Below are 56,063 nucleotides of genomic sequence, written 5' to 3' on the forward strand. Positions count from 1 at the left end.
CCGTGCCGGTGGAGATGCGTTTCGCGCGCACCTGCTACGACCATCTCGCGGGCGAGCTCGCCGTGCAGCTCTTCGACGGGATGATCGCGCGCAACTGGCTCGCCGCCGCCGATCTCGACGAACAGGCACACGGGCCCGCCACCCTCGACGCGACACCGGAAGGCGCGCACGCCTTCGCCGAACTCGGCATCGATCTGAAGGCGCAGCGCGCGCGGCGGCGGCGCTTCGCGTGCACGTGCATCGACTGGAGCGAGCGCCGGCCGCATCTGGGCGGCGCGCTCGGCGCGGCTTTTCTCGAAGCGTGCGAGTCGCGCGGCTGGATCGAGCACACGGCCAAACGCCGCGTGTTGCGCGTGACGCCGGCGGGACATCGGCATTTCGAGGATTTCCTGTCCGCGCGATAAAGCTTTGTTACGCGCGCCTGCGCGCCGTTACAAACGGCATCGTACGGATACAGGCGCGGGCGATACATTGATCCGGCAGGCCTCGCGGACCTACAGCGTCGAACGGAGACGCGCGCGCGGCCGTCGGAGAAGACGATGAAAATCAGGACCATCGCGACCGCCACGTTGTGCGCGGCGCTAGCGGCATCGGGGCTGAATGCGCTTGCGCAGACGCCGCCCAATGTGGCGGCGCAGTCGGAACAAGGCGATCCGCCCGGGCGCATCGCGCGTCTGAATTACATGGCGGGCACGGTGACGACCGAACCGGCGGGCGCGTCCGACTGGTCCTACGCGCAGATCAATCGTCCGCTCACGACGGGCGACCAGCTCTGGAACGACGAAAACGCGCGCTCCGAGCTGCATATCGGTTCGACGGCGGTGCGGCTCGGTTCATCGACGGCGCTTTCGGTGCTCGCGCTCGACGACAACACCGCGCAGCTCAAAATCGCCCAGGGCACGCTGTCGACGCGCGTGCGCGAGCTTGCGCCCGGCACGCGCTATGAAATCGACACGCCCAATACCGCGCTCGCGATCACGACGCCCGGCGACGTGCGCGTGGACGTCGCGCCCGATGGCCGCGCGACGACCGTGACGGTGCGAAGCGGCGGCGTCACCGCATACGGCGACGGCGGCGCGGTGCAACTCGCGGGCGGTCAGCAGATGACGTTCGAGGGCACGAATCTGCAACAAACAGCGGCGAACGCCGCGCCCGCGCCGGACGCGTTCGATCAATGGGCCGCGAGCCGCGACGCGTCCGAGGATCGCTCGGTTTCGGCGCGTTATGTATCGCGCGATGTTCCCGGCTATCAGGATCTCGACGCCAACGGCACGTGGCGCACCGATCCGTCGTACGGCGCGGTCTGGGTGCCGAATGCCGTTTCCGCCGACTGGGCGCCGTATCGGCAGGGACACTGGGCGTGGCAGGAGCCGTGGGGATGGACCTGGATCGACGACGCGCCCTGGGGCTTCGCGCCGTATCACTATGGCCGCTGGGCGTACATCGGCTCGCAATGGGCGTGGGTGCCCGGTCCGATGCAAGCGAGCGCGCCGCCCGCGTATTCGCCTGCGCTCGTCGCATTCGTCGGCGATGGCGGCGGCGGCGTCGACTGGAACGTCGCGCTGACGGTCGGCGGGATCGCGGCGGCAGGCGTCGCGTGGTTTCCGCTCGGGCCGGGCGACGCGTGGCGTCCGCATCACGACGGCTGGAGTCCGCGCTACTACGAACGCGTGAACCGCAACGTCTATGTGCACAACACGTTCGTCAACTACCGCGTGCCGCGCGGACTGACCGCCGTGCCGACGAACACGTTCGTGCATGGTCAGCCGGTCGGGCGTCAGCCGTATGCGGTCGATCCGTCGCGCTGGCGCAATCCGCGCTTCTTCGCGGGTGCGCCGGGCATCACGCCGACGCGCGACAGTTTCGCGCCCGCTGCGCGACGCGCGGATTACCGGCCGCCGCAGGGCGGATTCGGACGTCCGGTGGTCGCGACGCGCGCGCCGGTCGCGCCGCCGGCTTTTCATGACCGGTTCGTCGCGCAGCAGGAACACGATGCGCACGGATACGGCCCGCGCAACGAACCGGTGCATCTCGTGGCGACGCATGGTCCGGCGCGTTCGGTGATCGCGGGCGGCGCGCCGTCCGCGCCCGTCCCCGCTCATGGGCAGCCCATGCAGGCGCATGGCAACGGCGTTCCGCGTCCGCCGCAGGCTCCGCAATTCGGCGGCAGCGATTTATCGCGCGGACATGCTGTTCCGAACGAAGCCCGCGCGCCGCAGCACGCGTTTCAGCCCGGCAGACCGCCGCAGCAAGGACAGCCATCGATGGCGGCGCAGCCGCAACACTGGGGGAACGCGCCGCACGCCGAGCACGGCGCACCCGCCATGCCGATGCAAGCGATGCAATCGATGCAGCCGCAGCCCGGTCACGCGCCGCAGCATCAGCCGCCGACGGAAGCCTATCGTCAGCCGCCGCGCGCGGAGCCGCGTCATGAGATGCCACAGCCTCGCCCGCAGCAGGAAGCGCAGCGGCCGCAGATCCATCAGGAGCCGCCACGTCCGCCGATGCATCAGGAAGTGCATCAGGCGCCGCCGCAGATGCAGCATCAGGAGCAGCACCCTCAGCCTCAGCCCCAAGCCCAGCAACCGCAGCAGCAGCATGGCGGCGGCAACAACAACAACGAGCATCATCGCGGTTGAGACGCACAATGCAAAACGCGCGGCCTAAGCCGCGCGTTTTTTGCATGCGAACCTGCGACCGCGGGTTCTCAGACCGCCATCGGCGCCGTAAGCGGATCGTGATGCTTGTAGCCTTCGAGCGCGAAATCCGTCGGCTCGATCTTCTCCAGCCATTCCGGCTCGTAGCGCTTTGTTACCGCGTAATCCGGCACGCGATCCGAGATGATCAACTGCGGCGACGGCAGCGGCTCGCGCTTCAGTTGCTCGTGCAGCATGTCGAGCTGATTCTCGTAGATATGCGCATCGCCGATGAAATACGTGAACCAGCGCGGCTTGAAGCCCGTCAGCCGCCCGACGAGATGCAGCAGCGCCGCGCCTTCGGTCAGATTGAACGGCGTGCCGAGCCCGACATCATTGCTGCGAATGTACAGACAGAGCGAAATCTCTCGCGTCACCGCGTTCGGGATGAACTGATACAGCAGATGGCACGCGGGCAACGCGATCTCATCGAGTTTCGCCGGATTCCATGCATGAAACAGGATGCGCCGATCGGTCGGGCGCTCGATGATCGTGTCGAGACACTGACGCAACTGATCGATCGCCTTGTACAGCAGCACCTGCTCGCGCCCGTTTTCGACGAAGCTCGTCACGAGCTGGAAGCCGCGATTCGTGGCGTCGGCGATCTGATCGCCCGCGCAGGCATCGACGAGCTTGTACGCGGGCCATTTGCGCCACTGCACGCCGTAGACATCGCCGAGATCGTCCGGTCCTTGCCGGTACGGGTTCTCGAGCCATTGCGGATTCTCGTTCGCGTTGGCGTCCCAGACCTTGCAGCCGAGCGCGCGAAAATCCGCCGCGCTCTTCGACGCACGCAAAAAGCCCACCAGTTCGCCGATCGCCGACTTGAACGCGAGTTTTTTCGTGGTCACGGCCGGGAAGCCCTGCTGCAAGTCGAACCGCAGCATCGCGCCGGGCATGCTGATCGTCCGAATGCCCGTGCGGTTCTCCTGCCAAGTGCCGGTATCGAGGATCGTCTGGACGAGCTCGAGATACTGTTTCATTCGATGTTCCCTGGAATCGCTGCGCGCCCTCGCGAACGGAAGGCGTAAACGCAAGATTTTACCAAGCGATGGATACCGGCGCTTAGAGCAACGGCACGAAAAAACGGGCGCCTTATGGCGCCCGTCCGATGAATGCCGGTCACTTCGCGGTCAGCCGCGCGTGGCGTGCTCCGAGGGCGCATCGACCTCGATGTGACGCATCCCGTGCGCGCTCAAAAGCCGATACAACGTCACGCGCGAGATGCCCAGTTCGTGCGCCGCATCGCCCAGACGCCCGCGATGACGCAGCAGCGCAAGTTCGATCGCCTGCCGCTCGGCCGCCTCGCGCGCCTGCGCGAGCGACACCGGCGCGACTTCGACATACTCGCCGAGTTCGAGATCGCGCGCCGTGATCTGACGCCCTTCCGACATCACGATCGCCCGTCGCACGCGGTTGATCAGCTCGCGCACGTTGCCGGGCCAGCCGTAGTTGTGGATGGCCGCGATCGCATCGGGCGAGAAGCCGCGCAGACGCCGGCTCGCGTCCTTCTTGAAGCGGTCGAGCATGTGCTTCGCGAGCAGCTCGATGTCCTTGCCGCGCGCGCGCAGCGGCGGCTCGTCGATCTGCAGCACGCACAGACGATGGTACAAGTCCGCGCGGAACCGCCCTTCGATCATCGCGGTCTGCATGTCGACGTGCGTCGCCGAGATGATGCGCACGTCCACCGGCGTCGAGCCGTGGCCGCCCAGGCGCTCCACCTTGCGCTCCTGCAGGAAGCGCAGCAGGCTCGCCTGGCTTTCGAGCGGCAGATCGCCGATTTCATCGAGGAACAGCGTGCCGCCATTGGCTGCTTCGACGCGGCCGATCTTGCGCTGATTCGCACCGGTAAATGCGCCGCGTTCGTAGCCGAAAAGCTCCGATTGCAGCAAATGCGCGGGAATCGCGCCGCAATTGATGGCGACGAACGGCTGATCGCGACGCGCGGAACGCTCGTGGATGGCGACCGCCGTCAGCTCCTTGCCGGTGCCCGATTCGCCCGAGATGAACACGGGCGCGTCGGTCATCGCGACTTTGCGGATCGAGCGGAAGAGCGCGAGCATCGCGTCGCAGGAACCGACCATCTCACCCTCGGCGCGGCCTTCGCTGCGCGCATCGTTCGACGCGGCGTCGTGCAGCGAAACCATGCCGTACGCATGACCGACCGAATCGACGATCCGGTCGTTCGAGGTCGGCAGCGTCACGTAATCGAAACAATAGTCGCGAATCAGCCGCCGCACGGCAGCGTCTTCCAGTTGACCGGCCACCGTGGCCGCGACCCAGCCCACGTTGGTCATCGTCAGCGACGATTCGAACGCCGCCAGTTCATGAGATTCGAAATGACTCGACAGATCCAGCAGCCCGCCGGTCGCCAGATCGCTGCGCAGCGCCTTGCGTGTGTCGCGCGCGCTCGCGACGATTTCGATATGCCACCCGCGCTCCTCGAATCGCGCGCACAGCGTCTCGCTTGGATCGCGAGTCACATAGATGAGTTGCCGCCGAGCGACGTCCATTATTCAGATCCTTTGTTCAACATTCGTTGAAAAGGTCACGTAGTTCAAGGCTCGCCCTACATCGCAGACTTCCTCGCTCTCTCACGATTCTCGCAAACGTCAGGAGAGAGACTTGCCACTCGATACGTTGCCCCCGGGACACGGCGTGATACACCAAGCACCCTTCCACGAAACCCTTTATTTCTGATTCTGCGCCGTTTTCGAGAGACTACTATAACCCAGAAACCCCGAAAACAAATATCGCGAGAGACGCCGGATTAGCCACAAAACCCTGACAGGACGGGCTTGTCAAGAATTTCTCACACGATTATTAAAATCTTTGCGCACAATTTAATAAGACAAAATCTTATACCGATTTCGCGACGACTTCATGTTTTTCTGCCTTCATGTTTCAGCGGTGAAACGTTTTCATACGGAATTTCGCATCGCGGTTCGCAGCATTTTCGCGGCTCCATGTGCGACAAGGCTTTGCGGCCGATGGCACGTAATTCGCTCGATTTGTGACGGCCTCGGAAGGTAAACGATATTTCTACCGAACGAGCGTTCATATTTGTTCCTTTCAACCTCTGCTTAATCGTTCGTACCGATCGGACGATTACTTTATTTCCGGACAATTCCGCTCCGAGGAATAATTACCTTTGGGTTATGTCGTTACGATGGCACGCGATAGTTCAATAAGGCGCAACGAAACAGGCTGCGCGCGGCAAACCGGAGAGAACGCGGACGAACTCGACGAGACGCGTCTGCCGGAGAATCGCCGAACCGGTTCCGGAGTCAGCGTCACGCTCTGGGACGAGGTCACGCCTGTCCCCTTGCACACGACGACGCCGCTCGCGGACGAGTCGCCGGAGTCGTGAGCCGCCGCGGCGCGCGAAGCGCCGGGCGAGGCGAAGGCGTCGGTTAGAATCGAAACCCCGGCGGCGCGGCCCGCGCGCGCCAGTTTCCCGACCTCCCTTCTCATGACGATGCTGACCCTGATCGTCGCCCGCGCGCGCAATGGCGTGATCGGACGCGACAACCAATTGCCCTGGCGCCTGCCCGAAGATCTCGCCTTCTTCAAGCGCACGACGATGGGCGCGCCCATCATCATGGGCCGCAAGACGCATGAATCGATCGGCCGGCCGCTGCCCGGGCGGCGCAATATCGTCGTGTCGCGCGACGGCGCACGGCGCTACGAAGGCTGCGATGTCGTGACGAGCATCGAAGCGGCGCTCACGCTCGAGCCCGCGAAGGAAGCGTTTCTGATCGGCGGCGCGCAGTTGTATCAGGACGCCATCGCGCGGGCGGACAAGCTGATCGTCACCGAGATCGACGCCGATTTCGACGGCGACACGCGCTTTCCCGCGCCCGATCCGGAACTGTGGCGCGAAGTGTCGCGCGAGACGCATCGGGCGGCCGCGCCGAACGATTTCGCGTTCGCGTTCGTGACTTACGAGCGCATCGCGCCGTCGGAATAAAGCCGGAATGAAGCTGGAATAAAAAAAGGCTCCGGATGCGCTCCGGAGCCTTTGTCTTTTCGACGGATGCGCGTGGCTTACTGGCCCGCGACCGTCATCCGCTCGATCAGCACCGAGCCGATTTCCTTCGTGCCGCGCACGACGGTATCCGCGCCGATTGCCTCGATGTGGCGGAACATCTCCTGCAGCGTGCTCGCCACCGTGATTTCCTCCACGGCATGCACGATCTTGCCGTTCTCGACCCAGAAACCCGACGCGCCGCGCGAATAGTCGCCCGTCACGTAGTTCACGCCCTGCCCCATCAGTTCGGTGAGCAGAAGCCCGGTGCCGAGCTTCTTGAGCATGGCTTCGAAGTCGTCTTCGGGTTTCGTGTGCGTGCTCGTCATCGTCAGATTGTGCGAGCCGCCCGCGTTGCCGGTCGTCTGCATGCCGAGCTTGCGCGCCGAATACGTCGACAGGAAATAACCCTGCACCACGCCATCTTCGACCACGCTGCGGCGCTGCGTGCGCACGCCTTCTTCGTCGAACGGCGCGCTGCCCATGCCGCCCTTCACGTGCGGATCTTCGACGATCTGGATATGCGGCGCGAACACCGGCTTGCCCAGGCTGTCGACGAGAAACGTGGTCTTCCGATAGAGCGCGCCGCCGCTCACCGATTGCACGAACGCGCCGAGAATGCCCGCCGCGAGCGGCGCCTCGAACAGCACGCGGCACTTGCGCGTGTCGAGGCTTCTTGCGTTCAGCCGCGCGAGCGCTCGTTCCGCCGCGTAGCGCCCGACCGCTTCGGGCGCGGCCAGCGCCGATGCATCGCGCCTGGACGTGTACCAGTCGTCGCGCTGCATGTCGCGGCCGGCTGCCGCGATCGGGGCACACGCGATGTAGTGACGCGAGTACGGATAGCCCGCCATGAAGCCGCGCGAGGTCGCGAGCACGAACTGCGAATGCTGCGCGGACACGCTCGCGCCTTCCGAGTTGGTCACGCGCTTGTCGACGGCGAACGCGGCGGCTTCGGCGCGGCGCGCGATGTCGGCCGCTTCTTCGGCGTCGATGTCCCACGGATGATAGAGATCGAGATCCTGCGGCGACTGTTCGAGCAATTCGGCTTCGGCAAGGCCCGCCGCGCTGTCTTCCGCCGTGAAGCGCGCGATGTTGTACGCGGCGGCCACCGTGTCGCGCAACGCGTCGCGCGTGAAGTCCGCGGTGCTCGCGTTGCCGCGCTTCTTGCCGATGAACACTGTCACGCCGACCATCTTGTCGCGATTGTGCTCGATGGTCTCCACTTCGCCGCGCCGCACGCTCACCGACAGGCCGTCGCCTTCGGAGATCTCGGTGGCGGCATCGCTCGCACCGAGTTCCTTCGCGTAGCGCAGGATGTCGGAGGCGATCTCCTTCAGTTCGTCCTGCGTATGCGGGAAGTAGCGTTGCTTGACGTCCATGTCTGCTGCCATGTTGGGTTGCCTTTGGAAGTCGGGCGTGTCGCGCCCGTGCATGTCGTGATTGCTTCGGGATTCCCGGCCGATGTCGCTCATCGACACGCATCGGACGGCGGGACCGGTGTATCACGCGATCATAGCAAGGACGGCGTGCATTCACCCGCCAAGCTTTGTCGCAGCGCCCGGCGCGCGGCGGCAAAAGCGATGCGGCCGCGAGCTACAATGTCGGGATGAACCGTAAAACCCGCATTCAACCGATCGATTCCGGCCGCGACGACGCTCGCGAGGCCGACGAAAACGGCTACGACCGTCCGAGCAAATCCCAGCTCAAGCGCGAAATGCACGCGCTGCAGGAGCTGGGCGAAGCGCTCATCGCACTGCCGAAAGACGCGCTCAAACGCATGCCGATGCCCGACGATCTCGGCGACGCCGTGCGCGAGGCCCGCCGCATCACCGATCACGAAGGCAAGCGCCGTCAGTTGCAGTACGTCGGCAAGCTGATGCGCTCGCTGAACGAGGAAGAGATCGCGGCGCTGCGCACGGCGCTCGACACGTATCGCGGCGTGAACAAGGGCGAAACCGCGCGCCTGCACTGGATCGAGCGCACGCGCGAACAACTGCTCGCCGACGACGCCGCGCTCACCGAATTCATCCGCACGCACCCGGGCGTCGATCCGCAGGAAGGCCGCACGCTGATCCGCAACGCGCGCAAGGAGCGCGAGCAGCAGAAGCCGCCGCGCTATTACCGCGAACTGTTCCAGTGGATCAAGAACGCGGCGGGCCCCGAAAACGACGACGAGATCGAAGACGACGAGGACGATCGCGATGACGACCACGCGTGACGAGCTGATCGTCGGACTCGTGTCGATCAGCGATCGCGCGTCGTCCGGCGTGTACGAGGACAAGGGCTTGCCGTCGCTCGAAGCATGGCTCGGCGAGGCGCTCACGACACCGTTCAAAACCGAGACGCGGCTCATCCAGGACGACGCCGCGACCATTTCGGCGACGCTCGTCGAACTCGTCGATACGCACGGCTGCGATCTCGTGCTGACGACGGGCGGAACCGGCCCTTCGCGCCGCGACGTGACGCCCGAGGCCACGCTCGCCGTCGCCACGAAGCCGATGCCCGGCTTCGGCGAACAAATGCGCCAGATCAGCCTGAATTTCGTGCCGACGGCAATTCTTTCGCGGCAAGTCGCGGTGATTCGCGAAACGGACGATCACGCCGCGCTGATCATCAATCTGCCGGGGCAGCCGAAGTCGATCCGCGAAACGCTCGAAGGATTGAAGGACGCGGACGGCAAGCCGAAAGTGCCGGGCATTTTCGCGGCCGTGCCGTATTGCATCGATCTGATCGGCGGGCCGTATATCGAAACGCGGCCCGACGTGGTCGCCGCGTTCCGTCCTAAAAGCGCGATCCGTCCGCCGAAGAATTAAGACGCGGCGGCGGGCGCAGCCGGAATCAGGAAATGCTGACGGTAGTACTTCAGTTCGTCGATGGACTCGTGGATATCGGCGAGCGCCGTATGCATCGCGCGTTTCTGGAAGCCCTTGTAGATCGCCGGCTGCCAGCGGCGGCACAGTTCCTTCAACGTGCTGACGTCCAGGTTGCGGTAGTGAAAGAACGTTTCCAGCTCGGGCATCCAGCGCGCCATGAAGCGGCGGTCCTGGCAGATCGAGTTGCCGCACATCGGCGACTTGCCCGGCGGCACGTACTGGCCGAGAAAATCGCGAATCTGGCGCGTGGCTTCGGCTTCGTCGACCGTCGAGACCTTCACGCGCTCGGTCAGCCCGGAGCGGCCGTGCGTGTTGCGATTCCACTCGTCCATGCGGCCGAGCGCTTCGTCCGTCTGATGAATCGCCAGAACCGGCCCTTCCACCATCTTGTCGAGCGTCGAATTCGTGACGACCACTGCGATCTCGATGATGCGATCGTTGTCCGGATCGAGTCCGGTCATCTCCATGTCGAGCCACACGAGGTTCATGTCGCTGCGCACGAGTGTGTTTTCGTCTGATTCGGGAGTGGCGGAGATGTCGGTCATGAAAAGCGGCCTGAGAGAGGGGAAAGCCATGCCGCACAGTTTCTGAGCGCGCCGGCACGGCCTAGAACCTATAATTCTCGCATAGTTCAATCGGAATTCCCGGATGGCCAACTTCACTCTCGCCTTCTCGACGATCTTCGTCGTCGCCCTCGTCGCGATGGTCTCGACCAAGCTGTGGCTCGCGTCGCGGCAGATCCGCTACGTCGCCGCGCACCGCAACGGCGTGCCCGCGCAGTTCAGCGGCACGATCCCGCTCACCGCGCATCAGCGCGCCGCGGACTACACCGTCGAGCGCACGCGCCTCACCATGATCGAAGTCGTCACGAGCGCGGTCGTGCTCGTCGCGCTGACGCTGCTCGGTGGCGTCCAGGCGCTCGATCTCGCCATTTCGGACTGGCTCGGCCGCGGCTATCTCGGGCAGATCGCGCTGGTGGCGTCGGTGGTGGCGATCACGAGCATCATCGACTTGCCGTTCGACTACATCCGTCATTTCGTGATCGAAGAGAAGTTCGGTTTCAATCGCATGTCGAAGAAGCTCTTTTTCGCCGATCTGGTGAAGGGCACCGGTATCGCCATCGTGATCGGCGCGCCGCTGCTGCTGCTCACGCTCTGGCTGATGGACCGCGCCGGCACGTTCTGGTGGCTGTGGACGTGGATGGTGTGGGTCGCCTTCCAGCTCCTCGCGATGGTCATCTATCCGACCTTCATCGCCCCGCTCTTCAACAAGTTCGAGCCGCTCAAGGACGAGGCGCTCGTCGCGCGCATCACGAATCTGATGTCGCGCACCGGCTTCGCGGCCAAAGGCCTGTTCGTGATGGACGGCAGCCGCCGCTCGGCGCACGGCAACGCGTATTTCACCGGCTTTGGCGCGACGAAACGCATCGTGTTCTTCGACACGCTGCTCGCGCGTCTGTCCGGCAGCGAAATCGAAGCGGTGCTCGCGCACGAACTCGGGCACTTCAAGCGCCGTCACGTGCTGAAGCTGATGATCGTCATGTTCGGCATCAGCCTCGTCATGCTCGCGCTGCTCGGCTGGCTCATCCAGACCACATGGTTCTACGAAGGCCTGGGCGTGCGGCCGTCGCTCGTCGGCAGCAACAACGGGCTTGCGCTCGTGCTCTTCATGCTCGTGCTGCCGGTGTTCATGTTCTTCATCACGCCGCTCGGCAGCCTCACGTCGCGCAAAAACGAGTTCGAAGCCGATGCCTTCGCCGCCAGCCAGACCGATCCGAAGGATCTCGTGAACGCGCTCGTGAAGCTCTACGAGGACAACGCGTCGACGCTCACGCCCGATCCGATCTACACCGCGTTCTACTACTCGCATCCGCCCGCCTCGCAGCGCATCGACCGCCTGATGCAGCACGCCGCATGACGCGCGGTTCCGGACGTTCAGGCGCGGGCGCGCGGCTCGAAGGCACGGTGATCGCCGCTCACGGGCGGCACTATCTCGTCACGCCCGAAGACGGCGGCGCGATGCTCCAGTGCTTCCCGCGCGGCAAGAAGAGCGAAGTGGCGGTCGGCGATCGCGTGATCTACGAGCGGTCGTCGGCGGATCAGGGCGTGATCGTCGAGATCGGCGAGCGGCGCAATCTGCTTTATCGATCGGATCAGTTCAAGTCGAAGCTCTTCGCGGCGAACCTCGATCAACTGCTGATCGTGCTCGCCACCGAGCCGCATTTCAGCGAAGACCTGCTCGGGCGCGCGTTGATCGCGGCTGAAGCGCACGGGCTGGAATCGCTGATCGTGCTCAACAAGATCGACGTCGAAGGCGCGCTGCCGCTCGCGCGCGAGCGTCTCGCGCCGTATCGCGAACTCGGCTACACGGTGATCGAGCTGTCGGCGAAGATGGCGCCCGGCGATGTCCATCCGCAACTCGACGCGCGCCTCAAAGACCGCTCGACGATCCTGCTCGGGCAGTCGGGCATGGGCAAATCGACGCTCGTGAACCTGCTCGTCCCCGACGCCGACGCCGCCACGCGCGAGATTTCATCGGCGCTCAACAGCGGCCGGCACACGACCACGTTCACGCGTCTTTACAACCTGCCCGGCGGCGGCTCGCTGATCGATTCGCCGGGTTTTCAGGAGTTCGGCCTGCACCATCTTTCGGAAGGGCAGCTCGAACGCGCCTTTGCCGATTTCCGGCCTTATCTCGGACATTGCCGCTTCTACAACTGCCATCATCTGCACGAGCCGGGCTGCGCGGTGCTGGAAGCCGTGGAAGCCGGAAAGATCCGTCCCGAGCGCCACGCGCTCTACGCACAACTCGTTCACGAAGCCAGCCAGATCGTTCGATGAAGCGGCTCACGCGCGCTCCCAATCTCATCACGGCGCAGCATTGGGTGAACGTGCTGGCGACGGCGGGCGTGCCGTGCGAGTTGCACAACCGGTATCTGAATGGCGCGATGGGCGAAATTCCCGCCGATCAGTGCGCGCCGGAAATATGGATCGTCGACGATCGCGACGAAGCGCTGGCCCTGCGCTTACTTGAGCGCGCAAGAAAAGGGCCGGACGCGAACGCCCGGCCCTGGAGATGCAAGCATTGCGGCGAGTGGCTCGAACCGCAGTTCACCGTGTGCTGGAATTGCCAGACGGCGCGCGATCCGCTCGACGACTGATTACGCCAGCCACACGGCGATGGTCAGCATCAGCAGCAGCAACATCCACAGGATGACCGCGCGCCACACGAGGCCGACCGCCGATTGCAACGTGCGCGGCGTGCAGTCGTCGCCGACGGGCAGCGGACTCGCATCGCCGACGGCGAGCGCTTCGACCGAAAGCGGCTCGGCGAGCGGCCCGGCGAGACGCGCGCCCAGCGCACCGCTGCCCGCCGCGAGCAACACGCCTTCGTTCGCATCGGGCCATTGGCGCGCGTGATTGCGCCACGCGTAGATCGCATCCTCGAAATTGCCGACGATCGCAAAGCCGAGCGCCGTCAGCCGCGCTGGCACCCAGTCGATGATGAAGAACGCGCGCTGCGCGAACGACGAAAACTCCTTCGTGCGCTCCGGATTCGGCTTCGACCACGCACGCGCGAGATATTCCGCGATGCGATAGAGCACCGCGCCCGCCGGGCCGATCGGAATCAGGAACCAGAAGAACACGCCGAACACATGCCGATGCGACGCGACCACCGCGTGAACGAGCGTATGCCGCACGATTTCGCTGACGGGCATGTCGACCGTGTCCAGGCCGGTCCATTCTGTCAGCACTTCGCGCGCGCGGGGAACGTCGTCGTTGTTGAGCGCGAGGTGGATATCGGTGAAATAGTGGCTGAACTGACGGAAGCCGAGCGTGAAGTACACGATCACCACGTTCCACAGAAACGCCAGAACGAAGTTGATGCGATACAGGACGTAGTAGACCAGTCCGACGAAGAGCGTCCACGGCAACACGACCACGAGCCACGCGACGATGCCGTGCTTTTCCTTGCCGGCATCGAAACCGTGCGCGGTGGATTCCGCATGATATTGAAGCAACGCCGAAATCGGATTGTGCGGCGATAACGCGCGCATTTGCTCAATGACGAGAGCCAGCAATACGGAGAAAAAAGTCATGCGAAGCGCCGAAACAGTCGGATTAGTTCGAGTTTCGCGTAACGATAGCACAGCGCCCGACGCGTTTAACGCGCCAAGTAATTGCGCGACGCGCAACAAGGGCGCGGACTTTCCGCGCCGTTACGCGCGAGCCACGAGGAAGCGATAAAAATTGCGCAACATGCCAGCCGTTGCGCCCCAGATGAAATAAGGAGCCTTGCCTTCGCCCGGGGAATACGGCATGGCAAAAAAACGACGCTCGCCGCCTTCCCAGCGAAACACGCGCACTTCATGGTTCGCGGGATTCATGAGCCATGCGAGCGGCACTTCGAAAATGTCGGCGACTTCGCGGGTATCGGCCTTCAGCGTGAAAGGCGGATTCACCAGCGCGACGACCGGCGTCACTTTGAAACCTGTGCCCGTCAGATATTCCGGCATCGCGCCGATGACCTCGCAATGCTCCGCGCCGAGCGCCACTTCTTCGTAGGCTTCGCGCAGCGCGGTGGCGGCGGCATCGGTGTCTTCGGGCTCGCGGCGGCCGCCTGGAAAGCTGATCTGGCCGGCGTGATCGGACAGATGATCGGCACGCTGCGTCAGCAGCACGGTCAACCCGCCTTCGCGCACGACGAGCGGCACCAGCACCGACGCCACGCGCGGATCGCCGCCGATCGCCTTGATGCGCTGCTCGCGCTCTTCCTGCGTCCAGTCGAGATTCATCGCGAAACGCGCGCGCAAGCCGTCCGGCGTGAGGCGCTCGGGCGGAACGGGCGGGAGTGTCTCACCCGTCGAGAAGACGGGCATCTTTTCGGGTTCGAGGATGCGGGGAGTCGAAGTCTTTCCAGTGGTGGACACGAGTCGGCTACGGTGCTGTGGAAGTCTCAATTTGAACACACCAAAGAAAAAAGCACCCGCGAGGGGTGCTTTTTCCGTACTGCGTCTGGCCAGGGACTTATTCTGCGGAAGCAGTCTTGTCCTTGAACACCAGCTTTTCCTTGATTCGAGCCGACTTGCCCGAACGCTCGCGCAGGTAGTAGAGCTTCGCGCGGCGGACATCACCACGACGCTTCACGACGATGCTCGCGAGCAGCGGCGAGTAGGTCTGGAACGTACGCTCGACGCCTTCGCCCGACGAGATCTTGCGAACGATGAAGTTCGAGTTCAGGCCACGGTTACGCTTGGCGATGACGACGCCTTCGTAAGCCTGGACACGCTTACGCGTGCCTTCGACCACGTTCACGTTGACGACGACGGTATCGCCCGGCGCGAAGTCGGGGATGCTCTTCTCGCCCAGAACGCGTGCGATCTCTTCCTTCTCGAGTTGCTCAATCAGATTCATTACTGACTCCTTGTGCCATCTTGCCGGAGTTGTGTGCCTTGTATTGAGTCAGGCCCCGGTAGAGGATGGGTTTGCTTCAGGCGCCGATACGGCTCGACGCCCCCATTTTCCCGCTCGTCCGCCCGAAACCTATGCAGGCTTCGACGCTTCCTTTGCGAGTTCTGCGAGCCACGCCTCGTCGGCACGGCTCAACATCTTGCTGCCACGCGCCCGCGCGATCAGATCGGGCCGCTTGTTGAATGTGTTGCGCAATGCTTCGCGCCGGCGCCACGCGTCGATTTCCTTATGATGGCCGCCGAGCAGCACATCGGGAACGCGTACGCCGTCGTACTCTTCCGGACGCGTGTAGTGCGGACAATCGAGCAATACGTCGACGAAACTATCCTGCACCGCCGACTGCGCGTCGTTCAGCACGCCGGGCAACTGGCGCACCACGGCGTCCATCAGCGCCATCGCGGGGAGTTCTCCGCCGGACAGCACGAAGTCGCCGAGGCTCACTTCTTCGTCCACTTCACGGTCGATCAGACGCTGATCGACCGCTTCGTAACGGCCGCACAGCAACACGAGGCCGGGTTCCTGCGCAAACCGCATCACGCGATCGTGATCCAGCTTCGCGCCTTGCGGAGACATCATCACGACGCGTGTGGACGTGATGCCCTGCTCGCGCTGCGCAGCCTTCGCCGCGTGGATCGCGTCTTCCAGCGGACGCGCCAGCATGACCATGCCGGGGCCGCCGCCGTAAGGGCGATCGTCGACGGTGCGGTAATTGTCCGTGGTGAAATCGCGTGGATTCCACGTGCGCAGACCGAACCGCTCCTGCTTCACCGCCCGGCTGGTGATGCCCCAGTCGGTCAGCGCGCGAAACATTTCAGGAAAGAGCGTTACGACATCGAACTGCATCGCTCTCTCCGTAACGTGCCGATGTTCAATAATCGGCGTCCCAGTCGACGACGATACGCTTCGCCGTCCGGTCCACCGTCTTTACATACACGCCGACGAACGGGATCAGCCGCTCCTCGGTGACGGGCTCGCCATCCTTGTTCGTGCCCGGATACTCGATCCGCAGGATGGAATGCGCGCCGTTGTCGATCAGATCGGCAACGCGGCCCAGGGCCACGCCAGCTTCATTCTCGACATCCAGGCCGATCAGATCGACCCAGTAGAATTCGTCGTCGCTGTCGAGCTTCGGGAAATCGCTGCGCGCGATACTCACCGTGTGGCCCTTCAGCGCGAGCGCCGCATCGCGGTCGTCGCAGCCGGCCAAGCGCGCGACGATGGTGTCGGCGTGCACTTTCGACTGCAAACAGCGGACAGACTTGCGATCGCGGCCTTTGACGAGCCACCAGCGTTTGGCGTCCAGCAGTGCGTCGCCGCCCTGCTTGCCGTTCGCATGCGGGACGATCTTGACCCAGCCTTTGAGACCGTATGCGTCGGCGATGAAACCGACTTCGACGGCGTCGTCAGGCAAAGCCTCGACCGGCTCGATGGCGGCATCCTGCGGGTTGCTGCCTTTGTTGCTGCTCGAAACGTCGACCGCCACGCGGCGCGCGCCCGGCTTGCGGACGAACGCGCCAAACGTGGCGGAACCTTCATCTTGCCCCGGCTTCGTTCGGCCGATGTTTTCCGATGCGCGGCCGGATTCAGAATCGCGCGCGGACATCGGCGAACCTTTGGGCAGGTTTCGAGCGGTTGCTACAGCGTCGACTCAACGAGCTCAGGCAGCCGGTTGGGCTTGCTGAGCTTGCTTGACGAGGCGCTCGACGGTCGGCGACAGTTGCGCGCCAACGCCTTGCCAGTACGTCAGGCGGTCCTGAGCGATACGCAGCGATTCGCCCTTCGTGGCGACCGGGTTGTAAAAGCCCACGCGCTCGATGAAGCGGCCGTCACGGCGGCTACGCGAGTCGGTTGCAACGATGTTGTAGAACGGGCGCTTCTTCGAGCCGCCACGAGCCAAGCGGATGATGACCATGCTGAAATCCTTGAAAACCGGGGTTCGGAACAACGAGAACAGGCGATTATAGCCGGATTCCAACGCTCGAACAAACACTTAACGTATTTTTTGGATGCGAGGCGAAGTCCGGCATGAATTCGACGCGTTTCCGGATACCGGAAATCACGCCGATGCGGCAATGTGCCATTGGTGGCGCGCCCGGTCGAGAGCGTAAAATGTCAGACCGGCGTCGGCCCGTACGCGGCGCCCGCCTCCTTCCACCACCGCTTTCGCTGATGACTTCCTCGTCCGTCGCCACGCAATCCGGCTCCAAGCCGGCCGGCAAGCAGGTTCCGCCGTATTTCCGCTCGAAGACGCTGACCGCCGCGCTCGCATTTCTGTTCGGCTACATCGGCCTGCACCGCTTCTATCTGTACGGAATGCGCGACAAGTACGGCTGGGCGCACATCGTCGGCATCATCATGGGCGCGTTCGGGTATCTGCTGCTCGCCGAAACGGAGCGCGCGTCGATTCTCGGCTGGTTGCTGGCCTTTCCGGGCGCGGTTTCGCTGCTCGCGGCGTTTCTGTCGGCCATCGTCTACGGCCTGCGCCCCGACGCCAGATGGGACGCGCAGTTCAACGCGCATACCGGCCGCGACAGCCGCTCCGGCTGGACGGTCATCTTCGTTGTGATCTTTTCGCTGCTGATCGGCGCATTTCTGTTGATGACCGGTCTCGCGCTCACCTTCCAGACCTATTTCGAAACCCAGGTCGAAGCAGCGAAAACACTGTCGCAATAAAACGTCAGCTCAGAACAGATCGAGTTGCGGGCTTGATGGTCCCGCTTTTTTCTCTGGCCGCTGGAACTCGGACATATCGAGAATGCCGCGCTGCCGCGCGTTCAGACCGAGTCGTCTGGTTGCCTTCTGGAAGCGCTGCTTCAGCATGTCGGCCCACAGGCCCTCGCCTTTCATCCGCTTCGAGAAATCCGAGTCGTAATCTTTGCCGCCGCGCATGTCGCGCACGCGGCTCATCACGCGATCCGCGCGATCGGGAAAATGCGCAGCGAGCCAGTCCTTGAAGAGCGGCGCGACTTCCCACGGCAGACGCAACACGATATAGCTCGCGCTCGTCGCGCCCGCCTCGGCGCACGCCTCCAGCACACGCTCCATGTCCGGCTCGGTCACGAACGGAATGACCGGCGCGATGCTCACGCCAACCGGAATGCCCGCCTCGGCCAGCGTGCGGATCGTGCGCAAACGGCGCGAGGGTGTCGCCGCGCGCGGTTCGAGCGTGCGCGCGATATCGGCGTCGAGCGTGGTGACGGTGATCGCCGCCATCATCTGGCCGCGCTCGGCCATCGGCGCGAGCAGGTCGATGTCGCGCTCGATCAGCGAACTCTTCGTGATCGCCGCGAACGGATGACCGCAGTCGTGCAGCACCTGAATGACGCGCCGCGTGAGTTGCAGATCGCGTTCGACCGGCTGATATGCGTCCGTGTTGACGCCCAGCGCGATCGGTTCGGGTTCGTAGTTCGGCTTCGCGAGTTCGCGTTCGAGCAATTCGGGCGCGTTGATCTTCGCGTAAATGCGGCTTTCGAAATCGAGTCCCGGCGAAAGCCCGAGGTAGCTGTGCGTCGGGCGCGCGAAACAGTAGATACAGCCGTGCTCGCAGCCGCGATACGGATTGAGCGAGACGGAAAACGGAATGTCCGGCGAGTTGTTGCGGGTGAGGATGGTTTTCGCGCGCTCTTCGAACACCTGCGTGCGCAGCGGCGGCGGTCCTTGGTCCTCCGAATAGGCAGTGTGCAGCCAGCCGTCGTCGACCCGCTCGCGCGCGTCTTTCTCGTAGCGGCCTTGCATGTTCGTGACTGCGCCGCGCCCCTTCAGCGGAGCGGGCGGCGCAACGGGAAACTCACGATCCGGCGATGACATTGCGACACAATCCCACAATAGATACTGTATAAATATACAGTATCGCTGCTTCGTCGCAAGCAAAAAATCACGTCTCGACGAAAATCTTCAGCGTCTCCTTGATCTCTTCCATCACAACATAACTCTTCGACTGCACCGCGCCCGGCAGTTGCAGCAGGATGTCGCCGAGAAGCTTGCGATAGTCCGCCATCTCGCCGATGCGCGCCTTGATCAGATAGTCGAAGTCGCCCGACACGAGATGGCACTCGAGCACCTCGGGAATCTTCTGCACTTCACGCCGGAACTGCTCGAACATGTTGCCGCTTTTGTGATCGAGCGTGATCTCGACGAACACGAGCAACGCCGCGCCGAGTTCCATCGGGTTCACGCGTGCGTAGTAGCCCATGATGACGCCGTCGCGCTCCATGCGCTTCACGCGCTCGATGCACGGCGTAACGGACAATCCGACGCGCTCCGCCAGGTCCTTCATCGCGACGCGGCCGTCTTCCTGAAGGATGTTCAGAATCTTGTGATCCAGCTTGTCGAGTGCGCGGACCGGATTTCGCTGTGTTCGCATTGGTTTTTCCTGAAAATCGACCAAATACAATAACTAAAACTGCCTCGAAGTCCATACCATAGTCGATAACACTATACGAGCTTCAGTTTGTCGCGTCGATCACCTTAACGCGCGCTCAGACGGAAGTTTCATCGAATCTGGATGGAGATCCCATGCGAATCGTTATTCTCGGAAGCGGCGTCGTTGGTGTGACGAGCGCGTATTACCTCGCTCGCGCCGGCCACGAAGTCACGGTCATCGACCGCGAAGCCGGGCCCGCGCTCGAAACGAGTTTCGCGAATGCCGGGCAGATCTCCCCGGGTTACGCATCGCCGTGGGCGGCGCCAGGCGTGCCGCTCAAGGCCGTGAAGTGGATGTTCGAAAAGCACGCGCCGCTCGCCATCCGTCTCGACGGCACGATGAACCAGTTGCAGTGGATGTGGCAAATGCTGCGCAACTGCACGCAGGATCGCTACACGGTGAACAAGGGCCGCATGGTCCGTCTCGCCGAATACAGCCGCGACTGCCTGCAGGCGCTGCGCGCGGACACCGGCATCTCGTATGAAGGCCGCATGGGCGGCACGCTGCAACTGTTCCGCACGCAACAGCAATTCGATGGCGCCGGTAAGGACATCGCCGTGCTGAAGGACGCCAACGTGCCGTTCGAGCTGCTCACCGCCGACGAACTCAAGAGGGCCGAGCCGGCGCTCGCCGCCGTGTCGCACAAGCTGACGGGCGGACTGCGCCTGCCGAACGACGAGACCGGCGACTGCCAGATGTTCACGACGCGCCTCGCCGCAATGGCCGAAGTCCTCGGCGTCAAGTTCCGCTACAACACGTCGATCGACGCGCTCACCGTGGCCAATGGCCGTATCGCCGGCGTGCAGTGCGGCAAGGAACTGGTGACGGCGGATTCTTACGTCGTCGCGCTCGGCTCGTATTCGCCGAAGCTGCTCCGCGATCTCGTGAAGATTCCGGTCTATCCGCTGAAGGGCTATTCGATCACCGCGCCGATCGTCGATGCAAACCGCGCGCCGGTATCGACCGTGCTCGACGAAACGTACAAGATCGCGATCACGCGTTTCGACGACCGCATCCGCGTGGGCGGCATGGCGGAAATCGTCGGCTACGACAAGAAGCTGAAGCAGGCACGTCGCGAAACGCTCGAAATGTGCGTGAACGACCTGTTCCCGGGCGGCGGCGACACGTCGAGCGCCACGTTCTGGACCGGCCTGCGCCCGATGACGCCGGACGGCACGCCGATCGTCGGCCGCACGCCCGTGCCGAACCTGTTCCTGAACACGGGCCACGGCACCCTCGGCTGGACGATGTCGTGCGGCTCGGGTCAGTTGCTGGCGGATCTGATGTCGGGCAAGCAGCCCGCGATCCGCGCGGACGACCTGTCGGTGCATCGCTACTTCGGCGATGTCGGTGTGAAGACGCGTCCGGGATACGCGAACGCGTAATTCGCTTCATCGCAGGAAAAAACGAAGGCGCCTCATGCAGGCGCCTTCGCCGTTTTCAGAACTGATCTTCGCTCAGCGCGAGCACGCCTTCCTTGCCGTTCGCGCTGACGATCGACGCCTCGATGCCCGGCGCCAGCGACAAAATGTGCTCCGCGAAGAACTCCGCCGTCGCGATCTTCGCCGAGTGGAAGCGCTCGTCCTCCGCGCGCTTCTTCTGCGAAACGAGCATCGCGCGCGCCATCTGCCAGCCGGACAGGACAATGCCCGCCAGCCGCAGATACGGCACGCTGCCCGCGAACACGGCATTCGGATCGCTCTTGAACTTCGCGACGATGAACTCGATCGCGCGCGCGAGCGACAGACTCCCCGCGCTCAGATGCCGATGCATCGACTTGAACGGCTGGCCGTCTACGTCGGCGAGCGCCGCGATGGTCTGATCGATCTGCGCGAGCAGCGCCTGCGCGGTCGCGCCGCCATCGCGCACGGTCTTGCGGCCGATGAGGTCGTTCGCCTGAATCGCCGTCGTGCCTTCGTAGATCGGCAGAATGCGCGCATCGCGATAATGCTGCGCCGCGCCCGTCTCCTCGATGAAGCCCATCCCGCCATGCACCTGCACGCCGATGCTCGCGACATCGACGGACATTTCCGTGGAAAAGCCCTTCACGATCGGCACGAGATATTCATAGATTGCCTGATGATTCTTCTGCGCGTCCGCGTCCGGATGGCCGTGCGCGAGATCGCTGTGCGCCGCCGCGACATAGGCGAGCGCGCGGGCGCCTTCGGTGTAGGCGCGCATCGTCGAGAGCATGCGGCGCACGTCGGGATGATGGATGATCGTGACCGGCGCCTTCGCGCTGCCATCGACGGGACGGCTCTGCACGCGCTCCTTCGCATACGCGACCGCCTGCTGATACGCGCGCTCCGCGATCCCGACGCCCTGCATGCCGACGGCGAAACGCGCCGCGTTCATCATGATGAACATGTACTCGAGGCCGCGATTCTCCTCGCCGATCAGATAGCCGGTCGCGCCGCCGTGATCGCCGTATTGCAGCACGGCCGTCGGGCTCGCCTTGATGCCGAGCTTGTGCTCGATCGACACGCAATGCACGTCGTTGCGCGCGCCGAGCGAGCCGTCGTCGTTGACGAGGAACTTCGGCACCAGAAAGAGCGAGATGCCTTTGACGCCTTCGGGCGCATCGGGCGTGCGCGCCAGCACGAGATGGACGATGTTCTTCGCCATGTCGTGCTCGCCATAGGTGATGAAAATCTTCGTGCCGAAGACCTTGAACGTGCCGTCGCCCTGCGGTTCGGCGCGCGCGCGCACGAGCGCGAGATCGGAGCCGGCCTGCGGCTCGGTGAGGTTCATCGTGCCGGTCCATTCGCCGCTGATGAACTTCGGCAGATAGCGCGACTTTTGTTCGTCGCTGCCGGCGGTGAGGAGCGCCTCGATGGCGCCGTCGGTGAGCAGCGGACACAGCGCGAACGAAAGATTCGACGAGTTCAGCGCTTCGATGCACGGCGTCGCGATGAGCTTCGGCAAGCCCTGCCCGCCGAAGTCCGCCGGATGCACGACGCCTTGCCAGCCGCCTTCCGCGAACTGACGGAACGCGTCCTTGAAGCCGGGCGTCGTCGTGACTTCGCCATTCGCCCAGGCGCTCGGATTGCGGTCGCCATCGACGTTGAGCGGCGCGATCACTTCGCCGCAGAAACGCGCGGCTTCCTCGACGACAGCTTGCGCCGTGTCGAAGCCCGCGTCTTCGTGACCGGGCAGCGCGGCGATGCTGTCGATATCCGCGAGTTCCTTCACTACGAACAGCATGTCCTTGACCGGGGCGTTGTAGTTCATCGTTTTGTCTCCTCCGAATTCGGATTTTCGGGTATTCGGGTACAAAAAAAGGGCGCAACATTTGTCGCGCCCTATTGTTCTTCTGTGTGGCGAGTGTTCGACTCAACCGCGCGGCTTAGCCGAGCTCTTTCACCAGTTCCGGCACGACCGAGAACAGATCGCCGACGAGACCGTAATCGGCCACGCTGAAGATCGGCGCTTCGGGGTCCTTGTTGATCGCGACGATGACCTTCGAGTCCTTCATGCCGGCCAGATGCTGGATCGCGCCCGAGATGCCGACCGCCACGTACAGTTGCGGCGCGACGATCTTGCCGGTTTGACCGACCTGGAAGTCGTTCGGGACGTAGCCCGCATCGACTGCCGCGCGCGATGCGCCGAGCGCCGCGCCGAGCTTGTCCGCGAGCGGTTCGAGCGTCTTCGTGTAGTTTTCACCGCTGCCGAGACCCCGGCCACCCGACACGATGATGTGCGCGCTCGTCAGTTCCGGACGATCGAGCTTGGTGACTTCGCGGCTCACGAACGACGAAATGCCCGCGTCCGCTGCGGCGTCGATCTTCTCGACCGATGCGCTGCCGCCTTCCGCCGCCACCGGATCGAAGCCCGTCGCACGCACGGTGATGACCTTGATCGGATCGCTCGATTGAACCGTTGCAATCGCGTTGCCGGCGTAGATCGGGCGCTCGAACGTGTCGGCGCTGTCGACGGCGGTGATATCGCTGATTTGCGCGACATCCAGATGCGCTGCGATACGCGGCGCGATGTTCTTACCATAAGCGGTTGCCGGAGCCAGAATGTGCGAATAATCCTTCGCGATGTTCAGCACCGTGCCTTCGACGTTTTCAGCGAGGCCATCGGCAAGCTGAGGCGCATCGGCGAGCAGCACTTTGCTGACGCCCGCGATCTTCGCCGCCGCATCCGCCGCGCCCTGCGCGTTCGAGCCCGCGACCAGCACATGCACGTCGCCACCGATCTTCGATGCCGCCGCAACCGTGTTCAGCGTCGCTGCCTTGATCGACGCGTTATCGTGTTCCGCAATTACCAGGATCGTCATTTTCTCGCGTCTCCTTTACAGCACCTTGGCTTCGGTCTTGAGCTTCTCGACCAGCGTCTTCACGTCGGGCACCATGATGCCCGCGCTGCGCTTCGGCGGCTCGACGACTTTCAGCGTCTTCAGGCGCGGCGCGACGTCGACGCCCAGATCGGCGGGCTTCACCGTCGTCAGCGGCTTCTTCTTCGCCTTCATGATGTTCGGCAGCGTCACATAACGCGGCTCGTTCAGGCGCAGGTCCGTGGTCACGACTGCCGGCAGCTTCAGCGACAGCGTTTCCGCGCCGCCATCGACTTCGCGCGACACCGTGGCTTTGCCATCGGCAACGACGACCTTCGATGCGAACGTCGCTTGCGGCAAACCGGCTAGCGCGGCCAGCATCTGACCGGTCTGGTTCGAATCGTCGTCGATGGCCTGCTTGCCGAGAATGATCAGCTCAGGCTTTTCCTGATCGACCAGCGCCTTCAGAATCTTCGCGACCGCCAGCGGCTGAAGGTCATCGGCGGATTCGACGAGAATCGCGCGATCCGCGCCGATAGCCAACGCCGTGCGCAGCGTTTCCTGACACTGCGTCACGCCGCACGACACGGCGATCACTTCCGTAGCAACACCCGCTTCCCTCAGACGCACCGCCTCTTCCACGGCGATTTCGTCGAACGGGTTCATCGACATCTTCACGTTGGCGATATCGACGCCCGTGTTGTCCGACTTCACACGGACCTTCACGTTGTAGTCGACCACGCGCTTGACTGGCACCAGAATTTTCATGCACACGCTCCAAAGTTACGATTACGTCAACCCAGCGCCATTATACGAGCGACGCGTCAGAACACCCCTCCAAAAGCGGGTGGGGTTGGTCATCGTGCAATAGATATGAGCCGAATTTAATCGAACGATCGTGCTTTTTATATTCACGAAAACCCGAACCCGGCTATGAAAACACCGTGAAAACGATTACCAGGCGGTAATCACCGCGCCGGCATATTTGCCTTCGACGAACTGCTTCACTTCGGGCGAGTGATACGCCGCAACGAGCTTGGCGACCCACGGCTTGTCCTTGTCGGCCGCGCGGATCGCGATGATGTTCACGTACGGACCGTGCGGATCTTCGATCGCAATCGCATCCGACTTCGGCTTCAGCCCCGCTTCCATCGCGAAGTTCGTGTTGATGGCGGCGGCATCGACGTCGTCGAGCGAGCGCGGAATCTGCGCCGCGTCGAGCTCGACGATCTTCAGCTTCTTCGGGTTCTCGACGATATCCAGCGGCGTCGCCTTGAGGCCCGCATCCGCGCGCAGCTTGATCAGACCTTGCTTCTGCAGCAGCAGCAACGCGCGGCCGCCGTTGGTCGGATCGTTCGGCACCGCGATGCGCGCGCCGTTGCCGAGCGCCGACAGCGACTTCAGCTTCTTCGAATAGATGCCCATCGGGAACGTCACCGTATCGGCGATCTTGATGAGCTTGTAGCCGCGATCCTTCACCTGCGCGTCGAGATACGGCAGATGCTGATAGCTGTTCGCGTCGAGATCGCCGGCGGCGAGCGCGGCGTTCGGCTGCACGTAATCCGAAAACTCGACGACCGTGATCTTCAGGCCGTTCTTCGCGGCGACCTGCTTCACCACGTCCATGATCTGCGCGTGCGGGCCGCCGGTGACGCCCATCTTGATCGCGTCTTCAGCGTGGGCCACGCCATTGAACAGCGTTGCGCTCAAAAGCGCGGCGGCGAACTTCAGAATGTATCGACGTTGCATGGTTTCTTGAGTGGTTATTTGTGGCTGAGACGACGAACGAGCCAGTCGCCGAACGACTGAACGAGCTGCACGAACACGATGAGAATCACGACGACGGTAATCATCACTTCGGGCAGGAAGCGCTGATAACCATAGCGGATGCCGAGATCGCCGAGACCGCCGCCGCCGATCGCGCCCGCCATCGCCGAATAGCCGACGAGCGACACGAAGGTGATCGTCAACCCGGCGACGACGCCCGGCAGCGATTCCGGCAACAGCACCTTGAACACGATCTGCGATGTCGTCGCGCCCATCGCCTGCGCGGCTTCGATCAGCCCGCGATCCACTTCGCGCAGCGCGGTCTCGACGAGCCGCGCGATGAACGGCGCAGCGGCGATGGTCGGCGGCACGACCGCGGCCGCGGTGCCGATCGACGAGCCGACGACGAGCCGCGTGAACGGAATCACCGCGACGAGAAGAATGATGAACGGCGTCGAGCGCACCGCATTGACGACGCCGCCGAGCACGCGATTCACGCCGATGTTCTGGAGCACGCCATCGCGGTCGGTCAGATAGAGCAGCACGCCGAGCGGCAAACCGACGGCCGCGCCGACGAGTCCCGAGATGCCGACCATGATCAGCGTTTCCCAGAACGACTGGACGAACATGTCGAACATTTCACTCAACATGGGACAACTCCTCCACCACGACGCCTTGCGAGCGCAAATAGTCGATCGCCTCGGCGATCTTCACCGGCTGGCCGCCCGCGAGCACCGCGAGCGACCCGAACGCCTGCCCCTGAATCTCGTCGATCTGGCCGTGCAGGATGTTGAAATCGAGTTCGTAGCGGCGGATCGTCTCGGAGAGAATCGGCTGATCGACGCCCGAACCCGTGAACGCGAGGCGCAGCAAATGGCCGCTGCCGGTCTTCAGACGCTCGGTGACGCGCGCCTTCAGTGCGGGCGGCAGTTCGTGCGCGATCACGTCGCCGATCAGCGCGCGCGTGACTTCGTGATGCGGCTGCATGAAGACATCGACGACCTTGCCCTCTTCCACCACGCGCCCGGCGTCGAGCACCGCGACGCGATCGCAGACCTGCTTGATCACTTCCATCTGATGCGTGATGAGCACGATCGTGAGCCCGAGCTCGCGATTGATCTTGCGCAGCAGATCGAGAATCGCACGCGTGGTTTCCGGATCGAGCGCGGACGTGGCCTCATCGGAAAGCAGGACTTTCGGCCTGCTCGCGAGCGCCCGCGCAATACCCACGCGCTGCTTCTGCCCGCCGCTGATCTGCGCGGGATACTTGTCCTTGTGCGTCGAGAGGCCGACGAGATCGAGCAGCGGCAAGACGGCCGCCTCGATCTCCGCGCGCTTCTTGCCGGCCAGTTCGAGCGGCAGCGCGACGTTGCCGTACACCGTGCGCGAACTCAGCAGATTGAAATGCTGAAAGATCATGCCGATGTCGCGGCGCGCCGCGCGCAGATCGTCCTTGCCGAGCGTCGTGAGATCGCGTCCGTCGACGATGACGTTGCCTTCGCTCGGCCGCGTCAGCAGATTGATGGTGCGCACCAGCGTGCTCTTGCCCGCGCCGCTGCGCCCGATGATGCCGAACACTTCGCCGGCGGGAATCGTCAGATTGACGTTGTGCAGCGCTTCGACCCAGCCTCGGGGCCCCGCGAAACGCTGCGAGAGATTGCGTATTTCGATCATGAAAATGCAAACGGCGGAAGGCTCGCCGGGTGAAAACGCACCCGCGCTGCCGGCCGCCGCTCGTTCTTAGCTGTTTGGTACCGTAAGGCCGCGATTTTACAGGACACGTTACATTCTGTTTAATAATGATTTCCGATCGGCTAATAACGCAGAGATATTTACACGCCATGTCACGCCACATTTATTCGACGAGCGCCGTCACGACGCGCGATGGCGTCGAACTGTTCCTGCATCGCTGGCAGCCCGCGCCGGACATCGAGTTGAAGGCGCGCATCGCGCTCGTGCACGGTTTGGGCGAGCACGCGGGACGTTACGACGCGCTCGCGATCGCGCTCAATGCGGCGGGGATCGAGCTGATCGGCATCGATCTGCGCGGACACGGGAAATCGTCGGGCGACCGGGCGTGGGTTCGCGTCTTCACCGACTATCTGCGCGACACCGACGTCCTGCTCGAAGCGTGCGTCGCGACGCCGCCCGTCGGCACGCCGTTATTTCTGATGGGCCACAGCATGGGCGGCACGGTCGCCGCGCTCTACGCCGCCGAGCGCGCGCAGGAAAGAAAGCTGGCCGGTCTGATCCTGTCGAGTGCGGCGTTGAAAATCGGCGCAGGCACGCCGCGCTGGAAGGCGAAGCTGAGCCGCATCGTGGGCACGGTCGCGCCGCGCATCGCCGCGTTCAGTATCGACCCGGCGTTGCTTTCGCGGGCGCCGGGCGTCGTCGAAGCGTACAAACGCGATCCGCTCGTGCTTCACGCGGCCGTTCCGGCGCGCACGGCCGCGCAGATTCTCGCCGGCATGGAGCGCGTAGCGGCGAAGCGCGGTGAGATCAAACTGCCGCTGCTCGTCTTTCACGGCAGCGCGGACGCGATCTGCGATCCCGCCGGCAGCCGCGAATTCGAAGCGAACACGGGATCGACCGACAGCACGCTCATGATCCACGAAGGCAGCGCCCACGAAACGCTCAACGATCTCGACCGCGAGCGCGTGATCCGCGAGCTGATCGACTGGACGCTGGTGCGGGCCGACTACGCGCGTGCGCACGCCTTCGGCTAGATTTCCGCCAGCACCCGCAGATGCGCGACGACGCTGCGTCCGAGCGCCGACAGGTTATAGCCGCCTTCGAGGCAACTCACGATGCGCCCTTGCGCGTGACGCTTCGCCACGCCGCGAATCTGCTCGGTGATCCACGCGTAGTCGTCCTCGACGAGACCCATGTTCGCCATGTCGTCTTCGCGATGCGCATCGAAACCGGCCGAGACGAAGATCATCTGCGGCTTGAATTCTTCGAGCCGCGGCAGCCACATCAAATCGACGACCTCGCGCACCTGCATGCCCTTCGTGCGCGCGGCGAGCGGCACGTTGACCATGTTCGCCGCGTGATTGTCGGCGCCGGAAAACGGATAGAACGGATGCTGGAAGAAGCTGCACATCAGCACGCGCGAGTCGCCGCTGAACGCGGCTTCGGTGCCGTTGCCATGATGCACGTCAAAATCGACGATCGCGACGCGCTGCAGGCCGTGCACCTCGAGCGCATGGCGCGCGGCGATCGCGACATTGTTGAAGAGGCAGAAGCCCATCGCGCGCGCGGGCTCCGCGTGATGGCCCGGCGGCCGGATGCTGCAGAACGCGTTGTCGTACCGCCCTTCGATGACCGCATCGGTGGCCGCGACCGCCGCGCCCGCCGCGCGCAAGGCCGCGCGATACGACTGGGGGCACATCGAGGTATCGGGATCGAGCTCGCTTCTGCCCGATTCCGGCGTGCGGCTCTTGATGTAGTCGATATGCGCCTGCGTATGCACGCGCGCGAGATCGGCTTCGTCGGCGAGCGGCGCTTCCTCGCGCTCGATGAGCGAATCGATGCGGCTCGCGATCAGTTGATCTTCGATCGCCTGCAGGCGCGCCGGACATTCGGGATGCCATTGGCCGTTGTCGTGCTGGAGGCAATCGGGGTGCGAATAAAAGCCGGTGGCCATGATGTCTCGCAATGCCGCTTTTCGTCGGCTCTCGTCTCGTATTTTTTCGTCATACGCGACCACGCGTCGCGCAATTGACGTTAAGTTACCACACCGTTCGATGCGGCCGCCCGCGCCCGGACACATGGCCGATATGGCCGCGAAGCGTCGGTTATACTGCCCCGACGCCTTGCCGGCCGAGCGATTGCGCGCGGCATGTTGCAGGCTGTTGCGTTCCGTTGAGAATCGTTGCGATCGATTCAACTTCACAGGCGTTTTGGCCGCTCGCGCATCCGGCATCGCCCCAACCGCCCCAACCACGCACACTATGACTTTCCCGTTTGCTCCGTTTCACTTCACGGCTCCATCCCGGCCGGCAAAGCGCGCACTCCTTGCTTCCCTCGTTTGCGCCCTCGGCTTCTTCTCCGGCAACAGCACTTTTGCGCAGTCGCAGCAACCGCAGGCCGCGACGCCGCAAGGGCAGGTGTTCGAAGAAGAGATCGTGCCGCAGCGTTACGCGAACAATCCGAATGTCGATGCGTTCATTAACGACATGGTCGCGCGCTACGACTTCGATTCGTCGGCGCTGCACGACCTGTTTGCCCGCGTGAGTTATTCGGCGACCGCGGCGAAGCTGGTGCTTCCGTCGCCCACGCCGCAGGCGAAGAACTGGCGCGCGTATCAGGCGCGTTTCATCGAGCCGGTGCGCATCAACGCGGGCGTGAAGTTCTGGCGCGCGAATCAGGCGACACTGCAACGTGCCTCGGAGCAATTCGGCGTGCCGCCGGAAGTGATCGTCGGGATCATCGGCGTGGAGACGATCTACGGGAAGTACATGGGCAACTTCCGCGCGCTCGACGCGCTCACCACGCTCACGTTCGATTATCCGAACACGCCGAACCGCGCCGAGCGCATGGCGACGTTCCGCAAGAACCTTGAAGACCTGCTCGTGTGGACGCGCGATTCGCAGATCGACCCGACCACCGTGCTCGGTTCGTACACCGGCGCGATCGGCATTCCGCAGTTCCTGCCGAGCAGCATCGTGCAATACGCGGTCGATTTCGACGGCAACAGCCGCATCGATCTGCGCACGAGCCCGGCCGATGCCATCGGCAGCGTGGCGAACTATCTGAAGCAGAACGGCTGGGAGCCGGGCCGCCCGGTCGTGTGGCGCATTGCCGGCGATGCCGGCAGCCAGGGCATCGCGCAGGCGGCCGCGGACGGCTCGCCGGAGCCGAAGTGGTCGCTCGCGCAATTGACGAAGGCCGGCATGCTGCTCAACGAGCCGGGCGTGAACGTCGATGCCGAAGCGCCGACGCCGCTTACCGTCGTCGATCTGCCGACGCCCGGCCGCACGACCGAATACACGCTCGGGCTGAAGAACTTCTATGTGCTGACGCGCTACAACCGCAGCTTCTTCTACGCGCTCGCGGTGTACCAGCTCGGCGAAGCGGTAAAGGCGCGCATGATGGCGGGCGACGCGGGCGCGAACCCGCAGTAACGTTCAGCCACCGTCTCAAAAGAAAGACCCCGGCGAGCCGGGGTTTTCTCATTGTGCCTACGACATCCGCGGCATCACGCCGGGAACACGCCCGTCGACAGATAGCGATCGCCGCGATCGCAGACGATGAACACGATCGTCGCGTTCTCCACCTGACGCGCGATACGCAGCGCGACTTCGCACGCGCCGCCCGACGAAATGCCCGCAAAAATGCCTTCGACCGAGGCGAGGCGCCGCGCCATGGATTCGGACGCCGCCTGACTCACGTTCTCGACGCGATCCACGCGACTGCGATCGAAAATTTTCGGCAGATACGCTTCCGGCCACTTGCGAATGCCCGGAATGCGCGAGCCCTCTTCCGGCTGCGCGCCGATGATCTCGATCTTCGGGTCCTGCTCTTTCAGATATTTCGACACGCCCATGATCGTGCCGGTCGTGCCCATCGACGACACGAAATGCGTGAGGCGGCCTTCCGTCTGACGCCACAGCTCGGGCCCGGTGCCTTCGTAGTGCGCGAGCGGATTGTCCGGATTCGCGAACTGATCGAGGATGATGCCTCGGCCGTCGCGCTGCATCTGATCGGCGAGATCGCGCGCGTATTCCATGCCGCCCGTCACCGGCGTCAGCACGATCTCCGCGCCATATGCCGCCATGCTCTGACGGCGCTCGATCGACAGATCTTCCGGCATCAGCAGCACCATCTTGTAGCCGCGCATCGCAGCGGCCATCGCAAGCGCGATGCCCGTATTGCCGCTCGTCGCTTCGATCAGCGTGTCGCCCGGCTTGATGCGGCCGCGCTCTTCAGCTTTCCTGATCATCGACAAAGCCGGACGATCCTTCACCGAGCCCGCCGGATTGTTGCCTTCGAGCTTGCCCAGCACGACGTTGTTGCGGCTGCGGATTTCATCGTCCACGATGCGAACGAGCTGCACGAGCGGCGTATTGCCGATCGTGTCTTCGATAGTCATGTAAGCCATATGCGGAGCCGATTCCATTCCCCACGGAATACACGTGTCGCCAGCGGGGATATTGATATAGGGATGCGTCGATTGTAGCCCACCGGTCCCGTCGATGCCGGCGCACCCCTGCTGCGCGGATGGATTGCCGAATCGAACTGTAAGCATGCGCGCGCGGCATGCGAACGCAAAAAGCCCCGCGGGGAGGCCGTCCACGGGGAGCCCAAACATCCGAGGGCTGAAGGAGATCGATGGCGCGCCGCGTACCAGGGCGCGCCCCGGGACTTGCGTTACTTCTTCACGACGACCGGTTTAGCCGACGCGGACGCCGAAACCGGCGTCGCGACAGCCGAGTTCGCGCCGCCCGGCGGTGCGGCGACGGCCGCGGTCTTGCTCGTTGCGCCGCCGATCGTCAGTCCTTCCGCTTCGAGCCGCTGGACGGTCTTGCCGCCCATGCCTTTCACGCGCGTGCTGAGATCGCTCGCGTCCTTGAACGGACCGTGCGCCTGACGTTCGTCGAGAATGGCTTTCGCCTTCGCCGGACCGATGCCCTTGATGCCGCGCAGCGCGTCGGTATTGGCGGTATTGACGTCGACGGCCGCGAACGCGCTACCGATGGAAAAAATGAGCGCGAACGCAGCGATCGACGAGAGTGCTTGCTTGAACATGACTGAGTCTCCGTGAAGAACCGGCTGGCACCAGCGCCAACCGTGAGACCCAGTTTAGAGAGGCGAGACGCGCGTTTATAGCTGGCCGAATAGCCAACGTACGTAGCGATCGACCCCTTCCTGAACCGTGAGAAACGAGGCGTCATAGCCCGCTGCGCGCAGCTTCGACTGATCCGCCTGCGTGAAGCATTGATACTTGCCGCGCAGCGCGTCCGGAAACGGCACATACTCGATCAGCCCGCGCTGCACGAGTTCCGCGAGCGACAGCGCCGCTTCGCCGTTCATCGCGCGCAACGAGTTCACGACCGTCGATGCGATGTCGTTGAACGGTTGCGCGCGTCCGGTGCCGAGATTGAAGATGCCCGACTTCTCCGGATGATCGAAGAAGAACAGGTTCACCTTCACGACATCTTCGACCGAAATGAAGTCGCGCGTCTGCTCGCCGGCTGCGTAACCGTTGTACTCGCCGAAGAGCTTGACCTTGCCTTCCGAGCGGAACTGGTTGAAGTTGTGGAACGCGACCGACGCCATGCGTCCCTTGTGCGTCTCGCGCGGGCCGTACACGTTGAAGTAGCGAAAGCCCGCGATCTGGCTCTGCGCCTTCGGCAGCACCTGCCGCACGATCTGATCGAAGAGGAACTTCGAATAGCCGTAGACGTTGAGCGGCTTCTCGACTTCGCGCTCCTCGACGAAACGGCTCGATCCGCCGTATGTCGCCGCCGACGACGCGTACAGGAACTGCGCGCCCTGCGCGAGGCACGCGTCCATCACGTCGCGGCTGTAGCGGAAGTTGTTGTCCATCATGTAGCGGCCGTCGGTCTCCATCGTGTCCGAACAGGCGCCTTCGTGGAACACCGCGCGCACGCGGCCGAAATCGCCGCGCTTGAAGCGCTCGACGAACTCGGTTTTGTCGAGGTAATCGTCGATCTCGCAATCGACGAGATTCTTGAACTTGTCGGCGCGCGTGAGGTTGTCGACCGCGATCACGCGGTTCTCGCCGCGCTCGTTGAGCGCCTTGACGATATTGCTGCCGATGAAGCCGGCCGCACCGGTAACGATGATGGTCATGGCGTGATATCAGGTAAGGTCAGGCGAAGAGTTCGTTGTAGTCGACGGTCGCCGTACCGAGCTTGCCCACGACGATGCCCGCCGCGCGGTTCGCATAGACGATCGAGTCGACGAGCGGCACGCCCGCGCCCAGCATGGTCGCGACCGTTGCGATGACGGTGTCGCCCGCGCCCGAGACATCATACACTTCGCGTGCTTCGGCCGACGTGTGCAGCACCCGGTTCTCGGTGAAGAGCGTCATGCCCTCCTCCGAGCGCGTGAGCAGCAGCGCGGAGAAATCGAGATCGGCGCGCAGCTTCGTTACGCGTTCCAGCAGGTCTTCCTCCGACTTCCATTGGCCGATCACTTCGCGCAGTTCCGCGCGGTTCGGCGTGATGAGCGTCGCGCCGCGATAACGGTCCCAGTCGTCGCCCTTCGGATCGACGAGCACGGGCTTTCCGGCGCGCTTCGCGTCGGCGATCATCTGCGTGACGTGCGTGAGGCCGCCCTTCGCATAGTCGGACATAAGGATCACGTCGTGCTGCGGCAGGATTTCCGTGAAGCGTTCGAGACACGCGCGCAGCACTTCATGGTTCGGCGTGTTCTCGAAATCGACGCGCAGCAGTTGCTGCTGACGCGACAGCACGCGCAGCTTGATGGTCGTGAGCAGCTCGGGATCGCGCTCGAGATGCGCCGCGACCTTGCTTTCGCCGAGTAGCTCGACGACGCGCTCGCCCGGCTCGTCATGCCCGACCACGCAGAGCAAGCCAGCCTGCGCCCCGAGCGCCGCCGCGTTGCGCGCGACGTTCGCCGCACCGCCGAGCCGGTCTTCCTTCCGCTGCACGTGAACGACCGGAACGGGCGCTTCGGGCGAGATGCGGTTGACGTCGCCGAACCAGTAGCGGTCGAGCATCACATCGCCGACCACCAGCACGCGCGCCGCTGAAATGCGCGCGAGCGGTACGACGGGAATATCGGTCCTAGCGGCTGCTGCCGTTGCGGTCGAGTTCGACATGGGGACGTCCTATTGCAAAGTAGTCGATGCCCATTTCGGCCATCGCTTCCGGTTCATACAGATTGCGGCCATCGAAGATCACCGGCGTCTTCAGCGCGCTCTTCAAGTGCCAGAAATCCGGGCTCTTGAATTCCTTCCATTCGGTCACGATGACGAGCGCATCCGCGCCCGTCAGCGCGTCTTGCTGCGTCGTCACGAGGTTCAGACGCTTGAAGTCGTCCGGGCGATCGGCGAGATCGAGCGCGAACACGCGCTGCGCCTCGTCGCGCGCGACGGGATCATAGCCGCGCACGGTGGCGCCGCGCGCCAGCAGCGACTCGATGATGCGCCGGCTCGACGCTTCGCGCATGTCGTCGGTATTGGGCTTGAACGCGAGACCCCACACGGCGAACGTGCGCCCGCGCAGGTCTTCGCCCATGCGCTTCACGATCTTGTTGACGAGCACTTCCTTCTGGTCGTGATTGACCGCCTCGACCGCTTCGAGCACGCGCAGCGTGTGGCCGTTCTCGCGCGCCGTTTGCGCGAGCGCCTGCACGTCCTTCGGGAAGCACGAGCCGCCGTAACCGCAGCCCGCATACAGGAAGTGATAGCCGATGCGCGGGTCCGAGCCCATGCCGCGCCGCACCGATTCGATATCGGCGCCGACCGTATCCGCGAGATTCGACAGATCGTTCATGAACGAGATGCGCGTCGCGAGCATCGCGTTGGCGGCGTATTTCGTGAATTCCGCCGAGCGCACGTCCATGTACAGCGTGCGTTCGTGATTGCGGTTGAACGGCGTGTAGAGGCGCTTCATCTTCTCGCGCGCGAGGTTGCCCGCGCGGTCGTCGTCGATGCCGATCACGATGCGATCCGGCCGCATGAAGTCGTCGACGGCCGCGCCTTCCTTCAGGAACTCGGGATTCGAGACGACCGAGAAGCCGTGCTTCTCCGAGCCCTCGAGCCCGCGCGCCTTCAGTTCTTCCTCGACGACACGCCTCACCTGCAGCGCCGTGCCGACCGGCACCGTCGATTTATCGACGATCACCTTGAAGCCGTTCGAATACTTGCCGATGTTGCGCGCCGCGGCAAGCACGTACTGCAGGTCGGCGGAACCGTCTTCGTCGGGCGGCGTGCCCACCGCGATGAACTGGATGTCGCCGTGCTCGACGCTCGCTTTCACGTCGGTGGAAAACTGGATGCGGCCCGCCGCGCGCGTGCGCCTGAGCATTTCCTGAAGGCCCGGCTCGTGGATCGGCACGCCGCCATTGTTGAGAATTTCGATCTTGCGCGGATCGACGTCCACGCAAAACACGTCATTGCCGATTTCGGCAAGGCACGCGCCGGTTACGAGACCGACGTAACCCGTGCCGACGATGGTCACTTTCATACGCTTTCCGGTTGTTCCTGAAATGCCGGTGGCGGAAGCGGCGCATTCACGCGCCGCCCGATGTCATGCTTGCCGCGCGAACTCAGGCCGAGCTCGTGATCGGCTCGACGCGACGCGGTGCGTACGTCTCCCAGCCGCTGCAGCCGGGGCATTGCCAATAGAATAGTCGTGCGCGGAATCCGCAAGTTTGACACGTATAGCGCGGCAGATTCTTAGTGCGCTGTTTCACCAGATTACGCATCAGTTCGAGTTCTCCGCGGCGCGGCTCCTCGGCCGTCGCTTCCTGCGCTTCGAGCAGCCGCGTCATGCCCGCGAGATTCGGCGCGCTTTGCATCTGCCTGCGCGCGAGTTCGTGCGCCGCCTCGAGACCGCGCAGTTCCTGGACGTGCTTGTAGGCGACATCGAGCAAATCGTTCGACGGATAACGCGTCGCGTAATCGATCAGCAGATCGACGCCTTCGTCCTTGCGCCCGAGCGCGCTGTACGCCTTCATCAGCTTCTCGGCGACGAGCGGCAGATACGCCTCGTTCTGCTCCTCGACGCGCTTCCAGTGCGCGATCGCGGCATCGACGTTGCCCGCGGCCGCTTCGACATCGCCCGCGAGAATGGTCGCGCGCACGTTATCTGGATTCGATGCCAGCGCGAGCTTCAGTTCGGCGCGCGCGCCGTCCGGGTTTTTGCGCTGCAACGCCTCCTGCGCGAGCTCGCAATGAAAATGCGCGATTTCCATATGCAGCGACGGCGCGCCCATCTTTTCGATCTGCTCGGCCGTCGTGATCGACTTCGGCCAGTCCTTCTCGATTTCGTAGATGGTCAGAAGCGCCCGCTGCGCGCCGAGCGAATAGTCGCCCGTGCCGAGCGACTTGAACGTTTCCTCCGCGCGGTCGAGCAAGCCCGCCTTCAGGAAGTCCTGTCCGAGCTCGTAGAGCGCGTGATCGCGTTCGGCGACCGGCAAGTCGGCCCGGCTCAACAGATTCTGATGCACGCGGATCGCGCGATCCGTTTCGCCACGGCGGCGAAACAGATTGCCGAGCGCGAAGTGCAGCTCGATGGTTTCGGGATCGAGCTTGGCGACTTCGATGAACGCATCGATCGCCTTGTCGTGTTGTTCGTTGAGGAGAAAATTGAGGCCGCGAAAGTACGAGCGCGGCAGGTTCGCATTTTCGGACAACAGCGCTTTCAAGTCATAGCGGGACGCCATCCACCCCAGCGCGAAAGCGACGGGAATGACGAGCAGCCACCAGAAGTCTAGATCCATGCGATTAGTCGTTGAATGTGAGGTGTCTGCTTGCGCGAAACATCAGATGAGCGGCGGCATCGGCGGTTCTTCCTTCACCACCGGCGTCTCGCGCGCGACACGCAGCTCGCGCTTCAGGCGGCCGTTTTCCATGCGCAGACGCACCCTCGCCGGCACCGCCGACACGAGCCCCGCGAGCAATCCGACGACGAAAAACGCCAGGCCGATGAGAATCAGCGGCGCCTGCCAGGCGTAGCCAGCGAGGAAGTTCAGCGTTGCGGTCTGGGTATTGGCGAGCGCCAGCACCAGGAGCAGCACGAATACCAGAACGCGGATCAGCCAGACGATGAATTTCATGTAGGGTCTCGCAAGAGCGGTTGCACCAGACGGCCCTTCCATTCTGGCCGGGCCTGCGCGGTTGAACACCCAGGTCAAAGTGACCGGTATTGTAATTGATGCACCGGAGCGCCGGCAGTCGCCAGGTCGCCGCAGAAATTTTTAGCAAACAACGCACCCGTCGCCCGGCTTTATCGATCGCAAAACGCCGCGCATAAAAAAAGCACCCCGAAGGGTGCTTTTCTGGTCGACTGCCTCGTTGGCCGACGCCGCGAACCGAAAATCCAGACGGATCATCAGTCACAATGCGCGCCGATCAGAGATCGTCCGCATCGTCGTCATTCGACTGCTTCAGCGGCTCGCCCGCGCGACCGTCCACGCGTTCGCGCAACTCCTTGCCCGGCTTGAAGTGCGGCACGAATTTCTCCGGCACCAGCACCTTCTCACCCGACTTGGGATTGCGCCCGACGCGCGACGGACGACGATTGAGCCCGAAGCTGCCGAAGCCGCGAATCTCGATGCGGTGACCGTTGGCCAGGGCCTCCGACATCGCATCGAGCATCGTCTTCACCGCGAAATCCGCATCCTTGAGGACAAGTTGCGGAAATCGCGACGCCAACTGGGCGACCAATTCCGATTTGGTCATTCTGCAGCTGTGCCGTTAAGGGCTTAGCTGTTCTGGCCGTCGAGCTTGGCCTTGAGCAGCGCGCCGAGGTTGGTCGTGCCGGTCGCGGCGGCGTTCGAGTCGCCCTGCAGGCTGCGCATGGCTTCCTGCTGCTCGGCCGAATCCTTCGCCTTGATCGACAGGTTGATGCCACGCGACTTGCGATCGATGTTGATGATCATCGCGTTGACCTTCTCGCCTTCCTTCAGCACGTTGCGCGCATCTTCCACGCGGTCTTGCGCGATTTCCGAAGCACGCAGGTAGCCTTCGACATCCGCCGTCAGCGTGACGACTGCACCCTTCGCGTCCACCGACTTCACGACGCCGTCGACGATTGCGCCCTTGTCGTTGATCGCGACGAAGTTGCTGAACGGGTCGCCTTCGAGCTGCTTGATGCCGAGCGAAATACGCTCCTTCTCGACGTCGATGCCCAGAACCACGGCTTCGACTTCGTCGCCCTTCTTGTACTTGCGGACGGCTTCTTCGCCGGTTTCCGACCACGACAGATCCGACAGGTGAACCAGACCGTCGATGCCGCCAGGCAGACCGATGAACACGCCGAAGTCGGTGATCGACTTGATGGCGCCGCTGATCTTGTCGCCCTTCTTGAAGTTGCGGCTGAAGTCATCCCACGGATTCGGCTTGCACTGCTTCATGCCGAGCGAGATACGGCGGCGGTCTTCGTCGATTTCGAGAACCATGACTTCGACTTCGTCGCCCAGCTGGACAACCTTCGACGGCGCGACGTTCTTGTTGGTCCAGTCCATTTCCGACACGTGGACGAGGCCTTCGATGCCCGATTCCACTTCGACGAATGCGCCGTAGTCGGTGATGTTCGTGACCTTGCCGAACAGGCGCGTGCCCGACGGGTAACGGCGCGAGATGCCTTCCCACGGATCGTCGCCGAGCTGCTTGATGCCGAGCGAAACGCGGTTCTTCTCTTGGTCGAACTTGAGGATCTTGGCGGTGACTTCCTGGCCAACCGACAGCACTTCCGACGGGTGACGCACGCGGCGCCATGCGATGTCGGTGATGTGCAGCAGGCCGTCGATGCCGCCGAGGTCCACGAACGCGCCGTAGTCGGTGATGTTCTTGACCACGCCTTCGACGATCGCGCCTTCCTTCAGCGTCTCGAGCAGCTTCGCGCGCTCTTCGCCCTGCGTCGCTTCGATGACCGCGCGGCGCGACAGCACCACGTTGTTACGCTTGCGATCGAGCTTGATGACGCGGAATTCGAGCGTCTTGCCTTCGTACGGCGTCGTGTCCTTGACCGGACGCGTGTCGACCAGCGAACCCGGCAGGAACGCGCGGATGCCGTTGACCATCACGGTCATGCCGCCCTTGACCTTGCCGGTGATCGTGCCGGTCACGAGTTCGTTGTTGTCCAGCGCCTTTTCCAGCGACAGCCACGAAGCGAGACGCTTCGCCTTGTCGCGCGACAGGATGGTGTCGCCATAGCCGTTTTCCAGCGCGTCGATCGCGACGGAAACGAAGTCGCCCGCCTGCACTTCCACTTCACCCGCGTCGTTCAGGAACTCTTCGAGCGGAATATAGGCTTCGGACTTGAGACCAGCGTTGACGACCACGAAGTTGTGGTCGACACGCACGACTTCGGCGGAAATCACTTCGCCGGCGCGCATGTCCTGCTTGGTCAGCGACTCTTCGAACAGAGCCGCAAAGGATTCGGTATTCGGGGTGGAGGTTTGCAGGTCGGACATAAAAATCTGTATTTGCACGGCTTTTGCGCGGTGGTTCCGAATGAACCGGCGGGTTTGACCCAAAAGCGCAACGCCATACGGGGTTAAGAGGTTTAACACACGCTCCGCTTCTGGCGGAGCACCTTACTGAACTACAAAAACTCACTACACGCGAACTTCGCTGTACCAGCCGATGATCCGTTCGACCGCTTGATCGATCGACAGACCGGAGGTGTCCAGCGTCTTCGCATCCGCAGCAGGCTTGAGCGGCGCGGCGCTCCGGTTCATGTCCCGGGCGTCGCGTGCGCGCAAATCACGCAGCAAGTCATCCATATTAGCAGAAAAACCTTTTTGCATCAATTGCTTATGCCGTCTGGCCGCGCGTGCCTCGACGCTCGCGGTCAAAAACACCTTCAGCGTGGCGTCCGGGAAGATCACGGTGCCCATGTCGCGGCCGTCGGCGACAAGGCCCGGGCGCTTGCGAAAGGCCCGCTGACGCGCGATAAGCGCCTGCCGCACTTCGGGATGCACGGCGATCGCGGAGGCGCGGTTGCCGATTTCTTCCTTGCGGATTTCGCCCGATACGTCCACGCCGTCGAGCTGCGCGCAGCCTTCGCGGAACGTGATATGGAGCGCTTCGACCAGTTTTGCAAGGCCGGGCGCGTCGTCAGCTTCGACCTCGTAGCGGAGGCTCGCGAGCGCCGCGAGCCGGTACAGCGCACCGCTGTCGAGCAGGTGAAAGCCGAGCGTCGCGGCGACGATTGCCGCGACCGTGCCCTTGCCCGATGCCGTCGGCCCGTCGATGGTGATTACAGGAGTGGGGTCGAAAGGACGGGTCGGTTTCATGGGTTCTTCGCGTTCTGGCCCGTTATTACGGTAGTTGAAGTCGATGGCATCGCGTTTCACGTCATGCCCTCACGAGCGTCGAGAAACGCTCGAAGTAGTCCGGGAAGGTCTTGTTCACGCACTTCGGATCGTTGATGCGCACCGGCACGCCGCCGAGACTCACGAGCGAGAAGCACATCGCCATGCGGTGATCGTCGTAGGTGTCGATCGCGGCGTCCGGCGTCAGTGCCGCCGGCGGCGTGACGACGAGATAGTCCGCGCCCTCTTCCACCGTCGCGCCGACCTTGCGCAGCTCGGTCGCCATCGCGGCGATGCGGTCGGTTTCCTTCACGCGCCAGCTCGCGATGTTACGCAGCGTCGTCGTGCCGCTTGCGAAAAGCGCGGCCACGGCAATCGTCATCGCGGCATCGGGGATCAGGTTGAAGTCCATGTCGATGGGCGCAAGCCTGCCGTCGTCCGACTCGACGCCGCGCACTTCGATCCAGTCCTCGCCCATCATCACGTTCGCGCCCATCCGATTCAGCGCATCCGCGAAACCGACGTCGCCCTGAATGCTCGAACGCCCTACGCCTTGCACGCGCACCGGCCCGTGTCCGATCGCACCCGCGGCCAGAAAATACGACGCCGACGACGCATCGCCTTCGACCATGATCGCGCCCGGCGACGTGTAGCTCACGCCGGCGGGAATCGTGAAGCGCGTCCAGCCGTCGCGCTCGACGCTCACGCCGAAGCGCTCCATCAAACGAATGGTGATGTCGATGTACGGCTTCGAGATAAGTTCGCCTTCGATCTCGATCGTAACGGGACCGTTACGGCCCTGCACGACCGGCAGGCTCATCAGCAGCGCGGTGAGAAACTGGCTCGACACGTCGCCGCGCACGCGAATCGGACGGTCGACAGCGATCTTCGCGGCGTGAATCCGGAGCGGCGGAAAGCCGTCGTTGAGTTCGTAATCGATCGCGGCGCCGATCTGGCGCAGCCCGTCGACGAGATCGCCGATCGGCCGCTCGTGCATGCGCGGCACGCCGTGCACGCGATACTCGCCGCCGTTCACGGCCAGCGCCGCGGTCAGCGGACGCACCGCCGTGCCCGCGTTGCCGAGAAACAGCTCCGCCGATTTCGACGGAAACGCGCCGCCCGTCCCGCCGACGATCACGCGCTCGCCCTCTTCACGCACGGCGACGCCGAGGTTCTTGAGCGCGGCGATCATCACGCGCGTGTCGTCGGAATCGAGCAGATTCGTGATGGACGTTTCGCCGTTCGCGAGCGCCGCGAGCAGCAGCACGCGGTTCGAAATGCTCTTCGAGCCGGGCAAGCGCACCGTGCCGGACGCGCGGGAGAAAGGTCCGAGATCGAGGTGTTCCATAGTGTGTCCTTGGTTCTTCGCAGATTACTTGGCGGCGATGTCGTTCGAAGGCTTGATGCCGCCGCGTTCCTGCCATTCTTTTCTCGCGACGCGCGAGCGCGCGAACGCCGCTTCGAGCGCCGCGCCATCCGACGCATCGATCGCCGCGCGAAAACGCGCGAGCACCGCGGTGTAATCGTCGAGCTCGGCGAGCAGCGCGGCGCGGTTCGCGAGACAGATATCGCGCCACATTTCCGGGCTCGATGCCGCGATACGCGTGAAATCGCGGAAACCGCCCGCGGCGAAGGAGAATTTCAGATCGGCGTCGGGCGTCTCGAGAATCTGGTCGACGAGCGCGAACGACAGCACATGCGGCAAATGACTCACCGACGCGAACACGCGATCGTGCTGCGCCTCGCTCATCTGACGCACGCACGCGCCGGTCGCGCGCCACATCGACGCGATGCGCTTGACGTCATCCGCCGCATTCTCGGGCAGCGGACACAGCACGACGTTGCGTTCGACGTACAACTCCGGCAATGCGGCCTCGACGCCGCTCGACTCACGCCCGGCGATCGGATGCCCCGGCACGAACTGCGCGGCACGCGCGCCGAGCGCGCGCTTCGCCGCCGCGACGACATCGGTTTTCGTGCTGCCGGCGTCGGTGACGATGGTCCGCGCGTCGAGAAACGGCGCGATGCGCGCGAGCAGCGGCTCGGTCTGCGCGACGGGCGCGGCGAGCAGCACGACGTCCGCGCCTTCGAGCGCTTTTGCCAGCGCGGTGTCGTCGTCGAGCGCGGCGGCTTCGTCGATCACGCCGAGTTCGAGCGCGCGTTCGACCGAAGCAGCCGAACGCCCCACGCCGACGATGCGGCCCGCGAGCCCGGCGCGCTCACGCAACGCGCGAGCGAGCGATCCGCCGATGAGACCGACGCCGAAAATAACCAGTTTGTCGAAAGAGAACACAGCCACGGGACATCGATAAAAACGCGTCGTGCGACGCGGATTGCACAGGAAGCGAACGGTTCAGCGCGCCCGCGGATACGAACCGAGGATCTTCAGGAACGCGGACTTGCGCCCGAGTTCGTCGAGCGCGGCGGCAACCGCGGCATCGTCGCGATGGCCTTCGATGTCGATATAAAAGTAGTACTCCCACGCGCCCGAGCGCGCCGGGCGCGATTCGAACCGCGTCATCGAGACGCCGTGCTTCGCGAGCGGCTCGAGCAGCTTGAACACTGCGCCGGACTCGTTCTTCACCGTGACGATGAGCGAAGTCTGATCGTGACCGCTCGAATCCGTCGGCTGCTTGCCGACGATCACGAAACGCGTGCGATTGTGCGGATCGTCCTGAATCATCGAGAACACGACGCCGAGACCGTAGTGCGTCGCGGCGCGATCGCCGGCGATGGCCGCGACCGTAGAATCCTCGACCGCCATGCGCGCGGCTTCCGCATTGCTCGACACCGCGTGGCGCTCCAGGTGCGGCGCGTTCGCGGAGAGCCAGCGCTGGCACTGCGCGAGCGCTTGCGGATGCGCGCATACGCGCTTCACGCCGTCGAGCGTGCCCGATGCCGTCAGCAGATTGTGATGGATCGGCAACGCGAGTTCGCCGCCGATCAAAAGCGAGGTCTGCAGCAGCAGATCCAGCGTGCGCGACACCGCGCCTTCCGCCGAATTCTCGACCGGCACGACGCCGTACTGCGCGGCGCCCGCTTCGACGGCGCGGAACACTTCGTCGATCGACGGGCACGGCACGCCCTGAATCGAATGCCCGAAGTATTCGAACATCGCCTGTTCGCTGTACGTGCCGACCGGCCCGAGAAACGCGGCGCTGATGGTCTGTTCGAGCGCGCGGCTCGCGGCCATGATCTCGCGCCAGATCGACGCGATCTGGTCGTCGGCGAGCGGGCCGTCGCTCATTTCCTGCAAACGCGCGATGACCTGCATCTCACGCTCCGGACGAAACACGGGCGCATTGAAATGCTTCTTCACCTCGCCGACTTCCAGCGCGACGGAAGCACGCTGATTCAGCAGCGCGATGAGTTGCGCGTCGAGCGCGTCGATGCGCTCACGCAGCGGTTTGAGTCTTGAATTGAGATCGTCGTCCATGCGGTGCTTGATGTTTGAAGCCAGGTTTAAGCGCTTTCGCGCTCGAATTCCTTCATGTAATCGACGAGCGCTTTGACGCCCTCGATCGGCACCGCGTTGTAGATCGATGCCCGCATGCCGCCGACGGACTTGTGGCCCTTCAGTTGCAACAGCCCGCGCGCCTTCGCGCCGGCCAGAAAATCGGTATTGCGCGATTCGTCGGCAAGGAAGAACGGCACGTTCATGCGCGAACGGTTCTGGCGCTCGACCTTGTTGACGTAGAAATCGCTGGAATCGATGGTGTCGTACAGCAGCTTCGCCTTTTCGACGTTGCGCGCCTCGATCGCCTTCAGGCCGCCCTGCTTCTTCAGCCACTTGAAGACGAGCCCGGCGATGTAGATCGCGTAGGTGGGCGGCGTGTTGTACATCGAGTTGTTCTCGGCGACGATCTTCCATTCGAACGCCGACGGACAAATGGCCAGCGCGCGGTCGAGCAGATCCTCGCGCACGATCACGACGGTCACGCCCGCCATGCCGATGTTCTTCTGCGCGCCGCCGAAGAGCACGCCGTATTTGGCGATGTCCATCGGGCGCGACAGGATGTGCGACGACGCATCCGCGACGAGCGGGATGTCGCCCAGATCGGGAATCTCGAAGGCTTCGACGCCGTCGATGGTTTCGTTGCTGCACAGATGCACGTAAGCCGGATCGTCCGACAGCTTCCATTCGCTGAAGGCCGGCACGCGCGTGAAGCCTGCTTCGGTCTTGCCGTTCGCCGCGAGATGCGGCGTGCAATACTTTTGCGCTTCCTTGAACGATTTCGTCGACCACGAACCGGTCACGACGAAGTCTGCGGTCTGCTTCTTGCCGAGCAGGTTCATCGGCACGATGGCGTTTTCGCCGATGCCGCCGCCCTGCAGAAACAGGATGCGATGCGACGCCGGCACATTCAGCAGCTCGCGCAGATCGGTGAGCGCCGCCTCGTGGATCGACATGAACTCCGCGCCGCGGTGGCTCATTTCCATCACGCTCATGCCGCTGCCTTGCCAGTCGAGCATTTCATCGGCTGCTTGCCTCAGGACTTCTTCTGGCATGGCGGCTGGGCCGGCGGAGAAATTGAACACGCGCATCTGGAGATCCCGGAAATTCTGATTCGACAGGCGCGAATTGCACGGCGAATGCAACGAAAACCGCGCCTTCACCGTTTCCACGCCCGAAAAAGAAATGGCTGCTTGCGCTCACGCGCAAACAGCCATTATCGCACTGTCCTGAAAACCCGCCAATGCACGGGGCGGCGAGCCCCGCTGGCGGATTTGCGTCAGACCGATGCCGCCGGGCTTACTTGGCGGGCTTGACGCTCGCCACTTCCTGATCGGCTTGCGTGCGCGTTGCCTTGATGGCTTGCGGCATGTACTTCTGCATCAGACCGTTCACGACGTCGCGGCCAACCTGGTCCTGGACCTGGATGAACTTGCGGCCAGTCGTGCTCTTGTAGAAGTTGGTCAGATCCTTGATCTCGTCCGTCGAGTAGTACTTCGCGTATGCGTCGTACTGAGCCTGCATCGCGTCCTTGCGGAATGCGTCGGTTGCGAAGACCTGGCCAGCGGAATCGACCAGCTTCGGCACTGCGTTCTTCTGCAGCGCCGGAACGGCAGCCTGCTTCTGCTTGTCGTTCATCGTCTTGTTCTCGGACAGCGCGTCCGAGAGGATCGCCGGCACGAGCTGCTTCGATTGCATCTGCGCGCTGTTACCAATCGCACCGACCAGCTTCTGTGCGTCGATCGCGTCGAGCAGGTCCTTGATCGCGGCTTGCTTGGCCGGATCAACCGGTGCTGCTGCGGCTGCCGGTGCGGCCGTTTGCGCGGGCGCCTGATTCTGAAGCGACTGAGCCATCGCGAAGGTCGGCACGAAAGCGGCCAGCAACATCCACTGCTTGAAACGTCCTTGCATCATTACTCCCTGTAAAAAATATCCAGTTCAGCACTGTCGACGAGCTTTGCGCGTCTTTCCGACGCCGGCTACGAGCTCACGTCGCGCAGCTTAACTAATCCGAGCTTTCAAAAGCGATAACGAGAGACTTACGACACAAAAAATATCAGGCGTCGTCTTCGCCTTCGTTGTTTTGCGCGTCGCCAGGTTTGGCTGCTGCATCTTCCGAAGCAGCGTCTGCTTCGAGTTCGGCCTCGGCTTCTGCTTCGGCGATATGCTGCAGTCCCGACAACTTCGTTCCCTCGTCAAGGCTGATGAGTGTAACACCTTGAGTTGCACGGCCCATTTCGCGGATTTCCGAAACTCGCGTGCGAATCAGCACGCCGGCGGTGGTGATGAGCATGATCTCGCTTTCAGGCTCCACGAGCGTCGCGGCGACCACGCGGCCGTTTCGCTCCGAAGTCTGGATCGCGATCATACCCTTCGTGCCGCGGCCATGACGCGTGTACTCGTTGATCGGCGTGCGCTTGCCGTAGCCGTTTTCGGTCGCCGTCAGCACCGACTGGTTCTCGCCGCCCGCGACGAGCATTGCGATGACCTGCTGCCCGTCTTCCAGTTGCATGCCGCGCACGCCGCGCGCCTCGCGGCCCATCGCGCGCACGTCGTTCTCGTCGAAGCGCACGGCCTTGCCGGCGTCGGAGAACAGCATGACGTCGTGCTCGCCGTCGGTGATCGCCGCGCCGATGAGGTAATCGCCTTCGTCGAGACCGACCGCGATGATGCCCTTCTTCATCGGACGGCTGAACGCCTCGAGCGGCGTCTTCTTGACGGTGCCGAGCGCGGTCGTCATGAATACGTACTTGTCCGCCGAGAATTCCTTGATCGGCAGCACGACGTTGATCTTCTCGCCGTCCTGCAGCGGGAACATGTTGACGATCGGACGGCCGCGCGAGTTGCGCGAGCCTTGCGGCACTTCATAGACCTTGATCCAGTACACGCGGCCGCGATTCGAGAAGCACAGCATGTGGTCGTGCGTGTTCGCGATGAAGAGCGTGTCGATCCAGTCGTCTTCCTTCATCTGCGTCGCCTGCTTGCCGCGACCGCCGCGCTTCTGCGCGCGATACTCGGAAAGCGGCTGCGACTTCACGTAGCCCGAGTGCGACATGGTGACGACCATGTCGGTAGGCGTGATCAGATCTTCGGTGTTGAGCTCGGTCGCGTTCATCTCGATACGCGAGCGGCGGTCGTCGCCGAACTCGGCGCGAATCTGGCCCAGCTCTTCGACGATGATCTGGCGAATCCGCTCCGGCCGCGCGAGGATGTCGAGCAGGTCGGCGATTTGCGCCATCACTTCGCGATACTCGCCGACGATCTTGTCCTGCTCCAGACCGGTCAGGCGCTGCAGACGCATCTGCAGGATTTCCTGCGCCTGCACGTCCGACAATTTATACAGACCGTCTTCCTGCAACCCGTACGCCGGATTCAGGCCTTCCGGACGATACGCCGCGCGTCCGCCCGTAGCCTCGGTCTCGGTGCGCGTGAGCATCTCGCGCACGAGCGACGAATCCCACGGACGCGCCATCAGTTCCTGTTTCGCGATCGGCGGCGTTGGCGCGGCCTTGATGATCGCGATGAATTCGTCGATGTTCGCGAGCGCGACGGCGAGACCTTCGAGCACATGCCCGCGATCGCGCGCCTTGCGCAGTTCGTATACGGTGCGCCGCGTCAGCACTTCCCGTCGATGCGACAGGAAGCATTCGAGCATTTCCTTCAGATTCAGCAGTTTCGGCTGGCCGTCGACGAGCGCGACCAGATTCATGCCGAACGTGTCCTGAAGCTGCGTCTGCTTGTACAGGTTGTTCAGAATGACTTCCGGCACTTCCCCGCGCTTCAGCTCGATCACGACGCGCATGCCGCTCTTGTCGGACTCGTCGCGGATATCGGAAATGCCTTCCAGCTTCTTCTCGTTGACGAGTTCCGCGATGCGCTCGAGCAGCGTGCGCTTGTTCACCTGATACGGTATTTCGTCGACGATGATCGCCTGGCGCTGGCCGCGGTCGATCTCTTCGAAGTGCGTGGCCGCGCGCATCACGACGCGCCCGCGCCCCGTGCGATAGCCGTCGCGCACGCCCGCGACGCCGTAGATGATGCCGGCGGTCGGGAAGTCCGGCGCCGGCACGATCTCGATGAGTTCGTCGACGGTGGCTTCGGGCGTGTTCAGCAGATGCAGGCAGGCGTCGACGATTTCGCGCAGGTTGTGCGGCGGAATGTTGGTCGCCATGCCGACCGCGATGCCGGCCGAGCCGTTGATCAGCAGATTGGGAATGCGCGCCGGCAGGACGAGCGGCTCGTTTTCGCTGCCGTCGTAGTTCGGACCGAAGTCGACGGTTTCCTTGTCGATGTCGGCCAGCAGTTCGTGGCCGATCTTCGCCATGCGGATTTCGGTGTAACGCATGGCCGCGGCGTTGTCGCCGTCGACCGAACCGAAGTTGCCCTGGCCGTCGACCAGCATGTAGCGCAGCGAGAACGGCTGCGCCATGCGAACGATCGTCTCGTAGACGGACGCGTCGCCGTGAGGATGGTATTTACCGATGACGTCGCCGACGATACGCGCGGACTTCTTGTATGCGCGGTTCCAGTCGTTGTTCAGCTCGTGCATCGAGTAGAGCGCCCGGCGATGCACTGGCTTCAGGCCATCGCGGACATCGGGAAGCGCGCGCCCGACGATCACGCTCATCGCGTAATCGAGATACGAACGGCGCATTTCCTCCTCGAGGGAGATTGGCAGAGTCTCTTTGGCGAATTGATCCATTATCCGTGTCTTGAACTTTGCAGCGGCGACACGGCAGCGCGCGCGACGGTTTCGCGAGACTCGCCCGCCGCTCGCGCGACATGCGCCGGCGTGGCGCGTAGCCGACGTACGCTGCGCGCTGCTGATGCAGCGCATGCCATTTTTTATGCGTGCGAAGGCAGCGCATCGAAAGATTCTACCATGCGCGACATCCGCGCCCGGACGACTGCCGTATACATACAGTGTGTTCGCAGCGATCGAACCGGAATGTGCACGCTCACTTCGTAATGCGCAACGCTGTACCAATTACTTACAAATACCGGGGAACGTATTCCGTCAATTCGTCATCCGGGCGGGCTATCATGCCGCCTCGTCGTTTTGACCATCGAAAAAGTACCCACGGTAAAAATACGCAGGAAATCGCTCTCGGGCACGTAATGTGCGCACGTTTCGCGCCTTCTTCGACCTGGACCGTCTCCTGTCCCTTTCTTGTTGCGCATGCACCACATAAGGTTGCGGGCGTGCAGCGTGCGGGGATATTTTTATCGTTGCAAGGGAACGATATGGCAAAATGCCAACGCACAAAGTTAGACACTGCTCGAAGTCTATACAGCGCGTTTTGTTCCGTAGGGAATGTTATACTTCGAGCAATGTATGACTTGTCTTCGTCTACAGGCTCGCAGTAAACCTGCGGTAATCTCAATTTCGAGAGGAGAAATATGAATAAACTTTCAAAGCTCGCGTTCATTGCAGCTACCGCAGTTATGGCTGCATCGGCCTCGGCACAGTCGGTGCCGGCCTCGCGACAAGCCGTGAACGATAACTGGGTGAACGGAACGGGCGAGTATGTGTGGATGAACGGCACGAACGAACTGTGCTGGCGCGACGCATTCTGGACGCCGGCTACGGCAAACGCGAAGTGCGATGGCGCGCTGGTCGCGCAAGCACCGACGCCGCCGGCACCGGTCGCTCCGGCCGCTCCGGTCATCCAGAGCCAGAAGGTCACGTACCAGGCTGACGCTCTGTTCGACTTCGACAAGGCAGTCCTGAAGCCGGCTGGTAAGGAAAAGCTTGACGATCTGGCATCGAAGATCGGCGCGCTGAACCTCGAAGTCGTGGTTGCAACGGGTTACACCGACCGCATCGGTTCGGACAAGTACAACGATCGTCTGTCGCTGCGCCGTGCGCAAGCTGTGAAGGCTTACCTGGTCAGCAAGGGCATCGAAGCCAACCGTATCTACACGGAAGGCAAGGGCAAGCGCGACCCGGTCACGAAGGGTAGCTGCCAACAGAAGAACCGCAAGCAACTCATCGCCTGCCTCGCACCGGATCGTCGCGTGGAAGTCGAAGTTGTCGGCACGACGCGTCAGCCGCAGCAGTAATAGCGAGCTCGATTGCCGCAGATCAAACCCCCGCCTCGGCGGGGGTTTTTTTATGCCCGAAGCTTTTATGCAATCGCGTGATGCGCCGCCGATTCGGGTAGGCTTCATGTTTTCCGCTTTTTGCCCGCCCATTGCGGCGCCTATATACTCGGTTCTAATCGATTCACGAATCAAACAAGGCACTTCCGAACATGACCAACGTCGATCCCCACGAACTGCAGAAATTCAGCGAGCTCGCGCATCGCTGGTGGGACCCGAACGCCGAGTTCAAGCCCTTGCATGAACTGAACCCGGTTCGGCTCGACTGGATCGATGCGCATGCGCATCTGATGAGCAAACGTGTTCTCGATATCGGCTGCGGCGGCGGCATTCTCTCCGAGTCGATGGCCACGCGCGGCGCGAACGTGAAGGGCATCGATTTGTCGTCGAGCGCGCTCGGTGTCGCCGATCTGCACAGTCTCGAAAGCGGTGTCGAAGTCGCCTACGAGGAAATCTCGGCGGAGGCGCTCGCCGCGCGCGAACCGGGCTCCTACGATGTCGTCACCTGCATGGAAATGCTCGAGCACGTGCCAAATCCCGCGGGCACCGTCGCCGCATGCGCCGCGCTCGTGAAGCCGGGCGGCTGGGTGTTCTTCTCCACGTTGAACCGCAACGCGAAGGCGTATCTGTTTGCCGTTATCGGCGCGGAATATATCGCCCGGATGCTGCCGCGTGGCACGCACGATTACGCGCGCTTCATCAAGCCGTCGGAACTCGCCACGTACGCGCGCGCCGCTTCGCTTTTGCCCGTCGATATCAAGGGCATCACGTATCGGCCGATCTCCAGACACTTCGGCCTGTCAAACGACTCGAGCATCAACTACATGATGGCTTGCCGCCGCGAAGCCTGACACCATGACCCAAGACGATCCCCTATCCACGGGCACCATCGATACCAAGCCCCTGCCGGAAGACACGAATCCCCTGCCCCAGCGCCTTGCCGAAGGCGACGGCCTCGGGCTGTGCCAGGCCGTGCTGTTCGACCTCGACGGCACCATCGCCGATACCGCGCCTGACCTCGTCGCCGCGGTGAACAAGATGCGCCACGATCGCGGGCTGGAGATGCGTCCGCTCGAAATGCTGCGGCCGTTCGCGTCGGCGGGCGCGCGCGGGCTGCTCGGCGGCGCGTTCGAGATCGGGCCGGAGCATCACGACTTCGCGTCGATGCGTGACGAATTTCTCGCCAATTACGAAGCCGATCTGTGCATCGAAACGACGCTCTTTCCGGGCATCGTCGAGATACTGGATCAGCTCGATGCGCGCGGCGTGCGCTGGGGCATCGTCACGAACAAGGTGACGCGGTTCGCGGCGCCGCTGGTCAGCCTGCTGGGACTCGACACGCGCGCCGGCTGCCTCGTCTGCGGCGACACGACACCGCACTCGAAGCCGCATCCCGCACCGCTGCTGCACGCGGCCGAACTGCTGGATGTCGCGCCTGAGCGCATCGTCTATGTCGGCGACGATCTTCGCGACGTGCAGGCCGGTTTCGCGGCGGGCATGATCACCGTGGCGGCTGCATACGGCTACTGCGGCGACGACATTCCCCCGCGCCGCTGGCACGCCAATCATGTCGTCGATTCGCCGGAAGAGTTGCAGCACCTGCTGCGCGATATCGCATAGCTTGAAAGGCCCACGATTCGCCTCATATGGCTTTTCGTGGGATAATTTCGATTCCGCTTTGGGGGCGACCTGGTTTCGACAGGGGTTGTGAAGCGGTCAGGGCATACCGAGGACCCGTCACCTCGTTAATCAATGGGAAAAACGTAACTGCAAACGACGAAACGTTCGCACTGGCAGCCTAAGGGCCGCCGTCCTCTGCCTAGTTCACTGACGGGCTAGTGTCGCAAGACCGGTAGCAATACCGACAGAGGTCATATACGTCAGTTAAGCCTTGGTGGCGTCACGACGCCAAGGTCGAAAACCTAGTGAATCGCCGTCACGCAGCGTGTTCGTCCGCGTCGTTGCGGTTAAATCAAAAGACAGAACTAAGTATGTAGAACTGGTCGTAGAGCGCTTCTGGACGCGGGTTCGATTCCCGCCGCCTCCACCAAAATACCCTCGCTAGAACCCGCGATCGCGCAAGCATCGCGGGTTTTTTCTTTGTGGCCGTACGACGGGCGAAAAAAAGCCCCGCACGAGGCGGGGCAAACATCCTTGAGAGACATAGCGAGGACAGAGACAACCTGCGCTATGTCGACAGAATAGGCAGCTAGTCGATGTTTTCGTATCAGCGCGGTCCTAATACGACTGTCTTGCGTCAATATTCAACGGATTCGCCGCCTCAACACGCAACGTCCTGCTTAAGTTGATTGCTCAGGAAATTCCTATATTCGGTTGCCGAGGTTCAGTCTATTCTGACGTCGCGCTTTGACACGCCTTTGGCGAATCAGAGCGCCATTCCAAGTACTTTTGACCTCGCCATCGCGCGAGGTCTTTTTTTGGCGGCATCAATACGACGCCAGCCCGTCGTTCAGACCCGTCTAGTTCGAACCGTCCTTCGGACACTTCAGATTGCAACCGTTGGGATCGCCATCGTCGCCACGACGGCGCATCGCCGACTTCTTGTCGCTCTGAAACTTGTCCGAGGGCGCCGAAGCGGCGAATTGCATCTGCGGATGCTCGTTGAAACGGAACTGGTCTTGCAGCACGCCGCCTGGCAGGCCCGGCGAATTCTGCGCGAAAGCCACAGGAACCAGATAGAACGCACCGGCGACGAGCGCGGCGGAAGAACAAGCGAGCAACGAAAGTTTCATGGCAGTAGATCGTGCGCGAGACCGCGCCTCAAGCGAGTAAAGTCGACAGCAAGACGTTAGGTTAACCCAATTCGCCGTCGGCGGCAGTTTTACGGCCGCCCCGCTCTCTTACCGCGTGTTTCCGTTTTTCCTCACGCGCTCACTTCAGCCGCGCAAACCTTCGTCGACATCGACGAGCGCGCCACAGTGCACCGGATCATAGCCTTCCAGATGCGCGACGCTCTCGGTGAAGCCGGCGCTGCGCAGGATGCGCAACACGGACGCAAGCTGAGCCTCGTCGAGCCGCGCGCGCTCGCACACGAAGAAATAATCCTCGTCGATGATCGGTATGAAATCGAGCGCGAAATGATGCGCGGCCGGCTGCACGCCGAAGCCGAGATCGGCCATGCCGCTCGCAACGAACGCCGCGATCGCCGAATGCGTGAGTTCGGTGGTCGCGTAGCCGTTGATCTGATCCGGATCGACGCCCACGCGCCGCAGCGACAAATCGAGCAGCATGCGCGTGCCCGAGCCCGGCTGGCGGTTCACGAAGCGCACGTCGCCGCGCGCGAGATCGCGCAGGCCGGAGATGTTTTTCGGATTGCCCTTCGGCAGAAAAAGGCCCTGCGTGCGGCGCGTCAGCCGGATGAGCTGATGCTTGTCTCGGTCCAGATACGGCCGATAAATGTCCGCGCAGGTCGAACGGAATTCACCGATCGGCAAGTGAAAACCCGCCAGCTCGCACTCGCCGCGAGCGAGGGCGCTCACCGCTTCGGCGCTCTCGCGATACTTGATGTCGACCGGCACGCGTTGATCGCCCAGCGCGCGCACCAGCGCCGCAACCGCGTAGCCGTGCGACGCATGAATGCGCACTTGGCTGACGGCGCCCGCGAGACGCCGGTTCAGCTCACCGGCAACCTCGTTCGCCACCGATTGCAACGGTGTTTCGAGCCGCTCTCCGCAGACGCGTTGCGCGCGCAGCACCGATTCGCCCAATTCCGACAACACCGAGCCGCGCCCGCGCGATTTGGTGATGAGCGCCCCGCCCAGACGCGCCTCGATTTCGCGCAACAAGCCCCACGCGTGCCGATAGGACAAACCCTTAGCGCTCGCCGCATTGGCGATGCTGCCCGTCTGCGCGACGAGCTGCAAAAGCGGCACAACCGCGCTGAGACTGGTTTCCCGGCCTTCGGCGTCCCGCAAGACCAGCTCGGCCCGGCATTCGACGTCCACCATATGCACTCCCCCATCCTATTGCCAAGATATATCACGACGCCTATTGTTCTTTTACAGGCTCGGCACCCGTAATTATATCGACCCAAATATGTACCGACAAAACATATGCCGAGTGTTGGAGGAGCCCCATGACACATCCGCAGCTATCCGCCGCTGCATCCGCTGAGCTCGTGCGTCGCCACGCCGTACAAGGTGCGACGCTGATGACCATTCTTCACGCCATCCAGGACGACGTCGGCTACGTTCCGGAAACGTCCATCGCGCCGCTCGCGCAGGCGCTGTCGCTGTCGCGCGCCGAGGTGCATGGCGTCATCACGTATTACCACCACTTCCGTTCCGCGCCGCCCGCGCGCGTGACCGTGCAGCTTTGCCGCGCGGAAGCGTGCCGCAGCATGGGCACGGAAGCGCTGAAGGATCACATCGAAGGCCATACGGGTTGCCGTTTCGACAGCGGTCACGCCGAGGACACCGAGCTCGAATCCGTGTTCTGCCTCGGTCAATGCGCGCTGTCTCCGTCGATGATGATCAACGGCGAATTGCACGCGCGTGTGACGCCCGCGAAGTTCGATCGGCTTTATGCGGCTGCGCAGACGAAAGTCGCGGAGGTGACGGCATGACGCGCATCTACGTACCGATCGATTCCGCCGCGCTCGCGCTGGGCGCGGAAGACGTCGCCCAGGCCGTCGCGAGCGAGGCGCAAAAGCGCGGCCTCGACGTGCAACTCGTGCGCAATGGCTCGCGCGGCCTCTTCTATCTCGAACCGCTCGTCGAAGTCGAGACGCCGGACGGACGCGTCGGTTATGCGAACGTCGAAGCGGACGACGTCGCGTCGCTCTTCGATGCGGGCTTTCACGAAGGCCGCGCGCATGAGAAGAACGTCGGCATCGTCGACGAAATTCCGTATCTCAAGAACCAGCAGCGTCTGACGTTCGCGCGCATCGGCATCACGGATCCGCTGTCGATCGACGATTACGTCGCGCTCGGCGGTCTCGAAGGCTTGCGCAACGTGCTCGACATGAACGGCGACGCCGTGTGTCAGGCGCTGCTCGATTCCGGCCTGCGCGGACGCGGCGGCGCGGCGTTTCCCGCCGGCATCAAATGGAAGACGGTGCGCGGCGCGCTGGCGGACCAGAAGTACATCGTCTGCAATGCCGACGAAGGCGACTCCGGCACCTTCTCCGACCGCCTCGTGATGGAAAGCGATCCGTACGTGCTGATCGAAGGCATGATCATCGCGGGCGTCGCGGTCGGCGCGACGCAGGGCTACATCTACGTGCGCAGCGAGTATCCGCATTCGATCGCGACGCTGAACCGCGCGATCGATAAAGCGCGCGATGCCGGCTGGCTCGGCGCGAGCGTGCTCGGCACGTCGCATGCGTTCGAGCTGGTCGTCGCGAAAGGCGCCGGCGCCTATGTGTGCGGCGAAGAAACCGCGCTGCTCGAATCGCTCGAAGGCAAACGCGGCATCGTGCGCGCGAAGCCGCCGGTTCCGGCGCTCACCGGGCTGTACGGCAAGCCGACGGTCATCAACAACGTCATCACGCTTGCGACGGTGCCGATCATCTTCGCGAAAGGCGCGGCCTTCTATCGCGACTTCGGCATGGGCCGATCCCGCGGCACGCTGCCCTTCCAGATCGCGGGCAACGTGAAGCAAGGCGGGCTCGTCGAACTCGCGTTCGGCGTGACGCTGCGCGAACTGATCTACACCTACGGCGACGGCACCGCGAGCGGACGTCCCGCGCGCGCGGTGCAGGTCGGCGGTCCGCTCGGCACGTATCTGCCGGAAAGCCAGTGGGACATTCCGCTCGACTACGAGGAATACGCGAAGGTCGGCGCGGTGGTCGGCCACGGCGGGCTCGTCGTGCATGACGACACGTCGAATCTCGCGGAACTCGCGCAATACGCGATGCACTTCTGCGCGCTCGAATCGTGCGGCAAGTGCACGCCGTGCCGCATCGGCTCGACGCGCGGCGAGGAAGTCATCGCGAAGATCCGCGAGGGCGATACGTCGGTGAAACAGATCA

General features: G+C 63.3%; 54 protein-coding genes and 1 other RNA gene (2 of these 55 only partly in view). 18 read left to right on the forward strand and 37 right to left on the reverse strand.

The window, feature by feature from the left end; all coding sequences use genetic code 11:
- Together AWB76_RS20855 and AWB76_RS20860 are read left to right on the forward strand one after the other, a co-directional pair.
- Positions 1–404 carry the 3' portion of an ArsR/SmtB family transcription factor gene (locus tag AWB76_RS20855; protein ID WP_061162034.1) on the forward strand. It extends 346 nt beyond the left edge of the window, so 404 of the gene's 750 nt are visible here — the last part of the coding sequence; the start codon falls outside the window, past its left edge; its stop codon occupies positions 402–404.
- 135 nt (positions 405–539) lie between these two features.
- On the forward strand, positions 540–2,639 hold the full coding sequence (locus tag AWB76_RS20860; RefSeq protein WP_061162035.1) for a DUF6600 domain-containing protein: 2,100 nt from the start codon (positions 540–542) through the stop codon (positions 2,637–2,639).
- Positions 2,640–2,707: 68 nt separating this feature from the next.
- On the opposite strand, the gene AWB76_RS20865 is transcribed toward AWB76_RS20860, so the two are convergent.
- Together AWB76_RS20865 and AWB76_RS20870 are read right to left on the reverse strand one after the other, a co-directional pair.
- A complete protein-coding gene (locus AWB76_RS20865; RefSeq protein WP_061162036.1) occupies positions 2,708–3,679 on the reverse strand; it encodes a thymidylate synthase in 972 nt (323 codons plus the stop codon).
- A 150-nt stretch (positions 3,680–3,829) separates the two neighbouring features.
- Entirely contained in the window at positions 3,830–5,209 is a 1,380-nt protein-coding gene (locus tag AWB76_RS20870) for a sigma-54 dependent transcriptional regulator (protein ID WP_061136331.1), read from the reverse strand.
- 959 nt (positions 5,210–6,168) lie between these two features.
- Between AWB76_RS20870 and AWB76_RS20880 the strand changes: the two genes are divergently transcribed.
- Positions 6,169–6,666: a dihydrofolate reductase gene (locus tag AWB76_RS20880; RefSeq protein WP_061162038.1), complete on the forward strand. Its 498-nt coding sequence runs from the start codon at positions 6,169–6,171 to the stop codon at positions 6,664–6,666.
- 77 nt (positions 6,667–6,743) lie between these two features.
- On the opposite strand, the gene pmbA is transcribed toward AWB76_RS20880, so the two are convergent.
- Positions 6,744–8,114, reverse strand: coding sequence for a metalloprotease PmbA (pmbA, locus tag AWB76_RS20885; RefSeq protein WP_061162039.1), 1,371 nt, complete (start codon positions 8,112–8,114; stop codon positions 6,744–6,746).
- 215 nt (positions 8,115–8,329) lie between these two features.
- Here pmbA and yjgA point away from each other — a divergent pair, with 215 nt between their 5' ends.
- Both yjgA and mog read left to right on the forward strand, forming a co-directional pair.
- Complete coding sequence (gene yjgA / locus AWB76_RS20890) at positions 8,330–8,941, forward strand: ribosome biogenesis factor YjgA (RefSeq protein ID WP_061162109.1); 612 nt, start codon at positions 8,330–8,332, stop codon at positions 8,939–8,941.
- Positions 8,925–9,536 carry a molybdopterin adenylyltransferase gene (gene mog / locus AWB76_RS20895; protein ID WP_061162040.1) on the forward strand — a complete coding sequence of 204 codons (612 nt, stop codon included), beginning with the start codon at positions 8,925–8,927 and terminating at the stop codon, positions 9,534–9,536. The genes yjgA and mog overlap by 17 nt, the downstream gene beginning before the upstream one ends.
- On the opposite strand, the gene orn is transcribed toward mog, so the two are convergent.
- Positions 9,533–10,141, reverse strand: a complete 609-nt coding sequence (orn, locus tag AWB76_RS20900; protein ID WP_061162041.1) for an oligoribonuclease — start codon at positions 10,139–10,141, stop codon at positions 9,533–9,535. The genes mog and orn overlap by 4 nt on opposite strands.
- A gap of 103 nt (positions 10,142–10,244) precedes the next feature.
- Between orn and AWB76_RS20905 the strand changes: the two genes are divergently transcribed.
- The 3 genes from AWB76_RS20905 to AWB76_RS20915 are packed head-to-tail and all read left to right on the forward strand — an operon-like array spanning position 10,245 to position 12,756.
- On the forward strand, positions 10,245–11,513 hold the full coding sequence (locus AWB76_RS20905) for a M48 family metallopeptidase (protein WP_061162042.1): 1,269 nt from the start codon (positions 10,245–10,247) through the stop codon (positions 11,511–11,513).
- On the forward strand, positions 11,510–12,436 hold the full coding sequence (gene rsgA / locus AWB76_RS20910) for a ribosome small subunit-dependent GTPase A (protein ID WP_061162043.1): 927 nt from the start codon (positions 11,510–11,512) through the stop codon (positions 12,434–12,436). The genes AWB76_RS20905 and rsgA overlap by 4 nt, the downstream gene beginning before the upstream one ends.
- Complete coding sequence (locus AWB76_RS20915) at positions 12,433–12,756, forward strand: putative signal transducing protein (protein ID WP_035503235.1); 324 nt, start codon at positions 12,433–12,435, stop codon at positions 12,754–12,756. The genes rsgA and AWB76_RS20915 overlap by 4 nt, the downstream gene beginning before the upstream one ends.
- On the opposite strand, the gene AWB76_RS20920 is transcribed toward AWB76_RS20915, so the two are convergent.
- From AWB76_RS20920 to rpsP, 6 genes are all read right to left on the reverse strand, one after another.
- Complete coding sequence (locus AWB76_RS20920; protein WP_061162044.1) at positions 12,757–13,695, reverse strand: CobD/CbiB family protein; 939 nt, start codon at positions 13,693–13,695, stop codon at positions 12,757–12,759.
- A 120-nt stretch (positions 13,696–13,815) separates the two neighbouring features.
- A complete protein-coding gene (locus AWB76_RS20925) occupies positions 13,816–14,475 on the reverse strand; it encodes a CoA pyrophosphatase (RefSeq protein WP_061162045.1) in 660 nt (219 codons plus the stop codon).
- Between the two features lie 148 nt (positions 14,476–14,623).
- Complete coding sequence (rplS, locus tag AWB76_RS20930) at positions 14,624–15,010, reverse strand: 50S ribosomal protein L19 (RefSeq protein ID WP_061162046.1); 387 nt, start codon at positions 15,008–15,010, stop codon at positions 14,624–14,626.
- A gap of 129 nt (positions 15,011–15,139) precedes the next feature.
- The gene (gene trmD, locus AWB76_RS20935) at positions 15,140–15,910 is read right to left on the reverse strand and encodes a tRNA (guanosine(37)-N1)-methyltransferase TrmD (RefSeq protein WP_061162047.1); all 771 of its coding nucleotides are present in this window, start codon (positions 15,908–15,910) and stop codon (positions 15,140–15,142) included.
- A gap of 25 nt (positions 15,911–15,935) precedes the next feature.
- Positions 15,936–16,670, reverse strand: a complete 735-nt coding sequence (gene rimM / locus AWB76_RS20940; RefSeq protein ID WP_061162048.1) for a ribosome maturation factor RimM — start codon at positions 16,668–16,670, stop codon at positions 15,936–15,938.
- Positions 16,671–16,724: 54 nt separating this feature from the next.
- On the reverse strand, positions 16,725–16,979 hold the full coding sequence (gene rpsP, locus AWB76_RS20945; RefSeq protein ID WP_008342343.1) for a 30S ribosomal protein S16: 255 nt from the start codon (positions 16,977–16,979) through the stop codon (positions 16,725–16,727).
- 257 nt (positions 16,980–17,236) lie between these two features.
- Here rpsP and AWB76_RS20950 point away from each other — a divergent pair, with 257 nt between their 5' ends.
- Entirely contained in the window at positions 17,237–17,740 is a 504-nt protein-coding gene (locus AWB76_RS20950) for a TM2 domain-containing protein (RefSeq protein WP_061162049.1), read from the forward strand.
- Positions 17,741–17,749: 9 nt separating this feature from the next.
- On the opposite strand, the gene AWB76_RS20955 is transcribed toward AWB76_RS20950, so the two are convergent.
- Together AWB76_RS20955 and AWB76_RS20960 are read right to left on the reverse strand one after the other, a co-directional pair.
- Complete coding sequence (locus AWB76_RS20955) at positions 17,750–18,874, reverse strand: PA0069 family radical SAM protein (protein ID WP_061162050.1); 1,125 nt, start codon at positions 18,872–18,874, stop codon at positions 17,750–17,752.
- Between the two features lie 67 nt (positions 18,875–18,941).
- Complete coding sequence (locus AWB76_RS20960; RefSeq protein ID WP_061162110.1) at positions 18,942–19,430, reverse strand: Lrp/AsnC ligand binding domain-containing protein; 489 nt, start codon at positions 19,428–19,430, stop codon at positions 18,942–18,944.
- A gap of 152 nt (positions 19,431–19,582) precedes the next feature.
- Here AWB76_RS20960 and AWB76_RS20965 point away from each other — a divergent pair, with 152 nt between their 5' ends.
- Positions 19,583–20,875, forward strand: a complete 1,293-nt coding sequence (locus AWB76_RS20965) for a D-amino acid dehydrogenase (protein ID WP_061162051.1) — start codon at positions 19,583–19,585, stop codon at positions 20,873–20,875.
- A 55-nt stretch (positions 20,876–20,930) separates the two neighbouring features.
- Here the strand turns inward: AWB76_RS20965 and AWB76_RS20970 are convergent, their stop codons facing one another.
- The 6 genes from AWB76_RS20970 to AWB76_RS20995 all read right to left on the reverse strand — a co-directional run bounded on the left by AWB76_RS20970 (position 20,931) and on the right by AWB76_RS20995 (position 27,210).
- Complete coding sequence (locus tag AWB76_RS20970; RefSeq protein ID WP_061162052.1) at positions 20,931–22,721, reverse strand: acyl-CoA dehydrogenase; 1,791 nt, start codon at positions 22,719–22,721, stop codon at positions 20,931–20,933.
- A gap of 115 nt (positions 22,722–22,836) precedes the next feature.
- Positions 22,837–23,772, reverse strand: coding sequence for an electron transfer flavoprotein subunit alpha/FixB family protein (locus AWB76_RS20975; RefSeq protein WP_061162053.1), 936 nt, complete (start codon positions 23,770–23,772; stop codon positions 22,837–22,839).
- 15 nt (positions 23,773–23,787) lie between these two features.
- The gene (locus tag AWB76_RS20980; RefSeq protein ID WP_061162054.1) at positions 23,788–24,537 is read right to left on the reverse strand and encodes an electron transfer flavoprotein subunit beta/FixA family protein; all 750 of its coding nucleotides are present in this window, start codon (positions 24,535–24,537) and stop codon (positions 23,788–23,790) included.
- Positions 24,538–24,723: 186 nt separating this feature from the next.
- Complete coding sequence (locus tag AWB76_RS20985) at positions 24,724–25,518, reverse strand: MetQ/NlpA family ABC transporter substrate-binding protein (RefSeq protein ID WP_061162055.1); 795 nt, start codon at positions 25,516–25,518, stop codon at positions 24,724–24,726.
- A 14-nt stretch (positions 25,519–25,532) separates the two neighbouring features.
- Positions 25,533–26,186 (reverse strand): methionine ABC transporter permease, encoded by a 654-nt coding sequence (locus AWB76_RS20990; protein ID WP_061162056.1) that lies wholly within the window; start codon positions 26,184–26,186, stop codon positions 25,533–25,535.
- A complete protein-coding gene (locus tag AWB76_RS20995; protein WP_061162057.1) occupies positions 26,176–27,210 on the reverse strand; it encodes a methionine ABC transporter ATP-binding protein in 1,035 nt (344 codons plus the stop codon). The genes AWB76_RS20990 and AWB76_RS20995 overlap by 11 nt, the downstream gene beginning before the upstream one ends.
- Positions 27,211–27,377: 167 nt before the next feature.
- Between AWB76_RS20995 and AWB76_RS21000 the strand changes: the two genes are divergently transcribed.
- Complete coding sequence (locus AWB76_RS21000) at positions 27,378–28,262, forward strand: alpha/beta hydrolase (RefSeq protein WP_061162058.1); 885 nt, start codon at positions 27,378–27,380, stop codon at positions 28,260–28,262.
- Here AWB76_RS21000 and AWB76_RS21005 read toward each other — a convergent pair.
- Positions 28,259–29,182: a histone deacetylase family protein gene (locus AWB76_RS21005; protein ID WP_061162059.1), complete on the reverse strand. Its 924-nt coding sequence runs from the start codon at positions 29,180–29,182 to the stop codon at positions 28,259–28,261. The genes AWB76_RS21000 and AWB76_RS21005 overlap by 4 nt on opposite strands.
- Before the next feature lie 307 nt (positions 29,183–29,489).
- Here AWB76_RS21005 and mltB point away from each other — a divergent pair, with 307 nt between their 5' ends.
- Positions 29,490–30,662, forward strand: coding sequence for a lytic murein transglycosylase B (mltB, locus tag AWB76_RS21010; RefSeq protein WP_061162060.1), 1,173 nt, complete (start codon positions 29,490–29,492; stop codon positions 30,660–30,662).
- A gap of 74 nt (positions 30,663–30,736) precedes the next feature.
- Here the strand turns inward: mltB and cysM are convergent, their stop codons facing one another.
- The 16 genes from cysM to gyrA form a co-directional block, all read right to left on the reverse strand.
- On the reverse strand, positions 30,737–31,639 hold the full coding sequence (cysM, locus tag AWB76_RS21015; protein WP_061162111.1) for a cysteine synthase CysM: 903 nt from the start codon (positions 31,637–31,639) through the stop codon (positions 30,737–30,739).
- 269 nt (positions 31,640–31,908) lie between these two features.
- Positions 31,909–32,286: a ComEA family DNA-binding protein gene (locus AWB76_RS21020; protein WP_061162061.1), complete on the reverse strand. Its 378-nt coding sequence runs from the start codon at positions 32,284–32,286 to the stop codon at positions 31,909–31,911.
- Positions 32,287–32,361: 75 nt separating this feature from the next.
- Positions 32,362–33,354 carry an ADP-glyceromanno-heptose 6-epimerase gene (rfaD, locus tag AWB76_RS21025; protein WP_061162062.1) on the reverse strand — a complete coding sequence of 331 codons (993 nt, stop codon included), beginning with the start codon at positions 33,352–33,354 and terminating at the stop codon, positions 32,362–32,364.
- Between the two features lie 19 nt (positions 33,355–33,373).
- Positions 33,374–34,348 carry a D-glycero-beta-D-manno-heptose-7-phosphate kinase gene (rfaE1, locus tag AWB76_RS21030; protein WP_061162063.1) on the reverse strand — a complete coding sequence of 325 codons (975 nt, stop codon included), beginning with the start codon at positions 34,346–34,348 and terminating at the stop codon, positions 33,374–33,376.
- A complete protein-coding gene (locus AWB76_RS21035; protein WP_061162064.1) occupies positions 34,314–35,717 on the reverse strand; it encodes a UDP-glucose dehydrogenase family protein in 1,404 nt (467 codons plus the stop codon). Before AWB76_RS21035 ends, rfaE1 begins: the two co-directional genes overlap by 35 nt.
- An 82-nt stretch (positions 35,718–35,799) precedes the next feature.
- On the reverse strand, positions 35,800–36,975 hold the full coding sequence (gene lapB / locus AWB76_RS21040; protein ID WP_061162065.1) for a lipopolysaccharide assembly protein LapB: 1,176 nt from the start codon (positions 36,973–36,975) through the stop codon (positions 35,800–35,802).
- 42 nt (positions 36,976–37,017) lie between these two features.
- Positions 37,018–37,311, reverse strand: coding sequence for a LapA family protein (locus AWB76_RS21045; RefSeq protein ID WP_061162066.1), 294 nt, complete (start codon positions 37,309–37,311; stop codon positions 37,018–37,020).
- A gap of 295 nt (positions 37,312–37,606) precedes the next feature.
- Positions 37,607–37,936, reverse strand: coding sequence for an integration host factor subunit beta (locus tag AWB76_RS21050; RefSeq protein ID WP_061122718.1), 330 nt, complete (start codon positions 37,934–37,936; stop codon positions 37,607–37,609).
- Positions 37,937–37,959: 23 nt separating this feature from the next.
- The gene (gene rpsA, locus AWB76_RS21055; protein WP_208606594.1) at positions 37,960–39,690 is read right to left on the reverse strand and encodes a 30S ribosomal protein S1; all 1,731 of its coding nucleotides are present in this window, start codon (positions 39,688–39,690) and stop codon (positions 37,960–37,962) included.
- Between the two features lie 126 nt (positions 39,691–39,816).
- Positions 39,817–40,497 carry a (d)CMP kinase gene (gene cmk / locus AWB76_RS21060; protein ID WP_061162112.1) on the reverse strand — a complete coding sequence of 227 codons (681 nt, stop codon included), beginning with the start codon at positions 40,495–40,497 and terminating at the stop codon, positions 39,817–39,819.
- Between the two features lie 61 nt (positions 40,498–40,558).
- A complete protein-coding gene (aroA, locus tag AWB76_RS42190) occupies positions 40,559–41,863 on the reverse strand; it encodes a 3-phosphoshikimate 1-carboxyvinyltransferase (protein ID WP_061162068.1) in 1,305 nt (434 codons plus the stop codon).
- A 24-nt stretch (positions 41,864–41,887) separates the two neighbouring features.
- Entirely contained in the window at positions 41,888–42,814 is a 927-nt protein-coding gene (locus tag AWB76_RS42195; RefSeq protein WP_244173411.1) for a prephenate dehydrogenase, read from the reverse strand.
- Positions 42,815–42,868: 54 nt separating this feature from the next.
- Complete coding sequence (gene pheA, locus AWB76_RS21075) at positions 42,869–43,951, reverse strand: prephenate dehydratase (RefSeq protein ID WP_061162070.1); 1,083 nt, start codon at positions 43,949–43,951, stop codon at positions 42,869–42,871.
- A gap of 26 nt (positions 43,952–43,977) precedes the next feature.
- Complete coding sequence (serC, locus tag AWB76_RS21080) at positions 43,978–45,060, reverse strand: 3-phosphoserine/phosphohydroxythreonine transaminase (protein ID WP_061162113.1); 1,083 nt, start codon at positions 45,058–45,060, stop codon at positions 43,978–43,980.
- A 208-nt stretch (positions 45,061–45,268) separates the two neighbouring features.
- On the reverse strand, positions 45,269–45,880 hold the full coding sequence (locus tag AWB76_RS21085) for a DUF2059 domain-containing protein (protein ID WP_061162114.1): 612 nt from the start codon (positions 45,878–45,880) through the stop codon (positions 45,269–45,271).
- A 145-nt stretch (positions 45,881–46,025) separates the two neighbouring features.
- Entirely contained in the window at positions 46,026–48,671 is a 2,646-nt protein-coding gene (gene gyrA / locus AWB76_RS21090; RefSeq protein WP_074171380.1) for a DNA gyrase subunit A, read from the reverse strand.
- Positions 48,672–49,369: 698 nt separating this feature from the next.
- Here gyrA and ompA point away from each other — a divergent pair.
- From ompA to ssrA, 4 genes are all read left to right on the forward strand, one after another.
- Entirely contained in the window at positions 49,370–50,032 is a 663-nt protein-coding gene (ompA, locus tag AWB76_RS21095) for an outer membrane protein OmpA (RefSeq protein ID WP_061162072.1), read from the forward strand.
- Positions 50,033–50,223: 191 nt separating this feature from the next.
- Positions 50,224–50,922, forward strand: a complete 699-nt coding sequence (gene ubiG, locus AWB76_RS21100) for a bifunctional 2-polyprenyl-6-hydroxyphenol methylase/3-demethylubiquinol 3-O-methyltransferase UbiG (RefSeq protein WP_061162073.1) — start codon at positions 50,224–50,226, stop codon at positions 50,920–50,922.
- Between the two features lie 4 nt (positions 50,923–50,926).
- Positions 50,927–51,691 (forward strand): phosphoglycolate phosphatase, encoded by a 765-nt coding sequence (gph, locus tag AWB76_RS21105; RefSeq protein ID WP_244173412.1) that lies wholly within the window; start codon positions 50,927–50,929, stop codon positions 51,689–51,691.
- 60 nt (positions 51,692–51,751) lie between these two features.
- Positions 51,752–52,121: a transfer-messenger RNA gene (ssrA, locus tag AWB76_RS21110) on the forward strand.
- 430 nt (positions 52,122–52,551) lie between these two features.
- Here ssrA and AWB76_RS21115 read toward each other — a convergent pair.
- Positions 52,552–52,824 (reverse strand): hypothetical protein, encoded by a 273-nt coding sequence (locus tag AWB76_RS21115; protein ID WP_061162074.1) that lies wholly within the window; start codon positions 52,822–52,824, stop codon positions 52,552–52,554.
- Between the two features lie 144 nt (positions 52,825–52,968).
- Positions 52,969–54,039, reverse strand: a complete 1,071-nt coding sequence (locus AWB76_RS21120; protein WP_061162075.1) for a substrate-binding domain-containing protein — start codon at positions 54,037–54,039, stop codon at positions 52,969–52,971.
- A 128-nt stretch (positions 54,040–54,167) separates the two neighbouring features.
- Here AWB76_RS21120 and AWB76_RS21125 point away from each other — a divergent pair, with 128 nt between their 5' ends.
- Both AWB76_RS21125 and AWB76_RS21130 read left to right on the forward strand, forming a co-directional pair.
- Positions 54,168–54,656, forward strand: coding sequence for an NAD(P)H-dependent oxidoreductase subunit E (locus AWB76_RS21125; protein WP_061162076.1), 489 nt, complete (start codon positions 54,168–54,170; stop codon positions 54,654–54,656).
- Positions 54,653–56,063: the 5' portion of a formate dehydrogenase beta subunit gene (locus tag AWB76_RS21130; protein ID WP_061162077.1), read on the forward strand. Its footprint extends 146 nt past the window's final position; the window shows 1,411 of its 1,557 coding nt (coding positions 1–1,411); the start codon lies at positions 54,653–54,655; its stop codon lies off the right edge, out of view. Before AWB76_RS21125 ends, AWB76_RS21130 begins: the two co-directional genes overlap by 4 nt.

Source organism: Caballeronia temeraria (assembly GCF_001544795.2).
GTDB classification, from domain to species: Bacteria; Pseudomonadota; Gammaproteobacteria; order Burkholderiales; family Burkholderiaceae; genus Caballeronia; species Caballeronia temeraria.

What these genes read in the sequence shown, in the direction of transcription:
- AWB76_RS20950 (WP_061162049.1), top strand. Translation starts at nt 17,237, where the DNA reads ATGACTTCCTCGTCCGTCGCCACGCAATCCGGCTCCAAGCCGGCCGGC.
- AWB76_RS20920 (WP_061162044.1), bottom strand. Translation starts at nt 13,695, where the DNA reads ATGACTTTTTTCTCCGTATTGCTGGCTCTCGTCATTGAGCAAATGCGC.
- ompA (WP_061162072.1), top strand. Translation starts at nt 49,370, where the DNA reads ATGAATAAACTTTCAAAGCTCGCGTTCATTGCAGCTACCGCAGTTATG.
- rpsP (WP_008342343.1), bottom strand. Translation starts at nt 16,979, where the DNA reads ATGGTCATCATCCGCTTGGCTCGTGGCGGCTCGAAGAAGCGCCCGTTC.
- AWB76_RS20915 (WP_035503235.1), top strand. Translation starts at nt 12,433, where the DNA reads ATGAAGCGGCTCACGCGCGCTCCCAATCTCATCACGGCGCAGCATTGG.
- gph (WP_244173412.1), top strand. Translation starts at nt 50,927, where the DNA reads ATGACCCAAGACGATCCCCTATCCACGGGCACCATCGATACCAAGCCC.
- cmk (WP_061162112.1), bottom strand. Translation starts at nt 40,497, where the DNA reads ATGAAACCGACCCGTCCTTTCGACCCCACTCCTGTAATCACCATCGAC.
- AWB76_RS21085 (WP_061162114.1), bottom strand. Translation starts at nt 45,880, where the DNA reads ATGCAAGGACGTTTCAAGCAGTGGATGTTGCTGGCCGCTTTCGTGCCG.
- rimM (WP_061162048.1), bottom strand. Translation starts at nt 16,670, where the DNA reads ATGTCCGCGCGCGATTCTGAATCCGGCCGCGCATCGGAAAACATCGGC.
- AWB76_RS21115 (WP_061162074.1), bottom strand. Translation starts at nt 52,824, where the DNA reads ATGAAACTTTCGTTGCTCGCTTGTTCTTCCGCCGCGCTCGTCGCCGGT.
- AWB76_RS21035 (WP_061162064.1), bottom strand. Translation starts at nt 35,717, where the DNA reads ATGAAAGTGACCATCGTCGGCACGGGTTACGTCGGTCTCGTAACCGGC.
- pmbA (WP_061162039.1), bottom strand. Translation starts at nt 8,114, where the DNA reads ATGGCAGCAGACATGGACGTCAAGCAACGCTACTTCCCGCATACGCAG.
- ubiG (WP_061162073.1), top strand. Translation starts at nt 50,224, where the DNA reads ATGACCAACGTCGATCCCCACGAACTGCAGAAATTCAGCGAGCTCGCG.
- AWB76_RS20990 (WP_061162056.1), bottom strand. Translation starts at nt 26,186, where the DNA reads ATGTTGAGTGAAATGTTCGACATGTTCGTCCAGTCGTTCTGGGAAACG.
- AWB76_RS20860 (WP_061162035.1), top strand. Translation starts at nt 540, where the DNA reads ATGAAAATCAGGACCATCGCGACCGCCACGTTGTGCGCGGCGCTAGCG.
- AWB76_RS20970 (WP_061162052.1), bottom strand. Translation starts at nt 22,721, where the DNA reads ATGAACTACAACGCCCCGGTCAAGGACATGCTGTTCGTAGTGAAGGAA.
- AWB76_RS21125 (WP_061162076.1), top strand. Translation starts at nt 54,168, where the DNA reads ATGACACATCCGCAGCTATCCGCCGCTGCATCCGCTGAGCTCGTGCGT.
- AWB76_RS20870 (WP_061136331.1), bottom strand. Translation starts at nt 5,209, where the DNA reads ATGGACGTCGCTCGGCGGCAACTCATCTATGTGACTCGCGATCCAAGC.
- rfaE1 (WP_061162063.1), bottom strand. Translation starts at nt 34,348, where the DNA reads ATGTCGAACTCGACCGCAACGGCAGCAGCCGCTAGGACCGATATTCCC.
- AWB76_RS21050 (WP_061122718.1), bottom strand. Translation starts at nt 37,936, where the DNA reads ATGACCAAATCGGAATTGGTCGCCCAGTTGGCGTCGCGATTTCCGCAA.
- AWB76_RS21120 (WP_061162075.1), bottom strand. Translation starts at nt 54,039, where the DNA reads ATGGTGGACGTCGAATGCCGGGCCGAGCTGGTCTTGCGGGACGCCGAA.
- mog (WP_061162040.1), top strand. Translation starts at nt 8,925, where the DNA reads ATGACGACCACGCGTGACGAGCTGATCGTCGGACTCGTGTCGATCAGC.
- AWB76_RS20960 (WP_061162110.1), bottom strand. Translation starts at nt 19,430, where the DNA reads ATGCGAACACAGCGAAATCCGGTCCGCGCACTCGACAAGCTGGATCAC.
- rsgA (WP_061162043.1), top strand. Translation starts at nt 11,510, where the DNA reads ATGACGCGCGGTTCCGGACGTTCAGGCGCGGGCGCGCGGCTCGAAGGC.
- AWB76_RS20965 (WP_061162051.1), top strand. Translation starts at nt 19,583, where the DNA reads ATGCGAATCGTTATTCTCGGAAGCGGCGTCGTTGGTGTGACGAGCGCG.
- AWB76_RS20980 (WP_061162054.1), bottom strand. Translation starts at nt 24,537, where the DNA reads ATGAAAATTCTGGTGCCAGTCAAGCGCGTGGTCGACTACAACGTGAAG.
- pheA (WP_061162070.1), bottom strand. Translation starts at nt 43,951, where the DNA reads ATGGACGACGATCTCAATTCAAGACTCAAACCGCTGCGTGAGCGCATC.
- orn (WP_061162041.1), bottom strand. Translation starts at nt 10,141, where the DNA reads ATGACCGACATCTCCGCCACTCCCGAATCAGACGAAAACACACTCGTG.
- AWB76_RS20995 (WP_061162057.1), bottom strand. Translation starts at nt 27,210, where the DNA reads ATGATCGAAATACGCAATCTCTCGCAGCGTTTCGCGGGGCCCCGAGGC.
- cysM (WP_061162111.1), bottom strand. Translation starts at nt 31,639, where the DNA reads ATGGCTTACATGACTATCGAAGACACGATCGGCAATACGCCGCTCGTG.
- lapB (WP_061162065.1), bottom strand. Translation starts at nt 36,975, where the DNA reads ATGGATCTAGACTTCTGGTGGCTGCTCGTCATTCCCGTCGCTTTCGCG.
- AWB76_RS20925 (WP_061162045.1), bottom strand. Translation starts at nt 14,475, where the DNA reads ATGCCCGTCTTCTCGACGGGTGAGACACTCCCGCCCGTTCCGCCCGAG.
- AWB76_RS21000 (WP_061162058.1), top strand. Translation starts at nt 27,378, where the DNA reads ATGTCACGCCACATTTATTCGACGAGCGCCGTCACGACGCGCGATGGC.
- gyrA (WP_074171380.1), bottom strand. Translation starts at nt 48,671, where the DNA reads ATGGATCAATTCGCCAAAGAGACTCTGCCAATCTCCCTCGAGGAGGAA.
- AWB76_RS20880 (WP_061162038.1), top strand. Translation starts at nt 6,169, where the DNA reads ATGACGATGCTGACCCTGATCGTCGCCCGCGCGCGCAATGGCGTGATC.
- AWB76_RS21045 (WP_061162066.1), bottom strand. Translation starts at nt 37,311, where the DNA reads ATGAAATTCATCGTCTGGCTGATCCGCGTTCTGGTATTCGTGCTGCTC.
- rfaD (WP_061162062.1), bottom strand. Translation starts at nt 33,354, where the DNA reads ATGACCATCATCGTTACCGGTGCGGCCGGCTTCATCGGCAGCAATATC.
- AWB76_RS20955 (WP_061162050.1), bottom strand. Translation starts at nt 18,874, where the DNA reads ATGTCATCGCCGGATCGTGAGTTTCCCGTTGCGCCGCCCGCTCCGCTG.
- yjgA (WP_061162109.1), top strand. Translation starts at nt 8,330, where the DNA reads ATGAACCGTAAAACCCGCATTCAACCGATCGATTCCGGCCGCGACGAC.
- AWB76_RS20865 (WP_061162036.1), bottom strand. Translation starts at nt 3,679, where the DNA reads ATGAAACAGTATCTCGAGCTCGTCCAGACGATCCTCGATACCGGCACT.
- AWB76_RS21020 (WP_061162061.1), bottom strand. Translation starts at nt 32,286, where the DNA reads ATGTTCAAGCAAGCACTCTCGTCGATCGCTGCGTTCGCGCTCATTTTT.
- AWB76_RS20975 (WP_061162053.1), bottom strand. Translation starts at nt 23,772, where the DNA reads ATGACGATCCTGGTAATTGCGGAACACGATAACGCGTCGATCAAGGCA.
- AWB76_RS20985 (WP_061162055.1), bottom strand. Translation starts at nt 25,518, where the DNA reads ATGCAACGTCGATACATTCTGAAGTTCGCCGCCGCGCTTTTGAGCGCA.
- serC (WP_061162113.1), bottom strand. Translation starts at nt 45,060, where the DNA reads ATGCGCGTGTTCAATTTCTCCGCCGGCCCAGCCGCCATGCCAGAAGAA.
- AWB76_RS20905 (WP_061162042.1), top strand. Translation starts at nt 10,245, where the DNA reads ATGGCCAACTTCACTCTCGCCTTCTCGACGATCTTCGTCGTCGCCCTC.
- mltB (WP_061162060.1), top strand. Translation starts at nt 29,490, where the DNA reads ATGACTTTCCCGTTTGCTCCGTTTCACTTCACGGCTCCATCCCGGCCG.
- AWB76_RS21005 (WP_061162059.1), bottom strand. Translation starts at nt 29,182, where the DNA reads ATGGCCACCGGCTTTTATTCGCACCCCGATTGCCTCCAGCACGACAAC.
- rplS (WP_061162046.1), bottom strand. Translation starts at nt 15,010, where the DNA reads ATGAATCTGATTGAGCAACTCGAGAAGGAAGAGATCGCACGCGTTCTG.
- trmD (WP_061162047.1), bottom strand. Translation starts at nt 15,910, where the DNA reads ATGCAGTTCGATGTCGTAACGCTCTTTCCTGAAATGTTTCGCGCGCTG.
- aroA (WP_061162068.1), bottom strand. Translation starts at nt 41,863, where the DNA reads ATGGAACACCTCGATCTCGGACCTTTCTCCCGCGCGTCCGGCACGGTG.